This window comes from Sporolactobacillus terrae DSM 11697 (genome assembly GCF_000648615.1).
Taxonomy (GTDB): Bacteria; Bacillota; Bacilli; order Bacillales; family Sporolactobacillaceae; genus Sporolactobacillus; species Sporolactobacillus terrae.
The window spans coordinates 1-57,671 of the sequence record NZ_JFZC01000012.1 but is presented as its reverse complement, the minus strand read 5'-3'; the positions used below and the strand labels follow the sequence as shown (position 1 = coordinate 57,671).

Here is a 57,671-nt window from a genome sequence, read left to right as displayed (position 1 = left end):
TTCTCAAACCCTGCATCCATCAATTGAGCCGTAATTTCTTTTTCAAGATTCGTAAAACGCTCGTTCAAATACGCCAAATCGACCTTGTCGCTCGCCACAAAAATCGTCTGAACGGCATCATACTTCAAATCGGTCGTGAGCAGACCGGTTGCTGACGTAATTCCCGGATACGGCGGAATGATGACTTCCGGAATATCGAGAATTTTTGCCACTTCGATCGAACACATCGGTCCACCGCCGCCGAGCGCCGCCAAACTAAATTCACGCGGATCAAAGCCTTTCTGAATCGTACGCGATCGGATCGCGTTGGCCATATTATTATTCACGATCGTTAAAATGCCCTCAGCAGTTTCATAGAGCCCAAGCCCAAGCACGGAAGCCAGGTGCTGAACCGAAGCAACCGCCTTTTCCGGGAAAATCTCCATCTCACCGTCCAGGAAGTGATCCGGATCGAGACGGCCAAGCACGAGCGTGGCATCGGTCACGGTCGGCAGATCGCCGCCGCGTCCGTAACAGGCAGGACCCGGATAGGATCCGGCACTTTGCGGGCCAACCTGAAATGCGCCGCCGGCATCAACATAAGCGATACTTCCGCCGCCCGCACCAATCGTATAAATATCAATCATCGGCACCTGTAGCGGGTAACCGGCAATTTCAGTATCGCCGGCAGAAGATTCCGAGAATCCGCGCTCGGTCACGATCCCGATGTCTGCACTTGTTCCGCCGACGTCAAAGGTAATCAGCCGTTCATGATTGGACAATTTTCCTGCCCATTGGCCGCCGAGCACCCCTGCTGCCGGACCCGATAATAGGGTCAGAACCGGTTTTTCAGAAATTGTTGCTGAATTGGCCACTCCGCCATTTGATGTCATAATCAGCAGATCGCAATCGATGCCGGCATCAGCGAGCCGTGATTCAAGCGCTTCGATATACCCTTTCATCTTCGGACCGACAAATCCGTTCATCGAAGCCGTCGCAAACCGTTCAAATTCACGAAACTGAGGCGAAATCTCTGCTGAAGTCGTGATATAAAAATCAGGAAACTTTTCCTGGACGATCTCCTTCACCCGCTCTTCGTGATCCGGATTCAAATAAGAGAATAAGAACCCGACCACAACTGACTCGACGCCTTCCTTTTTAAAATCATCAAGAACGCTGATGACCGCTTCCTCATCAAGTGGCACTTTTTCATAGGCCTTTCCATCGAGCACACCGATCCGTTCGGAAACCGTCTTTCGATAGCGTCGCGCCACCATTGAGCGATCCTGCCACGGAATATCCTGAGTGATCGAATAGTTTTCTGGTCGCTGGTGCCGGCCGATCTGCAAAAGATCACGGTAGCCTTCCGTCGTAATCAGTCCCGTTTTCGCCCCCTTATGCTCCAGAGCAGCATTGGTTGCAATCGTCGTACCGTGGAAAACATGATCGACACTGCCGCGATCAATCCCGTAACGGCTGCATAGTTCTAAAATGCCATTGACCATGCCAATTGATGGGTCGTTTGTGGTCGTTGGCGTTTTATGAATCTTTGAAACACCGGTATCCGTATCTGTGTAAATCACATCGGTAAATGTACCACCAATATCTACACCAATAAGTTTCATAAGCGTCAGCCTCCATCCACAATTCGAAAACGAATTACAAAGCATATTTAAAAGAAAGTCGAAAACGATCTTTAAAAATTCAGACTTAAAAAAATGTAAGCAGTTTAAACAAAATTTAATTCAGCACAAAACCTGCATTAGGAACAATCTTTCCAGCTTAAGATACGGATTGATCAAGTCTACTGGTAAAAAGCAAGTTCGTCACATACTTCCGAGTTTCTGGAATCAGAAGCTGCACCGTCGCTTGCGGAGCGTTTCCTGTCTCCTCAGCCTGTTTGAATGCAACAAATGTGCCACTAAGATTTTCAATGATACCGACAATGCAAAAATTATTTTCAAGCAACGTGTCAATCTTTTGCTTTTCATCTAAATAAAGCTGGTGTTCTTGCATTGCTCAACCTCCAAACGTACTGATCAGGCGCTGGCGTTCGTTCCAAGTCATCGAAACGTCACTTGGCTGATCGATCATATCAATCGCGCCTTCTGCCGGACAGACAATGGAACAAAGGTTGCAACCGACGCAATCCTGTTCACGCACTTTGAGTGCACGGGTACCGTCGGACTCTGTATAAAATTCAATGCACTGATGTGCTGCATCCTCACAGGCAATGTGGCATTTGTTGCAATGAATACAATAGTCTTGATTGATACGGGCAACCACTTTGTGATTCAAATCGAGGTCGCCCCATTTCTTATATTTGGAAACAGAACGCCCGACCAAATCCGAAACGGAAGCAAGACCTTTTTCATCCAAATAATTGTTCAATCCGTCGATCATATCCTCAACAATACGGAAGCCATGATGCATGGCAGCCGTGCATACCTGCACGCTCGATGCACCCATCAACATAAATTCTGCGGCATCCTGCCAGTTTTCGATCCCGCCGATCCCGGAGATTGGTACCGGAATATCCGGCTGCGTCGCACACTCGGCAACCATGCTCAAGGCAATCGGCTTCACTGCAGGTCCGCAATAACCGCCGTGTGTCCCTTTGCCGGCGACATTCGGGATTGTATTCCATGTGTCCAGGTCAACGCCCATTAAACTATTAATGGTATTGATCATGCTGATCGCATCGGCTCCGCCTTGAGCAGCCGCATAGGCAGTTGCCGTAATATCCGTAATGTTCGGGGTTAATTTGACGATCACCGGTGTTTCTGCTGCTTCTTTTGTCCAATAGGTTTGTTTTTCGACCAATTCCGGAACCTGCCCTGAGGCAGAACCCATACCGCGCTCAGCCATTCCATGCGGACAGCCGAAATTGAGTTCCAGACCGTCAACACCAACATCCTCAACACGTTTGACAATCTCATGCCATTTCTCCTGTTTTGGCTCAACCATGAGCGAAGCAATGATTGCATGATCAGGATAGGCACGTTTCGTTTCTCTGATCTCGCGCAGATTGACTTCAAGCGGACGATCCGTAATCAGTTCAATATTATTAAAACCAGCCACACGCTGCCCGCCATAATTCAATCCTGAGAATCGTGACGTTACATTGATGACCGGATCACCCAGTGTTTTCCATACGGCACCGCCCCAACCGGCGTCAAATGCACGCTGCACCTGATAGCCGGTGTTGGTCGGTGGTCCGGAAGCCAGCCAGAAAGGATTCTTTGACTTAATGCCTGCAAAATCAATATGCAAATCCGCCATCGCCTTCACTCCTCAGTTTTAAATTTTGCTGAGCAGCTGCTCATGAATCGCTTGTGCTGTCTTTTTCCCCTGCTCCGCAGCTGCAACAACCATCGCTTCGCCTTTTCCATTACCGAAAATCACATCACCGGCAGCATATACCTTAGGATTCGATGTTTGGTAAGTCAGCGGGTCAACCGCCACAACACCGTGATCATGAGCCAAATCAAATGCCTCAATCAATGGTACATCACGCATTTGTCCGATCGCCTTGACCACGACATCGGTGTTCATGGGAAATGGAGCATTGTCAATTTCGATTGGACGGCGGCGCCCGCTTGCATCTTTTTCGCCGAGCATGATTGGCGCACAGACAACGCTTGTAACGTTACCGTTTTCGTCGCCTTCAATCCTTTTCGGCTGTGTTTGCCAGCGAAATTCAATGCCTTCTTCTTTGGCAAAACGGTATTCAAACGGATAAGCAGTCATTTCCTTCTCAGAACGGCGGTACACGATTTGCACGCGAGCCGCACCCAATCGTTTTAGACAAGTCGCTGCGTCGATGGCCGTATTCCCGGCACCAATCACGACTGCCTTTTTCCCGGAGAAACGATCCGTGACGTGGCCGCTTTTTACACGTTCAATCAGCTGAATCGCATCAAATACGCCGTCAAGTTCTTCTCCGGGAATGCCAAGCGGCGGTACATGAGCCATACCGATGGCCAGGATAACTGCATCAAACCCATCAAGAACCGCTTGAATCGATACATCTTTTCCGACTTCAGTATTCGTTTGAATGCTCACGCCGAGTTTCTTGATCTGCTCGACTTCCCAAAGCGCAACATGCTTGGGAAGCCGAAAGGGAACGATCCCGTACGTATCCAGACCTCCAGCTTCCGCTTGTTTCTCAAAAACCGTTACTTGATAGCCATAACGCGCAAGTTCCCGAGCCGAAGACAACCCGGCCGGACCGGCACCGATTACTGCAACCCTTTTGCCGTTCTGCTCGCCTGCCTCAAACAATTGCGGATTATTTTTCATCGCCCAGTTCATCGTATGCCGCTGCAGATCGCCGATCATAATTGGTAGTGACGCATCGTTGAGCACGCAAGCACCTTCGCATAATTCTTCGGTTGGACATACCCGCGCGCAGGTTGCTGCGACCGGATTCGCTTCCATAATGATACGCGCCGACCCTTTCATATTGCCGGTTGTAATCTTTTTGATGAATAACGGAACATCAATATGGGTTGGACAGGCCTTCATACACGGTGCATCGAAACAGAACAAACAGCGATTCGCTTCCTCCATGACTTCTTTTGGCTTCATGTCGGGCTTCACTTCATCGAAGATCTTCCAAGCATTCGTTGCTGCAGAATCCATAACCAATCATCTCCTCGTATTCAGCCGTCATTCATTGCGTGAATCAGACGTTTTCCGGATCGGATTTGATTACATTGCCACTTAATTTTTTTGACGTACTTGCTGAATCCATCATCACCGTCATCGAGGCGTACTCTTCCTCGCTGAGCATGCTCGGGCTTTGACGCATCAGGTATCCGTACACGCACCCGGAGATGATCAGACCGAATGTCCATGCATTTTGCCACAGGAAGGAAAGTGCCGGGATAAAGAGCCCAAGTACCGGAATCACGATTCCGATCAGCAAGGCATAAATACTCTTCATGTTAAAGCCGGAAGCATAGCTGTATCGACCGTCGCTTTTATACAACTCGCTCAATGCAAGACGACGTTTGCGTACAAACCAATAATCGGCAATTGCAATTCCATCGATCGGACCAAGCAGCGCGCCGTATCCGTTGAGGAAGACGAAAATGTAATTGGCGATATCGCCAACAAGATACCATGGCTGCATCACAAGCGAAAGCAGACCAGTTAAAATGGCACCGCCGGCAAAGGTGATTTTTTTCGGATAAAGATTTTCTGCCGCACGAGCCGGAGCGACGACGTTCGCAGCAACATTGGTCGTTAAGGCAGCTAGGATAATGCCAATTGTACCGATGAAGATCACAAATGGAGGAAAATGAGAAAGAAGTGCAGCCGGATCCCAGATCGCTTCACCGAAAATAACGACGGTAGCCGAGGTGACCCCAACACCGATGAACGCAAACAGTCCCATCGTACCGGGAAGTGCAATCGATTGACCAACCACTTGCGCTTTTTGACTTTTCGCGTAGCGTCCGAAATCAGGAATGTTTAGAGCCAAGGTTGCCCAAAAAGCGATGACCCCGGTTAATGCAGGGAAAAAGATGGCTAGGAACGAGCCGACTGAATTAAATTTAGAAGGAGCAGAAAGCATTGGCCCAAAGCCGCCGGCAGCAGTTAATGCCCAAATCAGCAAGGCAAGACCGAGAATGAGCAACACCGGGGCAGCCCAGAATTCCATTTTACGGATGGCTTCCGGTCCGCGATAGGCGATCAATACATTCAGAGCCCAGAATGCAAAGAACGCGATGAACAAGTGCCCGCCGACCTGTTCCCAACCGGTCATTGAGACAAGCAGCGTATCGATCGCCGCACCACCGTACCAGCAGTTAATACCGAACCAAGCCGCGGCAACGATTGCCCGGGCAATCGCCGGAATATGTGCCCCTTTTGATCCGAACCAAAGACGTGCGAATACCGGATAAGGGATGCCAAACTTCGTACCGGCATGCGTATTCAGCAAGATTGGAATCAGAACGATCAAGTTTCCGAGAATGATCGTGACGATTGCCTGCCACCAGTTCATCCCCAGTGCAATCAGTCCGGACGACATTGTGTACGTCGGGATACAGATACACATGCCTATCCAAAGTGAAGCAAAGTTATATGCCGTCCAATGATGTTCCTCTTTCGTTGTCGGGCGCAAATCTTCATTCAACAGATGACTGTCTTTAAGCGTTTCAGCAGCTTCGCTGGTCAATGTTACAATACCGTTTTGCTCAACTTGCGTTTTCGTCATGTGTCTTCCTCCCTAATTTAATTTGGAGTTGCAGGAGAACCATCACAAGACCTCGTTCATAGAGGCAAAACCATCACAAAGCTCAAAGCCTTGTTCTCTCTTGATCACGAAAGCTATTAAAAAAAGAATCATTGCAAGAATCACGCCGGACTAAGGATGGAAAGCACTGTATCCAGGGCCGCATTCACCCCCTTTGCGCAATCTTCATAGTCCGTAAACTCTTCCTCACAGTGGCTCTTGCCATCCAAGCTTGGAACGAAAATCATTGCCGTAGGAATGTAATCGGCTATATACTGAGCGTCATGACCGGCACCGCTGTACATTCTTTTATAGGTATAACCCAGCTCTTGTGCCGATTGTTCCAACCTGTCGCAAAGCGTCTGGTCAAAGGCAACGGTCTTTCTCCCCCATAATTTTCGAACCTTAATTGTGCAGCCGCCCAAAGTTTCTGGTAGCTCTTTAATCGCTTGAACGACTTGTGCCACAACATTCATATCTTTGTGCCGCGCTTCGAGTGTGAACGTCACTCGATTCGGAATCACGGTATGAATATTCGGAGCCACCAGCATTCGTCCCATCGTATAAACCAAATCAGAATCCAGCTCATTCAACTTCTTCCTCAGTAGGACGATGGCATCGGTCGCTGCAAACAACGCATCCTTGCGCATGGGCATCGGTGTCGTTCCAGCATGATCTGATGCCCCGGTTACCTCAATCTCGTCATTCACCATACCGACAACGCCCTCAACAATGCCGATCGAACGTGCTTCGCTCTCGAGCACCGGCCCCTGTTCAATATGCATTTCCAAATAAGCGGTCGCTTCCTGTAGTCGATTGGCCGCATCGCCCTCATAACCGCTCGCCGCCAATGCCTCTCCAAAAGTCATGCCTTGCGAATCCATACTTTGCAGCATTTGCGCCTTCTCAAATTTTCCGGAGATGATTCCGGAACACATCATCGCCGGATCAAAACGTGCACCTTCTTCATTCGTGAAATCAACGAGCATGAACGGAATTTTCGGCTGAATGCGGTGGTCATGCAGCGTTCGTGCCACTTCCAGTGCGGCAATAACGCCGAGCACACCGTCAAAACGACCGCCTTTCTTCACCGTGTCGAGATGGGACCCCATCACCAGCGGAGGTCGGTCCTCGCTGCCTGCCATTGTGGCGTACACATTTGCAACATCGTCAACCTTGATACTCATCCCTAGCTCCTTACAACAAGAGACCAGGTAGTCCCGTGCACCGATATCCTCATTTGAAAGCGATAGTCGCGTGACCCCATTCTTCTCAGTGCGCCCAAAATCCGCAAATTTTTCAATTGTCTCCTTCAACCGTTCCGCATTAATCTTCAGCTTCTGTTCCTGCACGAGCGTCCCGCCTCCGTAAAACAATTTTTCCTTGCTGAACCGGCTCAAATGACACGCGTTGTCTCGAACTCCATTTCACTGTAAAAAAATTATTTTTCATTGCGGTCAAACGTATGGCGCATTTTATGAGCAAACCGCTTAATTAAGGCGTCATCAACTTCGAATCTGCGAACAGAACCTCTTTTTCAAACTGAGTCAAAGCAGCTTCAAAGCGATCCATCGCTTCATTAATTTCCGCTTCGGTAATAATCAGCGGCGGAGCGATCATCACACTCGATTCATGTGAGTAGGTGTAAAAGCCTTGGGCCATCAGCATGCCGACGAATTTTTTCATCAGTCCGACTTTATCCCTGCCGAAATCCATCCCATAGGCGATCAGCGGTTCTTTTGTCTCCTTGTCTTTGACGAGTTCAACTGCCGCGAACAGTCCGATACAGCGCACCTCGCCAACGGATGCAAAACGTTTCAGCTTATCGAGACGCTCTGCCAGAACATCGCCCATCGCCGCCGCGTGATCAATCAAGTGCTCCTCCTTGTACACATCAAGCGTGGCGCAGCCGATTTGTGTGGAGACCGTGTGCCCACTATAGGTCAATCCGGTCATCAGCACATGATCATCGAAATAGTCAGCAATCTGCTTGCTGACAATCACACCGCCAAGTGGACTATAGCCGCAGGTCACGCCTTTGGCAAAAGTCATCATGTCCGGTTCAATTCCGAAATGTTCAACCGCAAACATTTTCCCGGTGCGCCCGAAACCGGCCATGACCTCGTCGCAAATCATCAGGATCCCATATTTCGTGCACAGCTCCCGTACACCTTCCATATAACCCTTTGGCGGAATCAGTACGCCGTTGCTACCTGGAATCGACTCCATGAAAATGGCTGCAATCGATTCCGGCCCTTCATAGAGGATCTGACTGTTGAGACGATCCAGATAGAAAGCTGCCGCCGCTTCTTCACTGTCAAAAGCAATGGATTCCCGGTAAAGGTACGGTGTCTCAAATTTAATGAATCCAGGAAGTCCCGGTTCAACAGTGAAACGACGATTTTCACCGGATAAATTACCGGCACCAAAGGTTGCGCCATGATAGGATCGATAACGTGAGAAGATTTTGTACCGTCCCGAGTACATGCGCGCAATTTTTACCGCGTGGTCATTCGAGTCGGCACCGCCATTGGCGAAGAAGACCTTGGCCATGTTCTTTGGCGCAACCTCAATAATCTTGTGGGCAAGCTCTGCCTTCGATTCTGTCGCAAACCCCGGTGCGGAAAGCGGGATTTCACCGATGTGTTTGAACGCCTCCATCAGCTTCGGATGATTATGGCCCACATTCAGATAGACAAGCTGTGAACACATGTCGTAAAACCTTTTTCCTGTCTCATCCCAGAAAAAAATTCCTTGCGCTTTTTTAATGATCTTAGGATGGACGTCTTTTTGTTTAGACCATGAATGTAAGACATAGTTTCGATCGTCTTCTTTAATTTGCTGGTCATCAAGGTGCTCCATTGCGCCATCTCCAGTCCATTTTTCTGAATTAACATAATTTAATGATATAACGATAAAAACAGAAAACAATGAACATTCAGCCAAAAAATAATGTGCACTTGCACAATCGCAAGGCACATTATCGCATCAGATCTTCAATCATAAAGGCCAACTGCAAATTCGTTTTCACAAAAGGATGCCCCAGATCTGCTCCAAGAATCGCTTCAATTTTTTTCACTTTATAAAGGACTGTATTCCGATGAATAAATTTTTTATGAGCAATCGTTGCCGTGCGTCCATCCTCTTCGAGAAAAACACGAAGAAATGGAACAAAATCAGTCTCATGCAGTTGATCATAACGGTACAGCTGCCCAAGATACTTTTGATAAAAGCGCTCAATGATGCGTGGATCGCGCACATCCATAATAATGCGCGATAGGCACCTAGATCATTAAACTCACAAATCTTCAAATACGGATGACGTTTAGCCAGACGTAGTACCGTCAGCGCTTCCTGGTAACTCCTTTGAGCCTCCATAACCGGGTATTCGCTTCCGCTCCCGATTGAAAGGTTGCGCCACTCTGTCTTCTTGGCGCGAATTGCCTCGGTCAGCTTCATCAGCGGCAAGTCCGATCCGCGCAGTTGTACAGTCAAATAAATTAATTGATTCTCCCGATGCATCGATTGCAGCAGTCGGTATTTTCGCGACAGTTCCATCTCTATTCCATAGACGAGCGCAACCGGCAATTGATCCGAATCATACGAACAGACCACGATTGAAAAGGATTGATCCGCCTGCGCGCCGATCTGCTCAAGTTCCGCAGTCACATAAGCACGATCGGGAACGGATTGGAACAACAGCTCTGACAGCAAATCTCTGAAACGGGATTGATTCTGTTCCGCCGCTGCAAGAAACTGAACGGTAATTTTCACGAAATCAGCCACACGATAGCTCCAAGGCATACTGAAAATTGGGAACCGATGGCTATTTGCAAAATCCATGACTTCATTGGGAATGCTCGGAATATATGGACCGACATTCAAGATCACGCCGGATGCTTGGTGATCATAGGTTTTTTTCACCATGGTGATCAGCTTTTCCTCATCATGATCCATGTTGATCCCCGTCGTGACAAGCAGCTCGCCTGCCTTAAAAAAGTCGAATAAACAGTCGCTTTCCATCACATTGACCCCGGAGATCGTTCGCGACATGCCCGCTTCTCCGGCGACCGGTTTGATCGTTGAAAGTTCCGGCAGCATAAACAAATGCTTAAGTGTGATCATCTCATTCCCCCTTACAATCCAAAGAAACATTTAGGAAGTAAAGCATTGAATCAAAAACGAACGAAAGTAGAAACGTAATCAGCCTGTATTAAAGCCTATTCTGACTTGTTTAAAAATTTTCACATCTACTTTGACTATAAATCGATCCATTTCCCATGTCCAATGCTATGTAAAGAAAGTTCACCCACATTACTCAGACATGCACTCTCCGGAATACAGCGTCACCGGACTTGATCCGAAGCACTTTGAAGATGCCGTGATCCTCTCACTTCTGATCGATCTCTATCGCTACGATCAATGGAAGCGATCAGAAAACCCTGACTAAGCCCGTTCCTTGCTCCCGTAGGACGAGGATTGGATCCATCAATCTTGAGTTTGAACGACACTTCAGCTGCTTGCCGAGGGCGATCCGGGAGCCTCCTCGAACACGCAATTTTCCTGAGGGGGCTTCCTTGGCTTGCTTGCCGCGGGCGTCTCACTCATATCTCAATTTGATTGATTACAGATATGCTGCTTATCCCAGTTTCAGCAAGTTCATGTTAAAAAAAAAAAAAAAAACAGACCCTAAAATCAGGTCTGCTCCCACGCTCAAATGTTTAGAACCGTTCAATAACATCAGCATTTAACTTTTTCAACACGTCGACTGTCAACTTCACCGCCGAAACAAAATCCTCATAGGCAACAAAGCAATAGGAGGTATGCGCATAACGAACCGGCACACTGATCACAACGGTCGGCGCGCCGTGATACAGATTGATCACCGCACCATCATTGCCACCTCCGCTTCGTACAGACTGTTGCGTCGGAATCCTTTTTTCAGAAGCCAGATCAAGGCAGAACTTTTGAAAACGCGGATTTACAATAATCGATGAGTCAAAATGACGCAGCATCGGTCCGCGTTTGAGCCCGGTTTGGATCATATACTCGGGCATCACCGTATCATCCGCCGGCGCACCTTCAAACACGATTGAAACATCCGCATTGATCTTCTTCATCGCGACCTGTGCGCCACGCTCGCCAACCTCTTCCTGTGCAGAAAGCGAGGCTACAACATCAATGTCAAGATCCGATCCATCCAATTCCTTCAGAACTTCAGCCATCACCGCCGTACCGATTCGGTTGTCAAACGCCTTGCCCAGCATTAAACCCTTGGCTTCGTTATACTCGAACGTCACGTCCGGCACAACCGGTGCCCCAATGTCAATTTTGAAATCGCGAACCGCTTCCTCAGCAGAAGTTGCGCCAACATCGATCACCATCTCGGAAACCTCAGGTAGTCGTTTGCGCTCCTCCGCGGTCATAAAATGAGGAGGTGTGCTGGCGATAATCCCCGATATGTATTGCCCATCGCGATTGCGCACGCGCACCTTGTGTGCCGGAATATTGGCGCGCACCCAGCCGCCGACCGTCACAAAACGCAGCATGCCATTCGGTTTCACTGCCTGAACCATAAATCCGACTTCGTCGCTGTGCGCATCCAGCTGAACAACCGGACGAGCACCATTATTTCCATTTCGCGCCGCATACACATTGCGCATATGATCTTCCTCGACCGAACTGAACGGCTTGACCGCATCAGTAAAAATGCCGGCAACCTCGTCCTCAAAACCTGAGATACCGTGCGCATTCGACAAACGCTCAATCAATTGAATCGACTTTTTCTTATCCACAAAAATGCACCTCTCGTCTCTAAAACACCTACATGATAATTTCATTATTATTATAGTATCGTTCAAAAAGAGTTGTCTCAAGAAACATTCTATAGACAACTTTCCAAGACAGAAAAGAGTACCACCGCCATCTTAGTACTCTTTCTCCATGTGCGTCATTCGAAGTCAAACGGAGTGATCACTCCGCTTGTTCACCTGCTGCTTCTCCTCATCCTTTTCAACAAATCGAAAGAGCAGGTAGCCGGCTACGGTTCCGATTGTATTCAGGATCACATCATTAATATCGGTGGTGCGGTTGGGCAGAAAAAGCTGAATGCATTCAATGATCGATGAGAACAAGGCACCCATAAACACAAGATGCAGGAATTTGAAGTACGGGTACTTTAACGTGAGCATGTAACCGAACGGGAGAAAAAGCAATACATTACCTAGATCATCAATAATAAAGTACTTCATCGAGGCCGAACGAAAATCATCGAACAAATGCAGCGGATTCATGTTCACATTGAAATGATGCACCGGACCGCCATGCCAGTTGCCGGTACCGATTAGACCATGAGGAATCATCGTCAAGTAAAGAACAAAAAGGATCGAAAAGGTTAAGGCAATGTTGATCATTGCTTGTTTTAAACCGTTCATCCGATCCCTCCTCCACACGAATCTTGGTAAAGTTACTATTAAATTAAGTGTTAGGCAACCGTGATTTTTTGTCAAACGAAAACACCCGGACAAGAGTGTCCGAGTGCCGCCTGAGGAACACTTTGACGTCAAAGACGTTTACTCTGAATCAACCTCATCTCCAAAAATCCCTTTGAGATGATCATCAAAGTGTTCATGAATTTTTTTGAACTTCTGATCAAATTCTTCTTGCGTGATGATCCCTTTCTCCATCAATAAGTAGAATAATGCGGTGATACGCTCATAGTTAAGTACAGCCTCAGATCCAAGTTCCGTGATGATCTCGTCATTGCCCATTTTGCCAAACATCCCCTCATAAAAATAAACGATGTTAGCACTATAACCAAATGTACCAATCGGCATACGCACGCCTTGGCCACCAGTCTGTGGCAAATCACGACATCAGTTATGACGCTGAGACCTTTTCCTTAATCGTTTTACAACGACTCTGTGACGACTTTGCGTTCAAATGGGTCGGAGCTGATTCCGGCTTCAACGATCTTTTTCGCCCATTCTTTTGCCGAGAAGAGCGAGTGATCGCGATAGTTGCCGCAACTCTCAATGGTTGTACCTTGAACATCGTCCCATGTTGCCGGCCCGGCGATAAATTCAAGCGATCCTTTTAATGCTTTGGCGACATCAACCGGATCATGTTCGCCCCAAAGAATCAGGTGAAACCCTGTGCGGCAGCCAAACGGTGAGCAGTCAATGACGCCTTCAAGCCGATCGCGCAGAAGGCTTGCCAGCATGTGTTCAATCGTGTGCAGTCCTGCAGTTGGAATGGCATTTTCATTCGGCTGTACAAAGCGCAGGTCATAATTCTGGATGACATCGCCTTTCGGTCCTTTTTGTGTGGCAATTAAGCGCACATAAGGCGCGAGAACCTTCGTATGGTCAAGGGTGAAACTTTCAACTTTTGCCATGATGAAACACTCCTATTCGCTTCATTTATATTTATCGTATCATTTAAACGCGGGTACATATACACCGTTATATGTTTTTTTGATAGTGTTTGCAACCGATTGCGTCTGATATGCTTTTGCGGCTGATGCAGAAACGTATCGTGCTGAAATGCCGTCAGAACCAATTCTTTATTAAACTATATTCTTCATATTCGCTACCAAATCGAACTCTTGTTGGAATAGCGATTTTGTTTGATTGATCAAATTCGAATAGATGCTTTCCTTGGTTTCCATTGGCCCTCCTAATCCTCACGCAGCCAGCGATTCTATCCCTCGTCAATGAGTTAAAACTATTCTATATTGATAAATCATATATGTCAACTAGGTATTATAGTGATTAAAAAACCTTTGAGAACGATCCGGCCCTCAAAGGTTTTTTGGGTCATCCATTAATAAGAAACGTTTGGATTGACGAGATGCGTGGGTCTTTGATCTGCACTCAAGCGCTGAACCAATTGTTCAAGCGTCATTTTTCGTGCTGCGTAAAAGGAGTCTTCTGAAACAAAGGCAGCGTGCGGGGTTATTACTGTATTCTCAAGAGAAAATAGGCGACTTTGTTCCGTATCTTCATCCTCGATCACATCAAGTGCAGCCGCCTGGATATCGCCGCCTTTGAGCGCTTTGATCAAAGCCGCCTCATCAACGACCTTGCCGCGGGCGGTATTGATCAAAAAAGCAGTCTTTTTCATTAGCTTCAGTTCCCGTTCTGAAATCAAATGCTGGGTTGTGTCCATGAGCGGGCAATGAAGCGAGACAATATCCGCTTCAGTAAGCAGTTCATCAAACGTTTCCGCCTTTTCCACACCATAGGCTTCCAGAAATTCTTTGGTTTTGGTTGGCGCATAGGCAAGAATACGCACATTCAGTGCTTGCAGCATCGGAATCATTGCCCGCGGAATACTGCCGAAGAAATAAAGGCCAACCGTTTTACCTTCGAGTCGATGCGTCGTGTAGCCCAGGCGCGGATCCCATTTTCCCTGGCGCACCGTGCGATCAAAATAGGTAATCTTCCGCGTCAGGTCAATGATCATGCCAATGGTGTGCAGTGCAACTTCTTTGGAGCAGAATCCCGGGCAGTTGGTCACGCATACGCCGCGTTTGGTCGCTGCGCCAAGATCGACATTATCAACACCGATTGATTGCAACGCAACAATCTTCAAATGAGGCAGTTGATTTAGAATACCTTTTGTGATTTGCTGATACTCGACGACCACACCGTCCGCATCCTGCGCATAGTCGACAAATGATTTCCGATTCTCGTAATCTTTCACTTCGATCAGCTCAAGATCATTAATCTTCCATTCCGTAAGCAATTGACGCTCATAGTCAAGCGAATCATCAATATTATAGTAGAGGACCTGCTTGTTCATGGCGGTCATCCTCTCTCATTTTTTACTCCATTGACTCAAGACCTGATCAATAATCGCAATGCCCTGATCGATTTCCTGCTTTTTTACGTTAAGCGGTGTCGCAAAACGCATGCCGTTTTCATGGACGCCGCAACCGAGCGTCAGAAGTTTCTTCTCTAAGCACCCCTTCTGCACCTTCGCCAGCAGGTCCCCTGCAGGGCTGCCATCCGCATGTGAAAATTCAATTGCCTGCATTAACCCAAGCCCGCGCACATCGGAAATACAGGCATATTTTTTCTGTAATTCTTGAAGCTGTTCATTCAAATAGCCGCCGATCTCGTTGACGTGATCAAGCAGCTGCTCTTCTTTAAATACATCTAAAACCGCTAAGGCAGCAGCTGCACACAGCGGATTACCGCCAAAAGTCGTCCCATGCATCCCCGGATGCCATTCCGCCATAACCTCCGGCGTCGCAATCACCGCACTCATCGGCAATCCCCCCGCAATCGCCTTGCCCACCGTCATGATATCGGGAACCACATCAAAATGCTCGCCGGCAAACATTTTTCCAGTCCGACCGTATCCCGACTGAATTTCATCCATAATCAACAAAATTCCATAGCGATCACAGCGCTGGCGAATGCCCTGAACAAAAGCCTTCGACGGAACAACGTACCCGCCTTCCCCTTGAATCGGCTCCATAATGATCGCCGCAACCTGATCCGGACTCACCAGATACTCAAACAAATGATCCAATTCATCCAGACAAAAATTCGTCCGCTGCGCCTCATCAAATCCGTTTGGACACAGATCCTTCGACGGATAAGGCGTAAAATAAACCGAACCGACCAGCGGCTCATACGTTTTTCGGTATTTTGCCTTAGACCCCGTCACCGACAGCGCCCCGAACGTCCGCCCATGAAAAGAACCCTCAAACGCAATCATTGCCGGCCGTTTCGTGTAGGCACGTGCCAGTTTCAAAGCGCCATCAATCGCCTCCGCCCCGCCATTGGAAAAAAACACCGAATTCAGCTTGCCTGGCGTTACCTCCGCCAAACGTTTCGCCAATTCAAGCGTCGACGGATAATTCACCACATTAAATGAGGCCGTGAGCAACTGCTCCGCCTGCTGCTTAATCGCCGCAACGACCTTCGGGTGACAATGCCCTAGCGCATTGACCGCAATTCCCTGAACAAAGTCGAGATAACGCACACCATTCACATCCGTTGAATAGCATCCCTGACCACTTTCCATAATCAGATCCGTTGCCTTAGCCAATGCAGGACTCAAATAGGGCCGATAATCCTCGAACTTCATGTACACGCCCCCTGAGAATAAGATCACCTCAAAATCTGCTTTAGCTATAAAGGTATGACGTGTGCAGGGGAATATGCTGATCCTTTCAAAAACAAAAACCACTCAAATTCTATGAATCGGGATAGAATAGAACATTATAAAATACCTTTTTTGTGATTTTTTGCCATTAAATAAAACCAATGAACACATTCAGATTACAAATGTTTTTACTCTCTGATCCTAATAAAACTCGTTTTATTCTGTAAAACTTTTGTAATAACTGCAAATAATGGTATAATAGCAAACGTTTGACCATTCTATTATCCTACGAAAGAAGGCATACATATGAAATGTGTTCATTGTGGCAAGGAAAACGGTAACAATGCAGCTTTTTGTGGTCATTGCGGACACCCGCTTAATCCCGCATCCACTGAGCAAGCCGCACAAGAAGAATCGGCGGCGACTGCAGCGAAAAAAGGTGAAATTACGATTAACGCGGACGTCTTTGCAAACTTTTGGAGTTATGTAAAAGGTGCGTTGAGAACGCCAAATGCCTTCGAAGATCACCTGAAAAATGGTATTTTTTCTCTTGCTCTTCTCTGTATTTTTCTTCCTATATCTATCGTTAACGCAATTAATCAACTCTATCATACCGTTGGTGGATGGATTGGAAGCGAATTGTTTGGATCGGTGTCACCAATAAAGGCACAACTATTGGGATTCGATGCAATGGTTAAGGGGATGCTTACGCTGGCCATCTGTATCGCCTTTTACGCACTCCTCATCTTCTTATGCTTAAAAGTTGCTCACGCAGAGGTCTCGTATCAATCAATTATTGCGCGATTTGGATCCTTAAGCGTACCACTAATGGTACTCTCACTTGCACTATTCTTCATCTCATATCTTAATTTACAGATCTACTTAGCTCTTCTAGTCTTAGCATCCATCGGCATCCAAGTCATGTTCTTTTTGACCATGTTCTCCTTCAGCAAGAAAACGCATCTTGATACTTTTTACCTCACGCTGATCTGCCATGTTGTCTACACCGTTATCATTTATTTTGCGCTGAAATCGTACATTGTTAATCTCTTTATGAATCTTCCAACCTTACTGAACAGCTAATTTAGAGCAGTTTAAAAAACAGAAAGAAGGTTAGTCAATTTGGCAAAGCATTGTACTCAATGCGGACAGCTGCTTCCGGATGGCGTAAAATTCTGCACCCATTGTGGTCATTCCGTAGAATCAGCACAGGATCAAACGGCAGCAACGAGAGCGGTTGCACCAACGCTTCCGCAGGTTTCACCTGAAAAACATCATAAAACACAATCAGACAAAAAATCCATTACCATCAAGAAAAGTGTTCTCATTCCTGTCATTATCGCTATCATTTTGATCATTGGTTTTTACTATACGGGAAAAGTATTCACCGACCCACAGCGCACCGTCGATTCATTTCGCAATGCTGTTCGCGATCACAAAACACATCAACTGGCACAAATGATCCACACCAATGAAAATACAAAAGTTACCGATGCACAGGCAAAAGCAATGCTTCAGCTTTTCGATAAAAATCCGAGCATCTATTCACAATCTCTGAGTGCCATGGAAAGCAGTGCAAAACATTCCGGGAAACAACCTTCTGGGAGTCATGCGCTCTACCAGTTAAAAAAATCAGGCAAGAAATATTTGATCTATGATAACTATCAAATTACGACAAACAATGTCCATCCAAAAGTTGTCACCAATTTAAAAGGAATGAAGGTTGGCATTAAAAACATCGGTAAGATGAAAATCGCTACCAAAGCAAACAGCGATGATTCAGAAACCATTACACTGAGCGGAGTCATTCCTGGCTATTACACAATCATTGGTCAATCCAAGTCTATGAATACATCACAGTCTGCAGCTATGCTGTCTAACGAGGACAACGCCATCGATTTTTCAGGGACATTTGTTGCAATTTCCACTAATCTTCCAGGAGCAAAACTTTTCATTGATGACAAAGATGCGAGTAAAATCCTATCTGATAAAGCGGTCAATGTAGGACCTTACAAAGAGGGAGACACGCCATCCTTTTATGCAACGTACACAGTGAATGGGAAATCGATTAAATCAAATACGATTTCCATTTCAGATGATGAATCGTCGGATGATTATTCAGAGGAGTATGAGGATGAAACAACGACAATCGATGATGCCGAATCAGACGGTATTAATCTCATATTCGAAGCGGCTGCCGAAGAAGGTTTCTATTCCCTGAATCGCGATGATCTGAATGGAGAACAAAACGAAAATACACTTGACGCTTATTTTCAAGACTATTATGATGCATTATCAAGCGCAGTCAATGAGCAAGATAACGACTATCTGACCGATTATTACGAAACCGGAACTTCTTTTAGCCAATCCACATTCAAAGACCTCACGGCGATTGAAGATAAAGAGATCAGCGAATCACTTCGTTCCTTTGACGTGACGAAAATATCAGCTGCCGATTCTGAAACTTTCACTATTGACGTTACTGAAGATTGGAACGAATACTATTATGATGACGATGACAACGCGGTCGATAAAGATTTCACATTGAAAACCACCTACCAATTGAAACCCACCGCCCCAGGACAATTGAAAATTGTCGGTTATAAAACTAACGGCAAATCAGAAAAATAATTCGCAGCTTCACTAAAAAAGCGGAGTGGGAAACAATCGGTTTCCACTCCGCTTCTCTTTTCCTGTTATTCAATCGTCAAGAATACTAAACCCGAGCGTTTTAATATCTGCTTCAAAGTTCTTTACGGTATCGATTGAGACTTGTTTCGCGCTTTTTCCGATATTCCCGAGTTTTGATAGGATACTCGGCGGAACGGTGATGATATCGCAACCAAGGTCCTGAGCCTGAAAAATATTTAGCACTTCTCGGGTGCTTGCCCAAAGGAGCTGGGCACCATCTTTCGTATCGCATATTTTTCGACTCGCTCGAACGAATGCCGAAGGATCGACACCTGTATCCGCAATTCTTCCCGCAAAGACGGAAATGATATTTTTCTTGCCTTCGGTTAAGGCATCAACCGCTTCTTGTACCTGTTGTGATGTTGTAATCGCGGTAACGTTGATCGCAATGCCTTCTTCGGACAGTTCGTGAATCAATTCAGCAGTACTTTTTTCATCTGGGGTCAGGATCGGGATCTTGACTGCTACATTTTCGCCAAGTGACGCAATGACTCTTGCTTCTTGCTTCATCGTCTCAAAGCTATTGCCAAAGACTTCAAATGAAATACTATGCTTGGGAAATTCCTTGACTACATCGCGGGCAAAGGATAGATAATCTGTAACGCCTGCGCTTTTCATCAAGGACGGATTCGTCGTAAATCCCTTCACATAATCATGAACCGCGACTTTTCGCATGTCGGCTATATCCGCACCGTCTGAATAAATTCCTATTTTTTTAAATGGCAAATCGATGACCTCTTTTCTTTAAGCGCATGATAGGTTCTCACAACATTTTCAACGGTAAAGCCTTTGAGCCGCATGAATTCAGCTGCATTTCCGCTTGCTCCAAAACCATCAATTCCAATGCATGCACCATCGAAACCCACATAGCGATCCCAGCCAAACGTTGACCCCATTTCAATAGATATACGCAAGGTCACCTCACGAGGCAATATCGATTCTTTATAGTCCTCGGACTGCTGCTCAAACAATTCCATACTCGGCATTGAGACAACAGAAACAGGTGTGCCTGACTTTGCGAGACGTTCCTGTGCACGCAGTGCTAAACCCAATTCAGAACCTGATGCAATCAAGATGCCCTCCGGTTTTGTACCCGTTTGAGGGGAAAGAACATAGGCACCGCGCGCCACTCCTCGATGTGCCCGCTGCTTTGTTCCGCTTAAAACCGGCAAGTCTTGACGTGTTAATGCGAGGATTGTCGGATGATCGGTGCTTCTCATCGCAAGTTTCCAAGATTCAACAGCTTCAACCGGGTCACCCGGTCTTAAAGTAACGACGCCGGGCATCGCTCTGAAACTGGCTAAATGCTCAATGGGTTGGTGGGTTGGGCCATCCGGGCCCAATGCGATCGAATCATGGGTAAAAAGGTAGGTTACCGGAATTTTTTGCAGAGCAGCCAAACGGATTGCATTGCGCATATAATCTGAGAAAACGAAAAAGGTACTCGCGTAAATTTTGCTTCCCCCATGGAGTGCAATGCCATTCACAGCCGCTGCTTCGCCAAATTCGCGTACACCGAACCAAATATTCCGACCTTCAGGCGTTTCTGGCGCAAAAAGCGTTTGATCGGCAATATTTGTTTTATTGGACGCAAACAAGTCGGCAGACCCGCCCCAAAAATACGGTACCTTCTGAGCAAAGTGCTGAATGAGTTTATGAACAGTAGTCCTTCCCGCCTCTGCTTCACCTTCATCGTAAACAGGAAGGTCTACAGACCAGCCTTTTGGCAAATCCCCTTTTATTGCTGTTTCAAGTTCCTCAGCAAGTTGTGGGTATTGGTTTTGATAGTCCGAAAATAAGCGCTTCCATTTTTCTTCTGCCTTTTTCCCGGTTATACCAAACTGGCTAAATCGCGCATAGACGTGTTGCGGAATGAAAAATTCAGGGTAATGCCAACCATACTTTTTCTTTGCCGTTAATGCACCCTTTGGCCCAAGAATGTTGCCATGTACGCGATGCGTTCCCGCATTTGGCGCACCATAACCAATAATCGTTTTTATCTCAATAAGGGTTGGCTTTTCTTTCTGGGCTTTGGCACGTTCAATAGCTAAATTGATTTCATCAAGATCATTACCATCGGGAACGAAGTCATAATTCCATCCGTATGCTTCAAAGCGTTCTTTAATACGCTCGGTAAATGTGTTTTTTGTCGGACCATCTAATGAATTGTCATTCGAATCATAGAGCACAATTAATCGATTTAATTTAAGATGTCCCGCTAATGCACCCGCTTCATGTGAAATGCCTTCCATTAGGTCTCCGTCACCGGCAATCACAAACGTATGATGATCGATGATCGGAAAGTTGGGACGGTTATACCGCGCAGCAAGATGTTGCTCCGCCATCGCCATACCAACCGCCATGCCCAGTCCTTGACCAAGTGGTCCGGTACTTGCATCGACGCCTTCGGTCACGCCAAATTCCGGATGTCCTGGAGTATTGCTGTTCAGGCTTCGGTAATTTTTCAGATCGTCAAGCGACACTTGAAAACCAGCTAAATGCAGCATGCTGTACAGGAGCGCTGATCCGTGACCCGCCGACAAGACAAAGCGATCACGATTAAACCAGTGGCTGTCGGTTGGATTAAAAGTCATTTGCTTCGTCAACACATAAGCCATTGGCGCCGCGCCAAGCGGCATGCCCGGATGTCCGGACTTCGCGTGCTCAATGCAGTCAATACTTAGTGCACGAATGGCATCGACACTCAGCTGATCCGTTTCATCAAACATAAATTTCCGCCACCTTTTTCAGAACTTTTATTGTACCGATTCCCTGCTTCGTATCAGTCCGTCGATTTTCTCTTGAAGAAGCTCAAAACAAACATCAGTGCGAGTACAGCCAGAATGCCCGTCGTGATCAATGCGACACCGCCCATAGATCCTAAGCTTCCTAAGAAAATACCCACCGCACCGTAATCCGTATCTGAGAAGCTGGAGTTGGCAAACCCAAGATTGCCGAGCACCGGCATTAATGCGAGCGGCATGAAACTGATCAGGATACCGTGTACAAAGGAACCAAGAATTGCCCCTTTCCTGCCGCCGGTCGCATTCCCGAACACTCCGGCCGTAGCGCCGCAGAAAAAATGAGGAACGACACCGGGCAAAATAATGACGGTATGCAGGGCAATCATGATGAACATACTGACAATCCCGCCAACAAAGCTGGAGAAAAAGCCAATGATCACCGCATTAGGTGCATAGGGAAAAACAATTGGGCAGTCAAGCGCAGGTTTTGAATTCGGAACAAGCTTCTCCGATATCCCTTTAAACGCCGGAATGATTTCGCCTAAGATTAAACGAACTCCTGACAAAATGACATAAACACCTGCTGCAAACGTTCCGGCCATTTGAAAAGCATAGATAATATAGTTGGTGCCAGTGCTTAATTTTGATTCGATGAACGATTGCCCGGTGAACAGCGCTAGAATCACATAGATCATCGCCATGGTAATCGTGATCGCAACCGTTGAATCACGTAAAAAGGAGAGTCCTTTAGGAATTTTTAAATCTTCTGTGGACTTGCCGTTGTGACCGACCGCCTTTCCGACTAAAGCTGAAATCAAATAGCCAAGACCGCCGGTATGTCCAAGCGCAACCTCATTCGTTCCGGTAATCTTTTTCATAAACGGTTGCAAAATTGCCGGGGATAGTGCATTGGCCATACCAAGCATCAAGCCGCCAAGAAGAATCAATGGAACCGTTGTAAATCCACAAACGGTCATGATTACAGCGATCATACACGACATATACAGCGTCGCATGGCCCGTCAAATAGATATATTTAAATCGCGTAAATCGAGCGATAAGGATATTGGCAATCATTCCGACGAGCATAATTAAAGCGGTCGGCGTCCCGTATTTCGTCAGTGCAAGAGCCACAATGGCTTCATTATTCGGGACAACCCCCTGTACAGCAAATGCATGCTGGAACATCTCACCAAGTGGGGTCAATGCATTCAAAACAATCCCCGCGCCTCCGGTTAAAACGAGAAAGCCGACAAACGTTTTAATGCCGCCAAGTGTAATCGTACTGATTGATTTTTTCTGCAAGATAAGACCTAAAACAGCGATCAACGCGACTAATAAGGCAGGGGCACTTGCAATATCAATCAAAATACTTAACAGCTCTTTCACGGTGAATCCCCCTCGATCTGGATAAATTTTTGCATCGATAATAAGCACAAAGGTGCGCGAACCGTTTAGGGCAAGAGGTGCTGATCCTTTAGAAATTGAGTCACTTTTTCCTTTAATTCGGCTTTATCAATAATACTGTTCAGTACAGTAACCTTTTCTTTTCCCAATTTCTCTGCCGCCTCCGCTAAGTCTTGACCGACAAAGAAATGATCCGCTGAACCTGACGTTGCGCTCCCCATATCAAAGTGCGTCACTTCAAGCACATCCTCGCTTATCCCCAATTGATTTAAAATGGTTTTGATATTTAATTCGATCATGAAGCTCGAACCCAATCCTGATCCACACACCGCTGCAATTTTCATTTTTTCTCCTCCTCTTCAATAATTGATAAAAGATCTTCTTTTGTTTGTGCCTTTAATAATTGCTCAAGCGTAGTCGCTTCGCCAAGAAGCGAAGCTAATTCCGACAGCGCTTTCAAATGTGCCGTATTGTCCACAGCCGCTAAAGTAAAGAAAAGGGTTACCGGGTGATTCTGATCAACCAAATCCACCGGTTTATCCAATTTAAGCAGTGACATACTCAGATGATTCACCCCTTTGTCAGGACGCGCATGAGCAAGCGCCACCCCTTTGCCAATATTAATAAACGGGCCATGTTGGTTAACGACTTCAATCATTGCGTCAATGTATTGCGACGTAACCTTTCCTTTTTTCAAAAGCGGTTCTGCACTCTTTTGAATGGCTTGCTTCCAGTTCATCCCCTGGTTTTGAGCCACTTGTACCGTGTCGCGCGTCAGCAATTCACTCAACATTGGCTGATAACCCCCTTTCGCATCGCGATCCGGATTACTGAACAGCTGAATGAGGCCCTCTTCTAATCCAGCGAAGTCCGTCACTTTTGCATAGTCACACACAACATCCAATATGGAGGCGACCAATTGATTGCACCCCATATCAAATGGAACAAGCGCATCAGATAAAATTTTTAAATCGTGTTGATCCGGAAGGGCATGAACGAGCATCACTTTTTTATTTTTAATCGGAAGAGAAATCGTTGAAATGACAATACTTTCCTTTACTTCCGACCGCTTCATATAAGCGCGTTCCGTAATCGGACCTTCAAAGCTGACAAATGGAAACATCGATTGCAGTTTCTGTTTCAAAATGCTTGCCGTTCCAACCCCGCTGCTGCATACAAGAAGTACTTTATGTGCCGGAGCAGTGTCTCCTTTATTTCGATTCAATCGGTCGATCTCTGCGCCAAAGTATAATGAAATCAGCGCAATTTCATCTTCACTTATTGGGCGCTCGCAGAAATCTGCAAAGGATACAATCGAAAACTTAGTAAATGAAAAGACATCACTGTAATTCTTCTTTATTTGTTTTAACCATCTGTTTTTATAGTTCACCCCATACTTCACGCGGTAGTAACAGGCGAGCAGATGCAGATACAAGTTTTTCTTCAATTCCTCTGTGTTTTCAAAACGCATACCCGAAATGTATTGAAAGCGTTTAAGACTTCTTCAACTTCATTTTCTAAGCCAATGAATCGTTGCGGCGCGTCATTCGATTCCGAACTGATATAATTGATTTGGCTGCTCAGCAGCAGAGCTTCAAGATAAAACACATCCCCTTCATAGTGCGCCGCATTTCTGCCGTATCGGTTAAATAATTGGTGGATCATTGGATATTCCGGATCATTCCGAAGAACATTTGCTTCGTAGCATTCAGCAGAAGACATCACATTGCCATTTGCAAGTCGAGACATAACAAAGGGGATAAAAAAAGTCAGAACATGAAGCGTATCATCAGAAAAATGTTTGCCGGTCAAACGTTCAACATCTTCGATCCATTCAAACGTTACTGTCACATTCCGCTCGAGTTTAACAAATTCTTCGACCATGAGTGCCGTTGTATTTTTCTTTAACTGTTTAAAGAATGCCAAATGATTTTCAATCAGTTCATAAAACCACCATCGAATGTCCGCTTCGTTTCCAGAAACGTTGTATCCTTTACTCGTCGTACTCGTTAATGTCAGCTTGTATTTCTCTAATTTTTTTCTGACCCATTGAATATCAGACAGTACGGTATTTCTTGAAACATTCTGCACCTCGGCCAATTGGTCTACGGTCACTTTCTTCGTACTGATTAAGCAAAGAAAAGGATCAATGATACACCGCTCATCTTTTGAAAAATTGATGATTGGCTCTGGATCAGCATGCGGATTCTCTCGAAGTTTCAGCTTCGTGTTTCGTTTTAAATAGTAGCCAGCACGTCGTACATTTTGAATAGGCTCTAAGTCTTGTTTCATCAAATCGTGATTAATCGCATCAAAAATGTAATACAAAGTTCTCGGTGAAATTTTGAATTTCTGCGTGATCGCTTGAGTAGACAAATACCCCTCATGATCAAGCAAATAGTGTAGAACCAACTCTTTTTTATTAGCGCTTACATTTTTACTCAACCCTTTCTCTCCCCTTTTCGTTCTCAATAATACACCTTCGTGCTTTCAAAGAAAGCGCAATCAGTGCAAAGAAGTTTATGCACGATTGGGCCCCGCAATGCGTGTAAAATAAAAACCCCCCTCCTGAAGCATCAGATTTCATCTGACCTTAAGGAGGGGGGTTGGTCGACGTATTCAATTCATTGTGCCGTTTCATGGGTTACTTAAACCCCTTATTCTCCAGCACGGTGACTTTCTTTTGCGAGGTACGCCCGGCCTTCTTCGTATAGGCAACCAGTTTAATGAGATCTTTCCAGCACTGCTTTGCGCCGAACGTGAGCAAAGGCACGCCGATAAAATCGATGTGCATCCAGCGCGAACATAGGCCCCCCATGGTCATCGCAAACGGAACCGTCGGGGATGTATTTGAGAAAATAATCTTTTCATCGCCATGATACTTTTCTGCAAGCAGTTCGGCTAAGTGAGTCATCGCTGGAAGCACATGCTTTCCCGGACCGCGCCCAACCGTATAAACGGCATTTCCTTCCTTATCCACACCATGAAAGATGAATTTTCCCATATCCGATGCATTCAATTGATTGAAATACGGCACTTCAAGAATTTCTTGGGAGGTCAGTTTCCGATCATCTGGAATCAAATTCAGATGATAGGCTGCCGCAAGTGATGTGGTGTGAGTGCCGCCGAAATCATTATAGATATAAATCACCCGAACACCTTCTCATTGATCAATTTCAATTCTTCATTGATTATTGCCATGAATCGGTGCAATTAATCGATACCTAGACGCCGTGCCTCGTACTGTTCTTATCCGATCGTTTCCGTACTGAGTATCAACGGCTTCACAACAATAAACCTTCTCACCCTAACAAAACATCCACCTGCGAACTTAGGTGGAGGTTTTTAACCTTTATATGCGCTAAGCGAACCAAACGAAATCCGCGCCATCCAATGCAAAGTTGCCTTAAACACTCTGTGATTGCGCGGAAAAACGGCTGAGAAAGTTCATGGTCCGTTGATGTTTCGGTTGATTGAAAAGTTGTTCCGGTGCTCCCTGCTCGACGATCTGACCATCCGCCATGAAGACAACACGATCAGCAATATCACGTGCGAACGCCATTTCGTGAGTGATGAGCAGCATCGCCATCTCCTCTTCTTCAGCGATCTCACGAATCACGCCCAATACTTCCTCAACGAGTTCTGGATCGAGCGCCGATGTAACTTCGTCAAACAGCATGATTTTCGGTTTCATGACAAGTGCGCGAGCCATAGCAACGCGCTGCTGCTGCCCCCCTGATAGTTGCGCCGGGTAGGCCTTGCATTTGTCAGCTAAACCTACTTTTTTCAGCAGCTTGACGGCTTGCTCCTTGGCCTCCTGCTTTGTTCTGCCCAGTACATGAACCTGCGCCTCCATAATGTTGCGCAAAATCGTCATATGCGGAAAAAGATTAAAGTGTTGAAACACCATGCCAATTTGCCCGCGAACTTTGCGCAAATGACTCGCGTTAGCTTCCATAAGCCGCCCATTAACGTTGCGGTGCCACAACAGTTCTCCGCCGACTTCAATCGTTCCTTTCGATGGTTTTTCCAAAGTCATCAGCATGCGGGCAAGCGTCGTTTTTCCCGATCCGCTCGGTCCAATCATGGCGACCTTCTCGCCCGGATATATATCAAAGTTAATGTCACTGAGCACTTCTGTTGCCCCAAACCTTTTGCCGATATTACGGTATTTAACTAATGGTTCGCCCGCTACGTGTTCATTCATGAGAACCATTCCTCCTTTTCATTAAATGGACTGACCGAAACGCTGCTTGATTCGCTTATTGATTACCCCCACAATCAACGAAGCCGGATAACTCAGCACTAGAAAAATAATGCCGACATCAGTAAACGCCTCGACATATCGGAAGGAGGCCGAACCAATCATTTGAGCCGTTTGTACCATCTCAACAAGGGATATTGCCGACAGCAGCGGTGTTTCTTTAAACATAACAATGAAGTAGTTGCCCAGCATCGGGATGATCGGCGGAATCGCCTGCGGCATAATGATCTGCGTCCATATTTTCACTCTGGAAAAGTTCAAAGCAGAGCCGGCTTCCCACTGTCCTTTCGGTATCGCGTCGATCCCTGTTCGAAATACCTCCGTTAAATAGGTACTGTAATGCAGTCCAAGGCCGAGCACACCCGCCAAAAAAGGGGATAAGGACACGCCGAACGCTGGAAAGACAAAGAAGATAAAGTACAATTGAACCAGAAGCGGTGTACTCTTAATGAATTCAACAAAAGCATTGACGGCAATACGCAAAGGTGTAAAAGGCGAACGTTTGCAAAGCGTCCATAATAACCCGAGCAATGCTGCAATCACAAAACCGACAATCGTCGCTTCAATCGTCACAACCATCGCCTGCAACAGTTGCGGTAAAATCGAAAATGCAAAATCCCAGCTCCACATCGCTTAACCCCTCCCCACGGACAATTTTTTCTCAAGCCAACGAAACGCCAACGTAATCGGATAGGCAACAATAAAATAAAGAATGAGCAGTATAGTAAAAATTTTTACGGTCTCCATTGTAGCCGAACGGAGGGCCATCGCCTGAAAGGTGAGGTCGGATAAAGTAACCAGTGAAACAAGCGACGTCCCTTTTAATAGTTCAATAGTCAAATTGCTGAATGTCGGCAGCATGATCAGAAACGCTTGAGGCAGTATAACCGAACGCATCCGCCGGAACGGCGACATGTTAAGGGCGACAGACGCTTCAAACTGCCCTTTCGGAACGGCTTGAATCGAGGTTTTCACCACGACCGCACCGTATGCGCCATAGTTCAGCCCCAGGCCAAGCACGCCGACCAGCATCGCAGGCAGCTGAATCCCTAGAATCGGCAAACTGAAATAAAGCCAAAACAATTGCACGAGCAGTGAAGTCCCGCGAAAAATTTCAATATAAAGATGTGAGACGATCTTAGCCATTTTCCATTTACTGAGGCTCAAAAAGCCGAAAATAAAAGATAATCCCAAAGCTAGAATGACCGAATAACCCAGAACCTGCAGCGTCACGGCTAGTCCTTTGAGCAGACTATTAAAGATAGCGATGTTTGAGACCACATGTTTCACTCCTTGCTTTGAATGAATAAACTGAGCTGAATGTCTTCACAAGGATGAGCAATGCACCTATTTTCCTATAAGTTCATCGCCAAGATGATCGAACCGTCGCTATGAATATCGCTCATCCTCAAACGATATAAAATGCGTCAACCCAAGCCCTTCTTTTCAAAGATTAATAAATACGACAGAAAGAGAGAAAGGTTCTCTCTCTTTCGATCATTCATCCTTGCTTTCATCATGACGATCGCTATTAATGGTTAAGGACATCTTCTAGCGTCGCATCCCCCGGAAGTTCATCCTCGGTAAAACCATATTTTTTCAAGATTTTGAGCAATTCGCCGCTCTGTTTCATTTTTTCCAACTCTTTATTAAATGCTTCTTTGAAATCATCATCGCCTTTACGGAATACACTAGCCCCATAGCTTCGCACACTCTTACCGTCAATCGTAGGCTGCTTGAAATCTTCGACTTTCTCAACCTTGTTGGACTTTGAAGCATCAAGCACCGCTTTTAATGACGGTCCGGTCATGGTAATCACATCGACACGTCCGGATTCAAGCGCAGACAGCGCACTCGGATTATCATTGAAAATTTTGATTTGACGCGTACTTACACCTGAAGCAGTCAGATATTTTTGTTCTGCCGCTCCGCCCATTACACCGATCGTTGCGTTTTTATTTTTCTTAATATCTGCATAACTTTTGATGTTTTTCGGATTGCCTTTTTTGACCGCAATGGCTTCAGCAATGCTGTAGTCCGGATTAGCAAAATCAACTTCTTTGGCTCGTTCAGGCGTGATGTACATTCCGGCTGTGATCATATCAAAACGTTTTGCTTTAAGTCCTGGAATTAATGAGCCAAATTGAGTCAGTACCCCATCCACTTCTTTAATCCCGAGTCGTTTTAAGATTGTCTTGGCCACTTCTACAGCTTCGCCTTTTAATTTTCCATCGGTCGTTGCATAGGCATACGGCTTTTCATTAGCAAATCCTACCGTAATCCGTCCTGCTTTTTTTGCCTTCTCAAAGGTTGTTTCCCCTTTTGCACCGGACGAATTCTTATCTGCGTTTCCACACCCAACAAGCCCAATGACCATCAATACACCAAGTATCACAATGATTAATTTTTTCATAGGAACACGCTCCTTCGAATTGGAATAGAGGTAATAGCAAAAATAATCTGATTTTTTTCATAGGAACAGATCTACATCGCACCCATGGTTCAGCAAGTTGTCTGTTTTTTATCCGGCATTTGTTCCGGATGATGCAAGCACTCAAGAATCGTACCGGCAAATGCAGTCACACCGATCAGCAGGCTGTTTTCATTAAGATCAAAGATCGGCGCGTGCAAATCTCGTTTCACCCCATCTTCTGTGGCACAGCCTAAGAAAAACATTGCAGAGGGAACCCGAGCCGCCATATGGGCAAAATCTTCACCGCCCAGACCAAATGTATCCGGTCGTATGCACACTTCAGGAAGCAGTCTGCCAATCGCACGCTTCATAATTGGCGTCAACGACTGATGATTATACACCGAAGGCTCTCCGTGATTGATCAACAGCTGATAGTCGCCTCCGAGTGGTTTCACGATCGAAAGCACCGATTCAAACTGCTGAACAAGTTGCGCGCGCACTTCCGGCGAGTAACTGCGGAAGGTTCCTTGAAGCCGCGCTTCTGATGGAATGACATTATTCGTTTTCCCGTCGCCGGCAGCTACATGGCAAACACTGACAACCGCCGGCTCAAGCGGTGACGTTTTCCTCGATACAATACCTTGAAGCGCCTGCAGCACAGAGCCGAGCATCCAGATCGGATCATTGCTGAGATGCGGATAAGCGCCGTGTCCACCCTTTCCTTTAATAATGGCTGTAAACTCATCAACATTGGCCGTACAGTACCCGTCGGGAACAAGAACGACGCCGAGCGGATACTCCGGCATCACATGAAGTGCAAACAAAGCATCAAGCGAATCCAGCACTCCGGATGCTGCCAAATAGTGTCCGCCAGTCTTTCCAAAACGGTCGGTCGTCTCTTCAGCGGGCTGGAAGAGAAAACGCACCGTGCCGGTCAGTTCGCCGCGCTGCCATCGTTCACTCATTAAATGAGCAACTGAGAGCGCAATCGCCATGTGAGCATCATGCCCACATGCATGCATCACCCCTTCATTTTGCGAGCGATACAGGCATTGATTCGCCTCACTGATTGGCAGTGCATCCATGTCGGCACGAACACCGATGGTCGGTCCATCGCCGCCACGGATCGTCGCAATGACCGCTGTTTCCAAACCAATCCCCGTTTTCACACGCATCCCCGGCATTTTAGCTAATTCCGCTTCGAGATATGCAGCGGTGTTTTCTTCATGAAAGCTCAATTCCGGATGCTGATGCAGCTGTCTTCGATAGATGATGGTCTTTTGAAAATAGGCCTTTGCATGGTCCGTGATCCATTGATCATTCATGCAATCACTCCTTAGCGTGTCATGGATTGACAGTACTCCAGTTTCTCAAACGCCTGTGTGAGGTCATCAATAAGATCCTCCGTATCTTCAATCCCTACGGAAATGCGAATCAGTCCATCCGGAATCCCCATTGCCTTGCGTTCCTCAGCGCTACATTCAACATGACTCGTGGTTCGTGCAGGACCATAGGTTGTCTCGACCGCACCAAGATTTGCAGCACGATGAGCAAATTTCAGAGCTGGGAGCAGCGTCTTCACGGCTTCCATACCGTCTTTCAATGAAAAGCTGAGCATTGCGCCGTATCCTTCCATTTGTTTCGTAGCAATGTCGTGATGCAGATGTGATTCAAGTCCGGGATAATACACATGATCAACCGCGGGCTGAGTCTTCAAGTACTTGGCAAGCGCCATTGCACTCTTTGTTTGCTGCAGCACACGCAATTTTAAGGTCTTCATCCCGCGAAGTAATAGATAGGCCGACCACGGATCAAGCGAAGCCCCATTAATTTCTCGATAATGATAGATTTGACGCACCAGCGTTTTTGCACCGCAAACAATTCCGCCTAGTGCATCGGCATGTCCGCCAAGAAATTTCGTCGCACTGTGCAAGACCAAGTCCGCCCCAAGATCAAGTGGATGCTGGAGAATCGGTGTTGCAAATGTATTATCAACGACAACCAGTGCTCCTGCCTGATGCCCAACTTTTGCCATTCTTTCAATATCAGTGATTTTCACCGTCGGATTCGTCGGCGTCTCAAGGTAGAGAATCGTGCACCCTTTCGCTACTTCGGTCTCGATCGATTCATGATCGCCTGTCGTGCACAGTGCAACGTCCACACCAATTTTAGGAAGAAATTCTGTGAAAATTTTATTGGTGCCACCATAAGTATCCTTGATGGAAACCACCCGATCACCCGGCTTCAAAAAGGTGTAGAGGGTATTGCTGATTGCCGCCATTCCGGTCGTAAAGCTGGTTGCGTCCTCCGCCCCTTCAAGTGCTTTCAGCTTATCCTCAAAAGCTTGAACGGTGGGGTTGGTATTGCGGCCGTAGATATGTCCCGGCTTATTGCCGATCGCCACGTCGTACCACTCGTCCATGTCATCGTAATTATACGCAACACTGACGATCACCGGCACTTGGGTCGCATGATGAACGAGCACCTCCTTTTCGCCGGCCCAAACGGTCTTTGTGCCTACTCCCGTTTTTCTCTCATTCACTAAAATCGCTCCTTTCTTTATCCGTTCGTGCCATCCAATCTGTCTTCACTTAAACGGTCTTCATTTTCACTAGACGCTCAAAAGCATAACGCGCAATCGCCGTATCCTGCACACCGGTTCCAGTTAAATCGCAAAGGGTAATCTGCTGATCGTTTTCACGCCCCTGCACTGCCTTGGCCGTTAGCGCGCCGAGTTCAACCATACGTGCATCTTCGTTTTGCAAAACTCCGTGATCGGCAGCATGATGCAATTCTCCATATTTCAAGCACTGCGCTTTCACATCGCATACGATACGATCTGCCTTGCGGAACACTTCTGCGTCAAGTTCCTGCTTCAATTCGGTGTCCGCGCCCATTGCCGTAAGATGCAGCCCTTCATGAAGCCATTCGCGTTGAACGATTGGCTCCCGTGACGGAGTTGTTGTCACCACCACATCGGATTGCCTGACCACTTCCTCTGCAGGAGCTGCTTCACAAGCAATTCCGAGTTTTGCACTCATTTCGCCAATGTACGCATCGACCGCTTCAGCTCTGCGTCCATATACGAGCAGCCGTTTAAATGGGCGCATCATGTGCAGCGCCTCCATTTGCAGCCGCGCCTGCACGCCGGTACCAATAACACCGGCGATTTCAACATGCGCCTTAGCTAAATACTTTGCTGCTATCGCACCGGCGCATGCCGTTCGAATATCGGTCAAGTATCCGTTATCCATCAACACTGCCTCAGGAACGCCGGTTACTGAGTGAAGCAGAATCATCATTCCGCTCAAACTGGGGAGCCCAAGCGTCTTATTATCAAAGAAACCGGATGACACTTTTATTGCAAATGTGTCCAGACCTTTCATATAGGCAGTCTTGACATCAACCTCGCCATGATGTTCCGGTATATCGATACGCATCATCGGCGGCAGCACGACCTGTCCTTGACTAAGCTGGGTAAATCCTTCCTCCACTTGTTCAATCGCTGAGTGATTCAGGCAAACACAACCGCGAATCTCGTCCTCATTAAATAAGAACACGACGACCGCTCCTTTATGGTTTTATAAATAGTTTCCGTGGAAAATCGGCAAATGGCTCACAGCCGTTTTCAGTAATGCGAATTGCTTCTGTACATTCGAAGCCAACATCATCCATCCATATGCCGGGCATGAGATGAAACGTCATGTTGGGTTTGAGTAGGGTTTGATCCCCTGGTCGAAAACTTGCTGTATGTTCGCCCCAATCCGGCGGATAGTTTAAGCCGACCGAGTATCCGGCGCGAGATTCTTTCTCGAACCCATATTTATGGATGACCTTGCGCCAAACCTGTTCCACTTCTTCACCGGTCATCCCCGGCTTGATTGCTGCAAGCGTTGTATTGATGCCTTCAATGCAGGCGCTGGACAGATCAATCATCTTTTTTGAAGGCTGACCCAGATATACGGTGCGCGCCATTGGCGAATGATAATGCTTATAGGCACCGGCAATTTCAATAAGTACAGGGGTATTCGTTTCATAGCGTTCATCCGTCCAGGTCAGATGCGGTGTAGACGTATGTTCCCCAGACGGAAGCAAGGGAACGATTGCCGTATAGTCGCCGCCATATTCCTCTGTCCCGACAATCTGCTGATGGACAATGGCCGCAGCAACATCACATTGGCGCGCACCGACCGCAACCTGTTCAATCCCTTTTTGCATCGCTTTCTCTACAATCTTTGCTGCCTTCTTCATAAAAGAAATTTCTGCATCCGACTTAATGATGCGTACATAATTGACAAGATTTGTTGCATCCTTGAAGGCTGCATCAGGCAGTCCTTCTTTTAATTTGACATAGCTCTGTGCTGAGAAATAGTAGGCATCCATCTCCAAACCGATCGTACGCTTGGATTGACCGATCTCCTTCAAAATGCTGCATACAAAGTCCATTGGATGTCTTTCGGTAGTCTGAATATGATCTTCCGGATACGGAATCACATGATTTTCATCGAGCCACGTGGTTGCTTTAGCACCATTCGCATCTTGCGCTCGTCCGATCCAGAACGGCTGATCTTCATCAATCAACAGGACCAGCAATTGCGGTACGTAGAATGACCAGCCATCATACCCTGACAAATAGTTCATATTTGCCGGATTACTGACCAAGAGAACATCGATTTCCTTCGCTTGCATGCTCTGTTTCGTTTTCTTTAATCGTTCATTAAATTCGCTTAGCTCAAATGACAACATGGTTCTCCCTTCCATTCGTGTTAGATTTTTTAACGCTGGGCGTTTGATTTAATATCATCATCTTATCGAACTCGGTATTTTCCGACTATTATTAATAGTGTAAGAACATTTACCTCCGCTTTCTGTCATTTTATACGATGGACAGTGCGCGAACACTTCTATAAAATAGAAACATTAAAATAATTCAAATTATTGATGTCAGATTAACTGACATATCAGTGAAACACTTTATTTTAAGGAGACGCGATCATGAACGATGAAATGCAAGCCCTTGTTAAACCGAAAATCACAGTCCACGACATTTGGAAAGCGCGAAAAACGATTACCCCCTACGTTCACAAAACACCGCTTGTTTACGCTCCTTCGCTGTCACAGAAGTCCGGCGCAAAGATCTATTTAAAATATGAACATCTGCATTTAAGCGGCGCGTTTAAATTAAGAGGCGCAATCAATGCGCTGTGTCATTTATCAGAAAAGCAAAAATCCCAAGGCGTTACAACATTTTCTACCGGAAACCATGGCATTGCTGTTGCGATGGCTGCGCAGCAGCTGGGTATGAAAGCGACGATATGTGTCTCCAACCATGTGCCCAAATCCAAATCGGACTTCATCCAATCGCTCGGTGCGGAACTGAAGCTTACCGGTGCGTCTCAAGATGACGCAGAAGCAGCATGTTACCAGTTGGAGCGCGACAAAGGAATGACTATCATCCCGCCGTTTGATCATCCTGAGATCATTGCCGGTCAAGGAACGATCGGCCTGGAAATTCTCGAAGACCTCCCAGATGTGAGCTGCGTGATTGCCGGCCTTTCCGGCGGTGGCCTGCTGTCAGGAATCAGTCTTGTCATGAAGCAGACGAGCCCCAATATTCGAACGATCGGTTTATCCATGGAAAAGGGCGCTGCAATGTATGAAAGCCTCCACGCAAACCATCCGGTGACGGTCAATGAATCGCCAACACTCGCAGATAGTCTTCTCGGCGGAATCGGTCAAGAAAATCATTATACGTTCCCGATCATTCAAAAAAACTTGGACGAGGCGCTGCTCATTCCCGAAGCGACCATCGCTAAGGGCATGGCCCATTTGTTTGCCCATCAGCACATCATCGTTGAAGGTGCCGCAGCGATCTCAACCGGCGCTGTCTTGGATCATTATCTGACGTTCAACCCAGGCGACCATGTTGTGCTCATCATTAGCGGCTGCAATGTCGATTTGAATGCCCATGCATCTGCCATCCGCCCCTATCTCGATCAGGTCTGAACCGCCCGCTGAATCGATTCACTGAATGAAAGGAGACAAATTTATGTACTATTCAGTTGATCAAGTCCTTGCCCAGCCCTTAATGGGAAAAGCTAAAGTCTTGTCAGGCATGCGTTTGCTAAAACAATGTCCCGTCGAATCCGTGTCAGTGATTGAGCAGCCCGTCGAAAAATTTGTCAAAAAAAATGAGTTGGTCCTAACCACAGGGATTGGTTTTGACCGCGCCCCGGAAACATTCGAAAGCTTCGTCCAAGAAATTTATGCATCGCATGCATCAGCACTCGCCGTTGCAACCGGACGACATATCAAAACAGTCCCCCATCAAGTGATTGCTTTTGCGCAAAACAAAGGCTTTCCACTCATTCAGCTGCCTTGGGAGATTCGGTTCTCCGATGTCATCAAAAATGTTTTAAGCGGCATTAACCATTGGGAAGAGTTTATGATGCACCAGTATAAAAAGCTGCAGCGAGAAATGATCAACGCCTATCTAGAGGGAAAATCAATCCATGAAGCGCTTCTTGTCATGGAGCACTTCTCACAAGCACATATCTATATCTTGCAGCGAAGAAACGAAACAATTTTCTCTACTGCTCCTGAACGGCATCCTCACCACCCAAGCCTTCATATCAATCAATTAATCTTGGACAAACCATCCGTCATGAACACGGCTTGGGGATCGCGCGCACAAATTTATCCCTTTGAAATTCTTAACCAAAGCAAGGCGGCATTGGTGATCGACTCGGATTCATCTCAACTGCCGATCATTCCGCCGTCCATTCTAGAACAAGCCATCATTGCTCTGCAATTATGGTTTAAAAAACAGCAATTGGCGATCCATCAAAGCAATACGGAAAAAGAACGATTGATCGCGACAATGATCAGTAAAGACTGGAAGAATGGACCCTCTTTTGTCGCTCGTGCTGAACGGCAAAAGTTCAGTCCTACCGAAAACTACTGTTGCATCGTTGGCAAACCCGAACAGAGTGGCCACAAACAAACGGCACAAGACACGAATGATTTGGCCGAGCTTGCCACAAAAACGGCCAAGGAGATCTGTGAATCTAGTCTCTGTGCTTTTCACTCAAAGTATCTCGTCATTTTTTTACGCGCATCAGGCGACAGCCAAGAAATAACCGAAGGCTTTCTTGAACGGTTTGAAGAAAAAAGAAATGGTTATCATTTCCCAATCTTTTCTTGGGGAATCAGTGATCGCCCGGCTAATATTCATGAACTATCAACAAGCTATAAAAACGCATGCATCGCACTTGAAACCGGACGAAGCCGGCACGGGATCGGCACGCGCAGTACTTTTACCGATACGTGTGAATTTCAAATTCTTTCACATCTGTCGAAGAATCGTGCAGCAAAGGACATCGTTCAGAAAATCATCGGTCCACTCGTCGCTTATAATTCAGAGCGCGGATTAGATTTAATGCACACGCTGACCTACTATATTCATCACAATGGCAACGTCAGTCAAACCGCTCGCGCACTGTCGCTGCAGCGCCAATCGCTCATCTATCGACTGCAGAAGATTGAAGGATTAACCGGAAAATCACTCTCTAAATCGGACGATCTGTTTCTGCTGCAATTGTGCGTGAAATTATGGACGATGACGGTTTGATTGCTGCCCATAACAAAAAATCGCTAAAGGGAGCCCATGCTTCCCCTTAACGATTTTTTTAGTTTTCTTTAGTTTACACAAACATCAATTTTACTCAGTGCCTGGTCTAAATCATGAATTAAGTCGTCGGCATCCTCAATACCAACCGACAGCCGAACCTGCCCGTCATAGATACTGACGCGGTGGCGTTCCTCCGGCGTCATGTCGAAGTGACTCATGGAAGGTGAATGCTGAATCAAAGAGTCGACGTTTCCAAGGCTCGTCGCTAAGCTGAATACCTTTGTCGCATTCATCACTTTACGCACCGCATCAATCCCGCCTTTGATATCGGCACTCATCATGCCGCCGAATCCGCGCATTTGTTTTTTCGCCGTTTCATGGCTCGGATGAGACGGGAGTCCCGGATAGTAGACATGATCAATCATCGGATGTCCCTCCAGGAAGTTTGCAACCTTCATTGCATTCTCGCAATGGCGCTCCATGCGCACCCCCAGCGTCTTCATGCCTTGCATGATCTGCCATGCAGCAAACGGATCGAGCACCGCACCAAAGCATTGCAAATAAGGCATCCGCGCTTGATCAATCAATGCCTTGCTTCCCGCAATAACGCCGGCTGTGACCGTTCCATGCCCACACAGATATTTCGTGGCACTGTGTACAACCAAATCAGCACCCAAATCAAGCGGATTCTGGAGATACGGAGAAGCAAATGTGCTGTCAACAATTAATCGAATGCCCTCATGCTGATGGACAAGATCGGCAATTGCTTGGATGTCACTGATCTTCAGCGTTGGATTGGCCGGTGTCTCAACATAAACCAGCTTTGTGTTCGGTCGAATCGCAGCTGCAATTGCTTCTGGGTCGGTTGTATCAACAATCGTATAGTCAACATGAAAATCAGGAAGTACTTTTGTAAACAAAGCAAAGGTGCAACCATAGATCACATCACCAAAAATGATATGATCGCCACCCTTAATCACCGACATAACTGCCGTCGAAATCGCACCAAGCCCCGAAGCCAAACCTAGTGCAGCCTCCGCATGCTCGAGATAAGCAATTTTCCGTTCGAACTCATCCACCGTTGGATTACCGAAACGACTATACACAAACCCCTGATCAATATTCTGATTCAAGTGCACTGCCTCATCAAAGTCATGCAGCACAAACGTTGACGTTTGGTACAACGGACTGACATGCGACCCAAAAGCAACATCCCGACGCTGCTCCGCATGAAGAACATCTGTATTCAATTCCATATACCGGCACTCCTTAATTCGAAGCGAACGTAATCCCGCCTCTTCTATTATTTAACAAACAAAAAATTCTAACGATTTAACGGTTCCATCATACCGAATTTTTTCATGCGTTGTTACCTGCAATATGTATGAAAATCATCTGCGTCGACTCTTCACTTTGTATAGAACATCGAGCGAAATAATTGTATGTATCAACATAATTTTCTGATTATTTATGCTATAATCTAATTGTTTGAGATTTTAGTTAAAAAAGGAGCGGTTGTGCATGTATCGGGACGTTATGAATTTATCGGTGGTCACATTTAATGCGATCTGGGGAGATAAGGAGAAGAACTTGAATCGGATTAAAGGGTATATCGAGAGCGCCGCAAAACGCGGCAGCGACTTTATCGTCTTCCCAGAGATGGCCTTGACCGGCTATGATGATGAAGCAGATAAACCGCTTGAGGAAAAAATGCAATTTAAACTTTCTGAAACGATTCCCGGCGAGGCAACCGATGAAATCGAAAAGTTGACCCAACAATATGGGGTTTATGTTGTTTTCGGTATGCCGGAAAAAGATGCAGCAAACCCTGCCAATCTCTATAATTCCTTAGCTATTTTCTCTCCTGAAGGTTTGGTCGGCGCTTACCGAAAAATGCACCTTCCTGCTCCAGAGCCGAACTGGGCAAAACGCGGCGACAAACCGTTTATTCTTGATACGCCTTGGGGACCGGTTGGCTGCGCCATTTGCTATGACTCCTATTGTTTTCCCGAACTGATGCGCTACTATACTTCCAAAGGCTGCCGATTGTACATTAACAGCACAGCGCTCGCGAAATGCCATGGCAAGGCGCTCGGTACATCGACCTTGGAGGCAGCCGTTATTCGTGAAGGCATCTACATTGCCTCAGCCAATTTAGGCGGAACTGATCTTTACAATGAATTCTGGGGCGGCAGCAGCATTATCGGACCAAGCCGAAAGACTTGGGAACCCTACTATTTCGCCGGACACAAGTTCACCGATGAAATTGCCTGTGAATCGGAAATTTTCACTGCAACCATTGATCTCTCACTCGCAACCCGGTTCCTTTTCAAACACAATCCATCCGTTCAAGGAACCGATTGGCGACCTGATAAATACATCGCCATGTACGAAGAATCCCTGCAAGATGCAAAGTTTGGGAAATAACTGAGAATAGGGAACTAGTGGCAAAAGTTAATCATTCATCAACTACAGCAATGGATCGTGCGAAAGTTGAGTAAATGCGTTAATTACTCCAAAAGCGTGTATAGTGAAGGTAAGAAAAAAGCAAAATAAAATCGCTAAACGATCATAACGCTGCATGAATGACAAGAAATAATCCACAACAGAGTCGAAAACTGGGTGGATTATTTTTTGTTTTAGTGAACGACACTATCCTTCATGCGTGCTTGATATAAAACCACGCGCGGATTAATTAGGCACTTTTATCCCATGTCCTTTTAATTATGTTTCCAAATTGTGAACAAGAGTGGATTAGATTGAAATAATTTACAAATAAATATTTCCATTAATTTTAATATTTAGTATCATTAGGGCGAAGGGAGGTTAAGTTCCCCCGTGCATTCTGATGAGGATGCACTTTTCCACGAACCATCTTGTTTGTCCACTATTTATTCCTTTCATAATAATCGGTAATTCACCGTTGCCGACCTCATAAATCCTCAAAGCCGCAACGCGCACCTTCTCAGATCGAGGGGCTTTAATCTAGATCTGATAACCTCGAAGACACCACGTCAGTCACAACGAAACGGCACTCTTTTCTGTGGAATTCAATAAATCACGTGATTTGCCATTTAGATGAATAGAGCAGCCGATCCGAGCACATCGACGGCTGCTCTATTTGCTTTCAATCGATTTAATTTCTCCGGCTCCACTGCTAGTAGTCCAAGTGAAAATCACTCAAATCGTTCATTACTTCTTTAGTCCCCTTCTTTAGTCCGAGGTGCTTTTCCCCTCATGACTTCACGATCGAAACCTTGTTTGAGCGTACCGGGTGCATAGGTCCTTTGATTCATTCCCAATTCACTTGCCTTGCTGAAGCTGCTCCGATCACATCGAGGGCAGAGGAAAATACCTATGCGGGAGCGGATAGCCGAGACTGTTATGAGCGTGTGCAGCTTCAGTTCATCGTTACGTCGAAGAATCAGGTCCTGCTTCAAATCATCTGCGGTTTGAAGCCGAGGGATTGTGAAGGGAAATAAAAAAACACCTGCATCATTATGGTACAGGTCGATGTGCATGTGCATGACTCATTGATGATTATCTACCAAGCGCTTGGTTGAAAGCATCACGCTTTGTCTTTTAATCGGGTTTGGAATGACTTGCAACGTTGAAGCAATCCGCTACAGCGCTTACATTTAACTTATTAGTTAAACACAATCCCACCGTCAATCAGAATTGATTGGCCGGTAATATAATCGGAATCACTTGAAGCTAGGAATGAAACGAAATTGGCGATATCCTCAGGTTTCTCAGGCCGCCCCAATGCGATGCTCTCAATCGCTTTCTTAAATGCCTCACCCTTCTTGATGCCTTGGTAGTTCGTCATGACGTCATCAATGCGCTCCCACATCCCGGTGCCGACGATCCCTGGACAATAAGCGTTCACCTTAATGTTGAACTGAGCCAGTTCTTTCGCCGCTGCCTGCGTAAAGCCGCGTACGGCAAACTTGGTTGCTGAGTAAAGTCCCATCATCGGGAAACTCTGATGGCCGGCAATACTGCAGGCATTGATAATTTTCCCGCCATTGTCCTGCTGCTTCATTTGTTCAGCAGCTGCCTGAATCCCATACACTGTACCAAATACATTAACCTTGAACAGCAAATCCAGATTTTGTTCCTTCAACTCCAGCACCGGCCCCACATGCGCAACACCGGCATTATTAACAAAGACGTCCGTACTGCCGAATGTGTTTACCGCTTGATGAACAAGCGCTTTTTGATCCTCGGGCTTGGTGACATCGCCGACAAAATAAGCGACTTGGTAGCCTGCCTGCTCAAATTCTTTGACCGTCCCTTTTAATACCTCTTCATTTAAATCACCCAGAACAACGGCAAAACCGTCCTTTGCCAAACGTTCTGCAATACCTTTCCCAATGCCTTGTCCTGATCCTGTGACTACTGCTGTACCTTTTGACATATTCGCAAAACCTCCTGTATGGAACCGGGAGCACTATATCGCAAACGAGCGGTACGCTACCCCTGATAAATGATATTGTGCAGAAGAAAGAACAATACCAATTATTATTCTTTTTCCGCAAACCCAACAAATCCATTTTAGAATGCGCTTACATTTTTGTAAAAAGATATGCTTATTTTTTGTGATTAATGTCATTCACATGTCTTAATAATTATTTCTGGACAGATACCAGGATTTTCACAGAATAAGTCACTTCATTTTGACATAAAAAAATGACTGTGCTGATCCTGAATAAACTGCAGTCAAGCTCCAAGCGCTTCCTGAGTGTGTCACCTAAATCGAACGGTTCTGGATTTTCGCATTAACCTCGACAATTAAACTGTCGTTCATGAGGATTCAGCTTTTCTAATATTGTAATCATTTACCTGCCTAAGTCTATGGTAGTTCAAAATAATTGTGTACTTCCTCTTTATTTTTTGATCTCTATCAACAAATCATATAGTTTATTATAATCTGGAATGAATATACCTTTATAGCCCCCAGGTGGAGAGTTTCTTCCATGTCATGAAAACAGAAACTGTAACGAATCATCATTGCATGGCCGAATCAACTTTATAATCAATCTAGGATCAAAGAAAAACTCGGTGGACAAAGGCCGATTGAATATCGGATTTCACCTACCGAGCAATAGCTTAAAATTTTGTTCAACTTTTTGGGGTCAACATTAAAGATAGAGTTTCCCTTCACCCTTTAAAATTTCTTATCTTAACGTTTCTAAGTCCAGTATCAATAACATTTTCCCCACGAATCAAGTCAACACCCGATGCACTTCCGCCAGTTCTTCATACATATGCGTAGTGAGATCGCGTATAACCGGAAAAGCAGGACGGATTTTTCGTGCGGCTTCAGGATCGATTTCTGCAAAGGTGAGGCTTTCGCCCGTGTAAGGTGCTTTGCAAAGAATCGGCGTTCCGGGAACTTTGCGTTCGGGATCACCAGCACTGACGACAAAACCACCACCCCAATAGGTTGTATTTCCTTCTGTTCCGACCAGATTCGTATAAATGAAGTTGATTGCGTTCTCGGCAGCTCTGGCTTTGACAATTGGTTCAAAAATATCCTTTTCAGGGGCCGGAGAACCGGAAATGCCGACAATAAAATCTGCTCCTTTTAGAGTCAATAGCCGTGCAAGTTCTGGGAACCAGATGTCGTAACAGATGAGCAGTCCGATTTTGCCAATGGCTGTTTGATAGATCGGCGCGTGTTCACCCGGCTTGAAAAATTTTCTGTCTGGAAATGCACCCGGACCGATTGTATCTGAGGCGTGCCCAGGCAAGGTGTTCTTACGCCATTTTCCAACAAACCCTTCGGGTCCAACGAGCGCAGCAGCGTTGTAAAGCACACCATCGATACTCTTCTCAGGCATGCCCCAAATGATATAGATACCTAATTCAGCAGCCAATTTACTAAAGTGTTGGGTTGCTGGACCTGGAATCAATTCTGCTTCATCGAAAAAATGATCGCCACAATTATATCCAGTTAAAACAAGTTCCGGAAAAACGACCAACTTGGCTCCTTCGCTTGCTGCCTCTTGTATCCACTTATCCATTTTTTCAGTATTAGCTTGTTTATCACACGTTTTTGGCGTGATCTGTCCAATTGCAACTTTGATCATCCAAATCCCCCACCCTTTCAACATGTTGTTCATCAAAATGGCTATAACAAAGTCTTCCGCCGCTTGTCCTTTAAACCGAGAAGAACCTCACCGCATCACAAATACTTTTTATCGATTTTAGCCACAAGTGAATAGTACGTATCTACCATGTTGCCAACACTCATTCTACCGATCTGAGACAGCGCTTGATGAGCATCATACTTGTCCCACCCAAAGTCCTCAGCCATCCATTCAATCAGTTCCATATAAGCAATACGAGCTGCATCTTCCATTGGACGCGCACTGCCGATCACCATCAATTCGTTTGCGCTCTCAATGCGGGGCCAATTAATCGATTTGCCTTTAATCAATTCAAACCGGCAAGTAACTTTCGCTGCAATTTCCAAAGCAAATCCACATAATTCACCGTCGCCCTGTCCTGCATGAACATCACCGGTGTAGAAATAAGCTCCGGGAACATTGACCGGTAAGTATACAATATTTCCTGGTTTAGTCTCAGGGGTATCCATGTTGCCACCATGTGTGAATGGCGTCAATGCTGATAACGCTTCAATTCTTGGGGCAGTTGCAATCGTTCCAATAAATGGACGCCACGGATAGCTCATTTTTTCATTGTAGGTAACCATCCCATCTGCGATCTTGTAAACATAGACCTTCTCCGGCATCGGCTCCGCCAGCATTGGCGTTGCACTTGTCGGTGTCAAACCACCTAAACCGGGTTTGTGCGCACTGACCGCATAATCGCGTGTTGCCTCGATATTGAGAAGATGTACCGCTAATGTATCGCCAGGTTCAGCACCCTCAATATATATCGGTCCGGTTTGTGGGTTAGGATCGCCTTCAAGAATTTGCGAAGGGCGATCCGTTGGTTTTGAAACGCGATCCTCAAATGCATCTTTCGTGTAAATCGCAACAGTTTCCCCAGGTTGTACGGTAACCACCGGATCTGCATATTTACTGAACACATAGCTGTAAGCGCCGGGTTGTCTGATTTCTTTCAATTTCATAGCCTCCTCAGAGTAATCATGAATAATCCTATAAACCCCATCAATGGCTCATCTTTGGTTCGTCCCGTAAAGTTACTAAAACAGCATAAAAAAGCATTAATCAGTGAAAAGGGATAACTTTTGCGTGTGAATCAGCTCCTTATAATAATGTGGCAACCGCATCATGACCAGATCTTTACGCCGAACGACATTCGTTGGATAAACATTGTCCAAATTACCAGTATCAATCTCGGATTGGACGATGCCTGCTTCATCAACCATAATTACCTCCTGTCGCGGGAAATGGAACGTATCCGGTCCAAAAACCCCGCTCTTTCCCGAAAAACCCTGTGCCGGATCAAAATGATTTGCAAATGCGAAGTACGTGTTGTTCTCTCCGGCACGCGCGCGAAGAAGATGCCAATGACACGGATCGGCACCGGTAGGGATCGGGTAGTTCTGCCTTACCTTTGTTCCCGGATGTCCTATGGTCACAGTTCCGGCAAGCGCCGAGGGACACACAATCAGATCACAACCCATTAGTGCGAGGACACGTGCGGATTCAGGTATGACTGCATCATAGCCAATGAGCAGTCCAACACGGCCGATTGGCAGGTCCGCATAAACCCACTCGTCGCCAGCTGATGCCCACGTTCTATCTCGATGATTCAAATGAATTTTTCGATACTTGGCAACAAGCCCTTCTGGACCGGTTAATACAGCAGTATTAAAGAGTTTTACTCCCTCTCTTTCGATCAATCCTGCAACCAGATAGATTTGATATTTACGAGACAAGTACAGCAAAAAATCAGTTTGCGGACCTGGAACTTCCTCTCCCAAATCTGAATCGCTATAGAATCCGCTCATCGCAAATTCCGGAAAAACGAGCAATTCAGCACCTTTAGTTTTAGATGATCTAGTAAATTCCTCAATGGTCTGCTGTTTACTTCCAGTCACGTTAAATTGAGCAACCGCAACTGTTGAGCGCCTTCCAGGAGGCAGAGGATCATGACCATATAATCCGAAATAGTCCAAAGGATTCCATAAATACGGATCAGTCAGCAATGCGTGATACAGTTCCGGACGACGATCAGCAAAAATTGTTTCCTCATTGATCAGCTTTGTTTCCGATAACTGAACATCGACCATTCCATACGCAATCCCATCACCCGCATCGACTACGCTTTGAATATGTCCGTCGGGATTAATAACACAGCTTCCGCCACTGAATTGAACCGTACGTTCATCACCCCAGCGGTTGCTTTCCATTAAATAGCAGTGATTTTCAAACGCGCGAGTAATCCAATACGGCGCTGGGGTACGTTCTGCCAGCCAATTACTGATATGACAGATCACGTCAGCACCCTTTAACGCCACTAGACGAGCGGTTTCAATGAAATGGAGATCCATACAGATTAATAAGCCAATTTTCCCGTATTTCGTTTGAAATACTTGATGGCCTAGATCCCCTGAAGCCGCCCACTTTGGCTCTGAGATATAGAGATGTGTTTTTCGATATTTGCCTACCACACCTTCCGGGCCAATCAAAACAGCCGTGTTGTAATACAAATTAGTCGCTGTATCGACCTCTGGCAGACCAATAACAATATAACAATCGTAGCGTTTTGCTAGTTCATAAAACGCTTGAGTCGTCGGTCCAGGAACGACCTCGACATAGGAGGCAACCTCTTTGCGATCATACCAGCAATATCCAGTGATCCCCATCTCCGGTGTTGTAATTATTTTTGCTCCATTTTCAGCCGCTTCCTCAACAAGAAGTATCAGTTTTTTTATATTTCGGTCTTTTTCAAATAGCGTTGGTTCAAACTGAATCGCCGCAACGTCCACAGACATTACCTTCACCTCTGCTTTTAAACGGTTAAATATGATTTCAACCGATCATAGTTATGCAGATCCTCACCGCCCACTTCACCAACGATCACGCCTTTATCCATGGCGTAACAACGTTCGGACAGCTCTTGAATCATGCCCATATGCTGTTCAACAAAAAGGATAGTAATCCCAAGCTCACGATTGATCTTACGGATCATTTCGGAGATTTGATGAATGATACTCGGCTGAATTCCTTCAGAAGGTTCGTCAAGGATCAGTAATTCTGGATAACCAGCCAAGGCACGGCCAATAGCGAGCGCCGCTTGTTCTCCACCGCTTAATGTGCCTGCTTTCTGCCTTTTGCGTTCCTTCAATTTTGGAAAATAGTCATAAATCGTCAGCAAATTCATACTTGGTTTCTTCTTATTAATTTGTGTTCCCATCATAAGATTTTCTTCAACAGTTAAGGTAGGGAAAACCCCATGGCCCTGAGGAACGTAGCCCATACCCTGTCGTGCACGATCATTGGCTTTACTTCGCGTCACATCCTGTTCTTGAAATCGGATGCTTCCAGAATGAGCCGGCAAAAGGCCCATTACCGTTTTCACGAATGTGCTCTTCCCGACGCCATTTCTTCCAATAATCGAAACAATCTCTCCTTCATTGACTGTGATCGATACGCTGCGGACAATGTCTACTTTGCCATAACCCGAAAACACACGATCAGCTGTGAGTAGCATGCGCCTTCACCCTCCTTTCATGACTTACCAAGATAAATGTCAACCACCTGTTGATTAGTTTCAATTTCTTCAACTGTCCCCTCCGCAAACTTTCTTCCGAGATGAAGAACGGTTGTATTTCGTGCTAATTTCTTGACGAATGCCATGTCATGGTCAATGAACAAAATCGTAATCCCTTGCTGGTTTAACTGCCGAATCAGCTCTGCAGTCCGATCGGTTTCTTCCGGTCCCATTCCGGCAGCAGGCTCGTCAAGAAGAAGTAACTTGGGCTTGCATGCAAGTGCCATGCCGATCTCAAGCCACTGCTGCTGCCCATGAGACAAGTTATCAACCAACTCATCTTTCAAATCTCGGATCATCAGGAGCTCAAGAAGTCTCGATACCTCGCTTTTAACTTCTGCATGCCGTGTAAAATGCTGAACCGCGATTTTCATATTTTCATATACAGTCAATTCACCAAATACCCCAGGTGTCTGCATTTTAATGCTAATGCCTAACTTAACTCTGTCCCAGCTTTTGAGATGGGTCACATTACGCTGGTTGAAGAAAACACTTCCGTTCGTTGGCTTGTATATGCCCATAATCATTTTAAAAATGGTACTTTTTCCTGCACCGTTCGGACCAAGCAAGCAGTGCAGATCACCCGATTCAACCTTGATATTGATATCGTCAACAGCACGCAGTCCGCCAAAATATTTGCCAACATGCCTTAGTTCTAAAAGAACAGCTTCTTTACTCACAACGTTTTCGCTCCTTTCTTTCGTAGAAGCGATTTCGAATGCTCTCTAAAGAAAAGCTGATCGCCAGCATGAAACAAGGAGGCTATCAAGCCGTTCGGAACAAAGAGGATTGCAACAATGAGCACAAGTCCAAGAATAATAAGCGCATACTCGCTACCACTCGCCGACAATGTTTGCGAGAACCAGTAGTATAAAACCGTAAATAGAAGCGCTGCTGTTACGTTCTTCCGTCCACCTGCTGCAACAAGTACAACCGGAATTGTTGCCGATGCCAATCCAAATGCTGACGGTGTAATGTAGTTGCCCCATAATACGTAGAAAATCCCGCTAAGTGAAGCAAGTGCGCCACCCATTGCAAAAACAAGTGATTGGATAAACGGGACATTGTAACCCAAGAGTTTCGTTCGTTCACGATTTTCCCGAATGGCCACTACCGCAATACCAAGCTTTGAGAACTCGAACCATTTCAAGAAAATAAATACGGCAAGAAGAATCAAGAGTACAAAATAGTAAAAACTGTTTCCGGTTAGAATGAACGATCCGATTTGAAGTGAGGGAATACTATTAATCCCGTTAAATCCACCTAAATTCACTTGGCCGATCATCCACTGGTCACCTGCAGTCTGTCCCATAAACGTCTCAAGAACAAGCGTCAAACAAAGCGTAATCAAGCCGACAAATACATCATTGACGCCACCGTAAAACATAAAATAACCAAGAATCCAGGCAATGACCCCGCCAATTAAAACGCCTAAAATGAGCCCTAGCGGCGTTAACGTAGTTATCCCGCTATTTAAAGTAAATACCGCATAGAAATAGCCACTGATCCCAAAAAACACTGCCTGACCGAAACTGAAAATACCACAATAACCCCAGATCAACGACAAACTCAAGGAAAGAAAAACCATCGAAAGAAAATAAGCAAGATTCATAACGCTATATGCATCGACAAGCACTGGATAAACAAAAAAGAACAAGAAAATCAAAACCGCTACTATATTTTCCGTGTTGAGTTTCACGAGCATCACCCCCTGCTCTTTCTTACGGACAATTTCTCAACCAATCCTGAAAAACCGAGCGGCATGATACGAATCACAAGGATGGCAACCACAAGCAAGCCAAGTCGTCCAAAGAAGGTTCCCCATGTTGCATCAAGTCCGGTACTCACAACACCGAGTACTCCGCCGGAAAGTGACGGACCAATTAATGGATTTGCCCCACCGACAATGACGGTAACAAAGCTTGGCATCAGGAATCCGCCGCCAAAAGTTGGCGACACCGCCATCGTTGGTGCATAAAGTGCGCCGGTCAATCCCGCGAGCGCCGCACCGATACTAAACGTGAAGGAATAGATCCGATTCGTGTTCACACCCATACTCCGAGCAATCTCTGCATTCTGCATCGCTGCACGCGAATGCAGGCCAAATGTTGTTTTTGTAAAAAGAAGATAAAGCAGAATCAGCAGTACAATCGCTGTAACAAATAACAAAATACGATACAATGAATAGTCGCTTCCGCCAATGGAAATGGATCCCAAAGGTGTCGATAAAGTTTCTAAAGACGGACCAAACAGTATCAAAATCCCCTGCTGCATTACGAGACTCACGCCCCAAGTAACCACAACTGAGTCCAACGTCCGCCCGTATAATCTGCTAATAATCAGTCGATCGACAATCAGTCCAAAGATACCGACTCCGACCACACTTAATAGAATCGACAGCAACAGCGGTATACCAGCCTTCGTGGCTAATGTCGCAATGTAGGCGCCGAGCATAATAAACTCTCCATGCGCAAGATTAATGATCTTCATCATTCCAAAGATCACCGCAAGTCCAATTGCCGATAAGATTAGGAATGCAAAATTATTCATAAATTGATAGAGAAGATCTTCCATAAAATCCTCCTAGAAACATGCTGCCCAAGAAAACTTGAGCAGCTTTTTAAAAGATCAGTCAAGACAACATCCACTCACTTAAGTGGTGTATACTGCTTTGCTTCTTGCTTCTTTGTTAGATCAACATTCTTTTCTTTAGATAGCCAATCCGGTTTCACATCTTTCCATTCCGTATCGATATGAACCTTTTGTTTTGCATCCGTGTGAACGAGGTACACATTGCGAATCGCGTGATGGGTCTTTGGATCAATCGTTACTGGACCTGCTGGACCATCATAGCTGATCCCCGACTCCAATGCTTTAATCACTTTATCGGTATCTGTCGATTTCGCTTTCTTCACTGCTTTTGCCCAAAGCATGATTCCTGTATACTCTGACTCCGCTTCCATCCCCACATACTTATCATTGGGGAATTTTTTATAGAATTTGTCCACGAATTTCTTAGCACTTGGATACTTTTGATCTAATTCTTCCATGAAGGTTGCGGTAACATACATGTTAGCAAGCGCTGGAGCCGCAAAACGTTTGTGTTCATAAGCTTGAGCCATGTTTACCGTTGATGCCATTGGAATGCTCTTATCTCCGGATTTTGACCATTGTTCATAGAACGACGATTGGTCCTGACCGACAAGAAGGGTTACGAGAACATCTGGTTTCGCTTTCTTAATTCGACTGATCGTACTGCTGAACTGAGACACACCAAGCGGAATGAATTCTTCATTGACCAACTTCCCACCATTTGCCTCAACCGTCTTCTTCACCCACTGGGCGGAAATTTGACCGAAGTTGTAGTCCGCTGCAATTGTGTACACCCTCGGTCCGAATTTCTTGATCATATATTGAATCAACGGTACCATTTGATGTTCCGGAATCGCGCCGGTGTTAAACGTCATATTGTCGGCAACGCCGCCCTCATATTGGTTGTTGTAGAAATAAAGCATTTTATTCTGATCCATGATCGGGCGAATCGCTTCACGAGAGGCGCTCGAAAATGCGCCCATGATTGCTGCGACTTTGTCTTGCAAAATAAGTCGCTTCGCCATTTCCTGATAGCGTTTATTATCCGACTGAGTATCCGGGGCAACCATTTGTACTTTCTTGCCGAGCAGACCGCCTTGTTTGTTAATTTCCTCAACAGCAAGTTGAGCAGCATGGTATTTTTGGATGCCTACTAAAGAAAAATCTCCCGAACGATCTTCCAGCACACCAAGTTTAATTGTCTTGCTATCATCATTGCTCCCTGAACTCTTCCCACAACCTGATAAGATGCCCGCGAGTACTAAAACAAAAACTAAAAGCAAAGACAAACTTTTTCTTTTTTTTCGATTGTTCATTAATCGTTGATCCTCCCCAGAATTAACTAATAATTAATCGGAACATTCAGAATTAAGTCCCCACAAGAAATTCTCTATATCACTCTCTTAATACCCTTCACCCTCTCTCATCTAGTAAAATGCCCAAGTCTGTATTATGTAAGCTTTGCTCACAAGGAACATTATAAACAACTATTTGTTGTATGTAAACATATTTTCAGATATTTTGTTGTATTTTTAACACTCCTCAATTCGTTATTGTATAATTCACGCATTAATAAGGAGTGTTGCCCGTTGGCTACTTTTTCTGAGCGTCTAAAGGAATTAAGAGAAGCAGCACAATTAAAGCAGGAAGATGTGGCAAAGAAGCTCCGCATCAGTACAAGCGCTTACGGCTACTACGAGCAGGGAAGGAACGAACCTTCGATTGAAGCACTGCTCGCATTGTCGGTACTATTCGATACGAGTACGGACTATTTAATTGGACAAACCGACAAAAAGATTGCTTCGTCTGCCTACAATTACACAGACAACCCACCTGAAAAGGATCAAGCACTCATAGAAGAACTTAAAAAGTATCCCGAACTCTTTTCAGAACTAACCGCTAATCCAGAAAAGAATATTGCCGCCTTGGACCGGTACTGGCGTTTTATCCATCGAGAACTAAAAACATTTCGTGGATAAATCGTGCTAAGAAACGAGCACATACCATACTTCCTGATGCGGGGGGATCAACACGCATGCTCGATTTTGTTGACGTCAAAAAAAAAGCGGAGAGAATAAAACGTTCTCTCCGCTTTTAATTGCTTGCATGGGCAGATCTTTCCCAAGATTGCCCCCTAGTCTTCATCATTATATGATTGATTGCTGATCCTTCGCACCCACTGTGATCAATCCGAGTGCCACTGCACCGTATAATCCGGCGTTTTGCTGGAAATGCGAGTGTACCCGTTTTGGCGGATAGGACGCGCACTGCTTCAGGCGCTTTTGACGCGGTCCCCCATCTCCCATGATCATTTTCTGCTTTCTGCGGATTCTAGAAAATTGAAAAATTGGCAATCGGATAACCATTCTCGCTCACCGCTTCATCAACGAACACGCAATAATTTTCGTTTTTTCCAGGTCAAAAACTTTTTTCGTTGTCAGTGGCGTGCAAGAGTGTTCCGTCGCACGACGGGCAAAACCGTATCCTATGAGATGTAATGCAAGCTCAAGATTGTGCAAGCATCCGTTCAAGCGCTAAGACGGCATCGCATGCAACCGCATCAGGAACAGAGATAATATTGTCCGCTGTGCCTGCTGCAATCTGTGCCAGCGACCAGACAAAGTGCGGCAGGTCGATGCGATTCATCGTCAGACACGCACACATCATCGGATTCAGCGAACGAATGTGCAAATGCGGGTGACTGTGCTTCAGACGATTCACCAGATTCATCTCTGTGCCAATCGCCCAGTGCGACCCTGCCGTTGCATGATCAATCACATCAATAATAGATTTGGTTGATCCGGAAAAATCCGCCTGACGTACGACCTCATAGTCACATTCGGGATGAACAAGAATCTGCACATCCGGATCCTCTCGCCGGCAGTCGGCAATGTTCTCTGTGGTAAACCGCTCATGAACCGTGCAGAAACCTTTCCAAAGAATAACCTGTGTATGCTCGCCTGCATCGCCTTCAAAGCTTTCACGCACCGGATCCCAGACCACCATATCATTCAGCGGAATCCCAAGCTGAACGCCGGTGTTGCGTCCCAGATGCTGATCGGGCAAAAAGAGAATTCTTTGTTTCTGCTTCAGTGCCCATTGCATCATTTTGCCCGCATTGGACGAAGTCAGCGTTGCCCCGCCATGCCTGCCGCAAAACGCTTTGACTTCCGCAGTCGAGTTGATATAGGTCATTGGAAGGATCGTATCGCCGAACTGCATCTGCAAATGACCCCATGCGCGCTCAAGCTGATGAATCGTCGCCATATCGGCCATCGCGCAGCCTGCCCGGCGATCAGGCAAAATGACCTTCTGCCTTTGATCCGTGAGTATGTCGGCGGTTTCCGCCATAAAGTGAACCCCGCAAAAAATAATATAATCCGCTTCTTTTTTTGCAGCTGCAAGCTGTGCCAGCCGAAGTGAATCCCCGCGATCATCCGCAAATTGAATCACTTCATCACGCTGATAGTGATGACCGGGAATATAGATCCGTGAACCGAGCTGCTCTTTGAGTCGCCATCCTTCTTCGGTCAATACATCTTTGGCTGCATTTCGATAGGCTTCCGGAATTTGCGTCTGTTTTATAAAGGTTTCTGCCAGACCCACTGTTCACTCATTCCTTTCCTTTTCTTTATTGGTCATCCATGTGTAGATTAAAGCTGATGTCGAGCGCTTTAACCGAATGAGTCAGGCATCCAAGTGATAGATAGTCCGCACCGCATCCGACATAATCATTCAAGGTCGTTAAATCAATGCCGCCGGATACTTCCGTCACGATATTGTCCGGTACTTCCTGAACAAACGTGCGAATCTCACTCGGCGAACAATTATCAAACATGATAATGTCTGCTTTTGCCTGAACAGCCGCTCTGACGGTCTCAAGCGATGTCGTCTCCACCTCAATTTTCACGGTATGGCCAAGCTCAGCACGAACCTTCTGTACTGCGCTGCCAATCGAGCCAGCATGGACAATATGATTGTCCTTGATCATAACCGCATCATAGAGACCAAACCGGTGGTTATAGCCGCCGCCGATCTTCACAGCATATTTTTCAAACAAGCGCAGGCCGGGGGTTGTCTTCCGCGTATCACAGATTCGCGTTCCGCTGCCCTTCATGAGGTGCGCTGCCGCAGCCGTCATGGTTGCAATCCCGCTCATATGCTGCAACAAATTAAGCAGCACACGTTCCGCACTGAGCAGCGTGCGCACCGGACCGCTGACCGTCAACAGATCAACACCTGCCTGAACGTAATCGCCTTCGGAGACGTGAAAGTGAAGGGTAATTTCCGGATCGAGCAGCCTGTACCCCTCGATCAATACCGGAAACCCGCAGACAATCCCCGCCGCTTTCGCAGTAAATGTACCGACCGCCAGATCTTCAGGAGCAAAAATCGTTTCACTGGTTAGATCTTGATGACCGATGTCCTCATTGTAAAAAGCTTCGAGCGCTTGACGTAATTTAATTTTGTTCAACAGAAGTCACCTCGCGCAGGATATTCTTTTTTCGCCAAGCTTTGATTTCCTCCGGATAATCAATCCGTGTGTGTCCGCCGCGGCTTTCGGTGCGTTCCAATGCTGAGGTGGCAATCAGCCAGGCAACGGTCAGCATGTTCAAGCGCTCCATTTCATCCTTCGTGCCGTCCAGCCGTTCTGCCCGGTTGAAGTCAATGTTCCAAGAACGGCACCAATCGATCGCCGTGGTGAGCGACTGCTTGGTACGCCAAATCCCAACATGCGCGAACATCATCTTCTGGATTTCCGCTTTAGCCGGGAGCGCTGGGACCGGTCTGCTGCCCGATTCAGCAGCAACCTGCTCCACGGGAATCGCTTTCTCGTCCATCATGCTGGAAGCCGCCGTCCCCGCATAAGTAATCGCTTCAAGCAGTGAATGACTGGCAATTCGGTTGGCCCCGTGTACTCCGGTGCATGCGCACTCGCCAACAGCATACAGTCCGGGCAGCGTTGTGCGCCCCTCATGATCCGTCTCAATTCCACCCATAAGAAAATGAGCGCCGGGAGCTACCGGAATCCTTCCTTTCGCGATATCGACACCTGCTTCGCGGCAAAGTCCGGTGATGGTCGGAAAATGGTCAGAAAAATGGTCAATCATTGCTATATCAAGATAAATTTTTTGAGCCTGACCGGTCTGCTTCGCTTTAAACAGAACCCTGGACACCACATCGCGAGGCGCCAGATCTTCAAGCGGATGCTTTCCAGCAAGAAGCCGATTGCCATCCTGATCGATCAGCTTCGCACCCTCACCGCGAACGGCCTCTGAGACCAGCCCGTAAACGTGGTTGTTCTCAATCAGCAAGGTCGGATGGAACTGAACAAACTCCATATCTTTGAGCGCAGCACCGGCCCGGTAAGCAAGTGCAAGCCCATCACCTGTTACTGCCGGGTCTGCAGAAGTCGGTGCGTAAAGCTGTCCGCATCCGCCGGTCGCAAGTACGACGTTCTGTGCGCGATACAGCACCTTTTCTCCCGACGGATCCTTGGCAAGTGCGCCGACACAGCGACCGTTTCGAACGAGCAATTCGACGACCTGCGTCTGTTCATGAATGGTGATCTGCCGCTCGACATAGCGCTTAACAAAGCTCGTTAGTTCGCGACCGGTCGCATCGCCGTGCGCGTGCAGGACGCGAGCAGCAGAATGCCCGCCCTCTCTTGCCAGTAAAATAGTCCCATTTCGATCGCGGTCAAACTCCATGCCCAATCGAATCAGTTCATCCACTTGAACTTTGCTTTCTCGTGCAAGATAAGCCGTTTCGTTGACATCATTGTGATAGCGTCCGGCCCTCATCGCATCTTCTAGCTGCCGATGCCAGTCATCATCCGGAGCATAGGCCGCTGCGATCCCGCCTTGAGCCAGAAAGGAATTGCTTGCTTGCCATCCTTTTTTGGTCAAGACAATGACGCGCTTCTTTTTCATGAGCTTCGCCGCTGTGTAGAGTGCAGCCAGACCGCTTCCAATAATAACAACATCTGATTGATATGTTTTCAAATTTTACACCTGTCTTTACACTTGTCTTGACAACTATATTGTCACATTATTAAACTAACAGCAAGTAGAAAAACACCTCGTGTTAAAATTTACTAACGATAAACGCTTTGCTGGAATGCTTTACAGCGACATGTGCAAAGATGCTAACCATTTTTCAACAGAAAAAACCGTTGCAAAGCCGCTGAGGACCAAAAATAAAAGTTTAACCATAAAAGGAGCACAGTAACGATGATTTATCTTGACTACGCAGCGACAACGCCCATGTCTTCAAGAGCCCTTGAAACTTATACAGAGGTCGCTCAGCACTGTTTCGGCAACACCAACAGCCCTCATGACTTTGGTGATGCAGCAGACCGATTGCTCGCTTCTTGTCAAAAGCAAATCGCCCGTCATCTTCATGTCGAAGCAAACGCCATTTTTTTTACTTCCGGAGGATCGGATAGCAATTTGTTGGCGATTGCTGGCATTGCACATGCGCGGAGGAAAAAAGGAAATCATTTAATTTATGTACAGGGGCAACATTCATCCGTAGTGCTTGCTTTTGAAAAGCTGCGTGAGGAAGGTTTCTCAGTCACTGAACTAAAGCGCCGCGCGGACGGCGAAGTAGACCCGTTAACACTTGAAGACGCGCTCAGAGAAGACACAATTCTTGTCAGTGTTGACCATGTCAATAACGAAATCGGAAGCATTAATAATCTCAATGCAATCGGCAAGCTGCTGTTCAACAAAAAAATTGCCTTCCACTGCGATGCCGTACAGTCCTATGGAAAATTACCGATTGATGCCGAAGCAGCGCACATCACCGCTTTGTCAGCCTCCGCCCATAAAATCTACGGCCCCAAAGGAGTCGGACTCTGCTACGTACATCCGCGCGAAGCTTTTCAACCGCAGCTGCCCGGAGCACCTAAACATGGGCTTAGCCCAGGTACCGTCAATCTCCCCGGTATTTCCGCCTTCGTTACGGCATCCGAGGACGCCTACCGGTATGCTGAAGCGATGCTTTGTCATGTCAATGATCTCCGGCAGCGGTTTATTTCCGGCATTCAAAAGAAAGGCATTTCTTTTCTTGTCGAAGCATCTGCGCATCATCAGCTTCCGCATATTCTTGCACTCCGCATCCCCGGCATTGAAGGACAGCAGATCATGCTCGCTGCCAATCAGCGCGGCTTGTCTATTGCCACAGGGGGCGCTTGCAGCAGCACGGCGCATCAGCCTTCCCCAACGCTGCGGTCAATCGGTCGTTCCGCTGAAGAAGCACGGGAGCTCGTGCGCCTTTCTTTCGGAGAAACAACCACAGAAGAAGAACTGGATCAAGCGATTGATCGATTTGCTGCAGCTGTTTCAGAGGTGCAGACGGCCATGCAGGCATGACCTCATGCTAAATTGGGGCTATACAGCGATTAGTAAGGCCGGTGCAGTTTCGATCAATGATTCAGTCGCTGGTTGATCACCATAAAAACCGTCCCGTGTTTGTATACGTTCCCTTAAAATCAGCAAAGAAAGCGGATGTCTCCTAAGGTGAAACTGCTCACAGTCACCGCGCGTGATGGGCCAACAAGCTTCGTCAAAGAATATATACAACTCCCTCGCTTCCCTGTATAATTATAGGGGTAAGGACACGAATCCCATGAAAGGAGTGAACCTATGAATCAGGAACTCGAATTAATCCTCACAGAAATGCGGCAAGGATTTAAAGAAGTCAATCACAAGTTTGATGTGATGGACCAAAAACTTGTCCAAGTCGACCAAAGGTTCGACGCAATGGATCACAAGTTTGATGTGATGGACCAAAAACTTGTCCAAGTCGACCAAAGGTTCGACGCAATGGATCACAAGTTTGATGCAATGGACCAAAAACTTGTCCAAGTCG

Annotated in this window: 50 protein-coding genes and 1 pseudogene (1 of these 51 running past the window's edge); 8 read left to right on the top strand and 43 right to left on the bottom strand. The window is 46.3% G+C overall.

Annotated elements, in window-relative coordinates; genetic code table 11:
* The 15 genes from AA84_RS0101960 to AA84_RS0101890 all read right to left on the bottom strand — a co-directional run.
* Positions 1 to 1,604 carry the 5' portion of a hydantoinase/oxoprolinase family protein gene (locus AA84_RS0101960; protein ID WP_028975805.1) on the bottom strand. It extends 484 nt beyond the left edge of the window, so the window shows 1,604 of its 2,088 coding nt (coding positions 1–1,604); the start codon lies at positions 1,602 to 1,604; the stop codon falls past the left edge of the window.
* A gap of 157 nt (positions 1,605 to 1,761) precedes the next feature.
* Positions 1,762 to 1,995 (bottom strand): hypothetical protein, encoded by a 234-nt coding sequence (locus AA84_RS0101955; RefSeq protein ID WP_028975804.1) that lies wholly within the window; start codon positions 1,993 to 1,995, stop codon positions 1,762 to 1,764.
* Between the two features lie 3 nt (positions 1,996 to 1,998).
* Entirely contained in the window at positions 1,999 to 3,261 is a 1,263-nt protein-coding gene (preA, locus tag AA84_RS0101950) for an NAD-dependent dihydropyrimidine dehydrogenase subunit PreA (RefSeq protein ID WP_028975803.1), read from the bottom strand.
* 18 nt (positions 3,262 to 3,279) lie between these two features.
* Positions 3,280 to 4,623 carry an NAD(P)-dependent oxidoreductase gene (locus AA84_RS0101945; protein WP_028975802.1) on the bottom strand — a complete coding sequence of 448 codons (1,344 nt, stop codon included), beginning with the start codon at positions 4,621 to 4,623 and terminating at the stop codon, positions 3,280 to 3,282.
* Between the two features lie 43 nt (positions 4,624 to 4,666).
* Complete coding sequence (locus tag AA84_RS0101940) at positions 4,667 to 6,205, bottom strand: NCS1 family nucleobase:cation symporter-1 (protein WP_028975801.1); 1,539 nt, start codon at positions 6,203 to 6,205, stop codon at positions 4,667 to 4,669.
* 140 nt (positions 6,206 to 6,345) lie between these two features.
* Positions 6,346 to 7,575, bottom strand: coding sequence for a Zn-dependent hydrolase (locus tag AA84_RS0101935; RefSeq protein ID WP_028975800.1), 1,230 nt, complete (start codon positions 7,573 to 7,575; stop codon positions 6,346 to 6,348).
* A 142-nt stretch (positions 7,576 to 7,717) separates the two neighbouring features.
* On the bottom strand, positions 7,718 to 9,085 hold the full coding sequence (locus AA84_RS0101930) for an aminotransferase class III-fold pyridoxal phosphate-dependent enzyme (protein ID WP_028975799.1): 1,368 nt from the start codon (positions 9,083 to 9,085) through the stop codon (positions 7,718 to 7,720).
* Positions 9,086 to 9,203: 118 nt separating this feature from the next.
* Positions 9,204 to 9,347, bottom strand: a complete 144-nt coding sequence (locus AA84_RS19600; protein WP_420542171.1) for a helix-turn-helix domain-containing protein — start codon at positions 9,345 to 9,347, stop codon at positions 9,204 to 9,206.
* Positions 9,299 to 10,348, bottom strand: coding sequence for a PucR family transcriptional regulator (locus tag AA84_RS16855; protein ID WP_051577761.1), 1,050 nt, complete (start codon positions 10,346 to 10,348; stop codon positions 9,299 to 9,301). Before AA84_RS16855 ends, AA84_RS19600 begins: the two co-directional genes overlap by 49 nt.
* Positions 10,349 to 10,944: 596 nt before the next feature.
* Positions 10,945 to 12,018, bottom strand: a complete 1,074-nt coding sequence (locus AA84_RS0101920; RefSeq protein ID WP_028975798.1) for a M42 family metallopeptidase — start codon at positions 12,016 to 12,018, stop codon at positions 10,945 to 10,947.
* A 165-nt stretch (positions 12,019 to 12,183) separates the two neighbouring features.
* On the bottom strand, positions 12,184 to 12,657 hold the full coding sequence (locus AA84_RS18210; protein ID WP_051577759.1) for a VanZ family protein: 474 nt from the start codon (positions 12,655 to 12,657) through the stop codon (positions 12,184 to 12,186).
* A gap of 138 nt (positions 12,658 to 12,795) precedes the next feature.
* On the bottom strand, positions 12,796 to 13,089 hold the full coding sequence (locus tag AA84_RS0101910; protein WP_223362443.1) for a hypothetical protein: 294 nt from the start codon (positions 13,087 to 13,089) through the stop codon (positions 12,796 to 12,798).
* A 44-nt stretch (positions 13,090 to 13,133) separates the two neighbouring features.
* Positions 13,134 to 13,619 carry an S-ribosylhomocysteine lyase gene (locus AA84_RS0101905; RefSeq protein WP_028975796.1) on the bottom strand — a complete coding sequence of 162 codons (486 nt, stop codon included), beginning with the start codon at positions 13,617 to 13,619 and terminating at the stop codon, positions 13,134 to 13,136.
* A 428-nt stretch (positions 13,620 to 14,047) separates the two neighbouring features.
* Positions 14,048 to 15,028: a C-terminal binding protein gene (locus AA84_RS0101895; RefSeq protein WP_028975795.1), complete on the bottom strand. Its 981-nt coding sequence runs from the start codon at positions 15,026 to 15,028 to the stop codon at positions 14,048 to 14,050.
* A 15-nt stretch (positions 15,029 to 15,043) separates the two neighbouring features.
* Positions 15,044 to 16,324 carry an aspartate aminotransferase family protein gene (locus AA84_RS0101890; protein ID WP_028975794.1) on the bottom strand — a complete coding sequence of 427 codons (1,281 nt, stop codon included), beginning with the start codon at positions 16,322 to 16,324 and terminating at the stop codon, positions 15,044 to 15,046.
* Between the two features lie 324 nt (positions 16,325 to 16,648).
* Here AA84_RS0101890 and AA84_RS0101885 point away from each other — a divergent pair, with 324 nt between their 5' ends.
* Both AA84_RS0101885 and AA84_RS0101880 read left to right on the top strand, forming a co-directional pair.
* On the top strand, positions 16,649 to 17,425 hold the full coding sequence (locus AA84_RS0101885) for a zinc ribbon domain-containing protein (protein WP_028975793.1): 777 nt from the start codon (positions 16,649 to 16,651) through the stop codon (positions 17,423 to 17,425).
* 39 nt (positions 17,426 to 17,464) lie between these two features.
* Positions 17,465 to 18,973: a zinc ribbon domain-containing protein gene (locus tag AA84_RS0101880; RefSeq protein WP_028975792.1), complete on the top strand. Its 1,509-nt coding sequence runs from the start codon at positions 17,465 to 17,467 to the stop codon at positions 18,971 to 18,973.
* 69 nt (positions 18,974 to 19,042) lie between these two features.
* On the opposite strand, the gene AA84_RS0101875 is transcribed toward AA84_RS0101880, so the two are convergent.
* From AA84_RS0101875 to AA84_RS0101805, 15 genes are all read right to left on the bottom strand, one after another.
* A complete protein-coding gene (locus AA84_RS0101875) occupies positions 19,043 to 19,759 on the bottom strand; it encodes a transaldolase (RefSeq protein WP_201770036.1) in 717 nt (238 codons plus the stop codon).
* Positions 19,741 to 21,762 carry a transketolase gene (gene tkt / locus AA84_RS16845; RefSeq protein WP_051577757.1) on the bottom strand — a complete coding sequence of 674 codons (2,022 nt, stop codon included), beginning with the start codon at positions 21,760 to 21,762 and terminating at the stop codon, positions 19,741 to 19,743. The genes AA84_RS0101875 and tkt overlap by 19 nt, the downstream gene beginning before the upstream one ends.
* Positions 21,763 to 21,815: 53 nt before the next feature.
* A complete protein-coding gene (locus tag AA84_RS0101865) occupies positions 21,816 to 23,165 on the bottom strand; it encodes a PTS ascorbate transporter subunit IIC (RefSeq protein ID WP_037562681.1) in 1,350 nt (449 codons plus the stop codon).
* A gap of 65 nt (positions 23,166 to 23,230) precedes the next feature.
* Positions 23,231 to 23,527 (bottom strand): PTS sugar transporter subunit IIB, encoded by a 297-nt coding sequence (locus tag AA84_RS0101860; protein WP_028975789.1) that lies wholly within the window; start codon positions 23,525 to 23,527, stop codon positions 23,231 to 23,233.
* Positions 23,524 to 24,630, bottom strand: a complete 1,107-nt coding sequence (locus AA84_RS0101855; protein WP_236628049.1) for a BglG family transcription antiterminator — start codon at positions 24,628 to 24,630, stop codon at positions 23,524 to 23,526. The genes AA84_RS0101860 and AA84_RS0101855 overlap by 4 nt, the downstream gene beginning before the upstream one ends.
* Positions 24,627 to 25,628, bottom strand: coding sequence for a BglG family transcription antiterminator (locus AA84_RS0101850; protein WP_028975787.1), 1,002 nt, complete (start codon positions 25,626 to 25,628; stop codon positions 24,627 to 24,629). Before AA84_RS0101850 ends, AA84_RS0101855 begins: the two co-directional genes overlap by 4 nt.
* A 199-nt stretch (positions 25,629 to 25,827) precedes the next feature.
* On the bottom strand, positions 25,828 to 26,334 hold the full coding sequence (locus tag AA84_RS0101845) for a DUF3189 family protein (protein ID WP_028975786.1): 507 nt from the start codon (positions 26,332 to 26,334) through the stop codon (positions 25,828 to 25,830).
* A gap of 255 nt (positions 26,335 to 26,589) precedes the next feature.
* Entirely contained in the window at positions 26,590 to 27,390 is an 801-nt protein-coding gene (gene ehuA / locus AA84_RS0101840) for an ectoine/hydroxyectoine ABC transporter ATP-binding protein EhuA (RefSeq protein WP_201770035.1), read from the bottom strand.
* Positions 27,391 to 27,411: 21 nt separating this feature from the next.
* On the bottom strand, positions 27,412 to 28,077 hold the full coding sequence (gene ehuD / locus AA84_RS0101835) for an ectoine/hydroxyectoine ABC transporter permease subunit EhuD (protein WP_028975784.1): 666 nt from the start codon (positions 28,075 to 28,077) through the stop codon (positions 27,412 to 27,414).
* Between the two features lie 3 nt (positions 28,078 to 28,080).
* On the bottom strand, positions 28,081 to 28,728 hold the full coding sequence (gene ehuC / locus AA84_RS0101830; protein ID WP_051577756.1) for an ectoine/hydroxyectoine ABC transporter permease subunit EhuC: 648 nt from the start codon (positions 28,726 to 28,728) through the stop codon (positions 28,081 to 28,083).
* 250 nt (positions 28,729 to 28,978) lie between these two features.
* On the bottom strand, positions 28,979 to 29,860 hold the full coding sequence (gene ehuB, locus AA84_RS0101825; protein ID WP_028975782.1) for an ectoine/hydroxyectoine ABC transporter substrate-binding protein EhuB: 882 nt from the start codon (positions 29,858 to 29,860) through the stop codon (positions 28,979 to 28,981).
* An 89-nt stretch (positions 29,861 to 29,949) separates the two neighbouring features.
* Positions 29,950 to 31,185: a M20 metallopeptidase family protein gene (locus AA84_RS16840; protein WP_081791700.1), complete on the bottom strand. Its 1,236-nt coding sequence runs from the start codon at positions 31,183 to 31,185 to the stop codon at positions 29,950 to 29,952.
* 11 nt (positions 31,186 to 31,196) lie between these two features.
* Positions 31,197 to 32,402 carry a cystathionine gamma-synthase family protein gene (locus tag AA84_RS0101815; RefSeq protein WP_028975781.1) on the bottom strand — a complete coding sequence of 402 codons (1,206 nt, stop codon included), beginning with the start codon at positions 32,400 to 32,402 and terminating at the stop codon, positions 31,197 to 31,199.
* A gap of 49 nt (positions 32,403 to 32,451) precedes the next feature.
* A complete protein-coding gene (locus AA84_RS0101810; RefSeq protein ID WP_028975780.1) occupies positions 32,452 to 33,420 on the bottom strand; it encodes a cyclodeaminase in 969 nt (322 codons plus the stop codon).
* A 13-nt stretch (positions 33,421 to 33,433) separates the two neighbouring features.
* Positions 33,434 to 34,603: a M24 family metallopeptidase gene (locus AA84_RS0101805; protein WP_028975779.1), complete on the bottom strand. Its 1,170-nt coding sequence runs from the start codon at positions 34,601 to 34,603 to the stop codon at positions 33,434 to 33,436.
* 252 nt (positions 34,604 to 34,855) lie between these two features.
* Between AA84_RS0101805 and eutB the strand changes: the two genes are divergently transcribed.
* Together eutB and AA84_RS0101795 are read left to right on the top strand one after the other, a co-directional pair.
* Complete coding sequence (gene eutB / locus AA84_RS0101800) at positions 34,856 to 35,866, top strand: hydroxyectoine utilization dehydratase EutB (protein WP_051577753.1); 1,011 nt, start codon at positions 34,856 to 34,858, stop codon at positions 35,864 to 35,866.
* A gap of 43 nt (positions 35,867 to 35,909) precedes the next feature.
* The gene (locus tag AA84_RS0101795) at positions 35,910 to 37,490 is read left to right on the top strand and encodes a PucR family transcriptional regulator (RefSeq protein WP_028975777.1); all 1,581 of its coding nucleotides are present in this window, start codon (positions 35,910 to 35,912) and stop codon (positions 37,488 to 37,490) included.
* Positions 37,491 to 37,558: 68 nt separating this feature from the next.
* Here the strand turns inward: AA84_RS0101795 and AA84_RS0101790 are convergent, their stop codons facing one another.
* Entirely contained in the window at positions 37,559 to 38,746 is a 1,188-nt protein-coding gene (locus AA84_RS0101790; RefSeq protein WP_051577751.1) for a trans-sulfuration enzyme family protein, read from the bottom strand.
* Positions 38,747 to 39,011: 265 nt separating this feature from the next.
* On the opposite strand from AA84_RS0101790, the gene AA84_RS0101785 reads away from it, so the two are divergent.
* Positions 39,012 to 39,917 (top strand): carbon-nitrogen hydrolase family protein, encoded by a 906-nt coding sequence (locus AA84_RS0101785; protein WP_028975775.1) that lies wholly within the window; start codon positions 39,012 to 39,014, stop codon positions 39,915 to 39,917.
* A 1,219-nt stretch (positions 39,918 to 41,136) separates the two neighbouring features.
* Here AA84_RS0101785 and AA84_RS0101775 read toward each other — a convergent pair.
* From AA84_RS0101775 to AA84_RS0101735, 9 genes are all read right to left on the bottom strand, one after another.
* Entirely contained in the window at positions 41,137 to 41,910 is a 774-nt protein-coding gene (locus tag AA84_RS0101775; protein WP_028975773.1) for an acetoin reductase, read from the bottom strand.
* Positions 41,911 to 42,718: 808 nt separating this feature from the next.
* Positions 42,719 to 43,585 carry a carbon-nitrogen hydrolase family protein gene (locus AA84_RS0101770; RefSeq protein WP_028975772.1) on the bottom strand — a complete coding sequence of 289 codons (867 nt, stop codon included), beginning with the start codon at positions 43,583 to 43,585 and terminating at the stop codon, positions 42,719 to 42,721.
* 95 nt (positions 43,586 to 43,680) lie between these two features.
* Entirely contained in the window at positions 43,681 to 44,586 is a 906-nt protein-coding gene (locus AA84_RS0101765) for an acetamidase/formamidase family protein (RefSeq protein WP_197737493.1), read from the bottom strand.
* Between the two features lie 102 nt (positions 44,587 to 44,688).
* A complete protein-coding gene (locus AA84_RS0101760; RefSeq protein WP_028975770.1) occupies positions 44,689 to 46,425 on the bottom strand; it encodes a nitrilase-related carbon-nitrogen hydrolase in 1,737 nt (578 codons plus the stop codon).
* Positions 46,426 to 46,442: 17 nt separating this feature from the next.
* Entirely contained in the window at positions 46,443 to 47,144 is a 702-nt protein-coding gene (locus AA84_RS0101755; RefSeq protein WP_028975769.1) for an ABC transporter ATP-binding protein, read from the bottom strand.
* 17 nt (positions 47,145 to 47,161) lie between these two features.
* A complete protein-coding gene (locus AA84_RS0101750) occupies positions 47,162 to 47,884 on the bottom strand; it encodes an ABC transporter ATP-binding protein (protein WP_028975768.1) in 723 nt (240 codons plus the stop codon).
* Positions 47,881 to 48,909 (bottom strand): ABC transporter permease subunit, encoded by a 1,029-nt coding sequence (locus tag AA84_RS0101745; protein ID WP_028975767.1) that lies wholly within the window; start codon positions 48,907 to 48,909, stop codon positions 47,881 to 47,883. The genes AA84_RS0101750 and AA84_RS0101745 overlap by 4 nt, the downstream gene beginning before the upstream one ends.
* Positions 48,909 to 49,778 (bottom strand): ABC transporter permease subunit, encoded by an 870-nt coding sequence (locus tag AA84_RS0101740; RefSeq protein WP_028975766.1) that lies wholly within the window; start codon positions 49,776 to 49,778, stop codon positions 48,909 to 48,911. Before AA84_RS0101740 ends, AA84_RS0101745 begins: the two co-directional genes overlap by 1 nt.
* A gap of 74 nt (positions 49,779 to 49,852) precedes the next feature.
* Positions 49,853 to 51,112 (bottom strand): urea ABC transporter substrate-binding protein, encoded by a 1,260-nt coding sequence (locus AA84_RS0101735; RefSeq protein WP_081791697.1) that lies wholly within the window; start codon positions 51,110 to 51,112, stop codon positions 49,853 to 49,855.
* Positions 51,113 to 51,385: 273 nt separating this feature from the next.
* On the opposite strand from AA84_RS0101735, the gene AA84_RS18900 reads away from it, so the two are divergent.
* Positions 51,386 to 51,775 carry a helix-turn-helix domain-containing protein gene (locus AA84_RS18900; protein WP_051577744.1) on the top strand — a complete coding sequence of 130 codons (390 nt, stop codon included), beginning with the start codon at positions 51,386 to 51,388 and terminating at the stop codon, positions 51,773 to 51,775.
* Positions 51,776 to 52,301: 526 nt separating this feature from the next.
* Here AA84_RS18900 and nadA read toward each other — a convergent pair.
* Genes nadA through nadB form a run of 3 tightly spaced genes read right to left on the bottom strand, consistent with a single transcriptional unit; the run spans position 52,302 to position 55,801 of the window.
* Positions 52,302 to 53,402, bottom strand: coding sequence for a quinolinate synthase NadA (gene nadA / locus AA84_RS0101720; RefSeq protein WP_028975763.1), 1,101 nt, complete (start codon positions 53,400 to 53,402; stop codon positions 52,302 to 52,304).
* A 25-nt stretch (positions 53,403 to 53,427) separates the two neighbouring features.
* The gene (gene nadC, locus AA84_RS0101715; protein WP_028975762.1) at positions 53,428 to 54,270 is read right to left on the bottom strand and encodes a carboxylating nicotinate-nucleotide diphosphorylase; all 843 of its coding nucleotides are present in this window, start codon (positions 54,268 to 54,270) and stop codon (positions 53,428 to 53,430) included.
* A complete protein-coding gene (nadB, locus tag AA84_RS0101710; protein WP_028975761.1) occupies positions 54,257 to 55,801 on the bottom strand; it encodes an L-aspartate oxidase in 1,545 nt (514 codons plus the stop codon). The genes nadC and nadB overlap by 14 nt, the downstream gene beginning before the upstream one ends.
* A gap of 228 nt (positions 55,802 to 56,029) precedes the next feature.
* On the opposite strand from nadB, the gene AA84_RS16830 reads away from it, so the two are divergent.
* Together AA84_RS16830 and AA84_RS0101700 are read left to right on the top strand one after the other, a co-directional pair.
* The gene (locus tag AA84_RS16830) at positions 56,030 to 57,172 is read left to right on the top strand and encodes a cysteine desulfurase family protein (RefSeq protein WP_051577742.1); all 1,143 of its coding nucleotides are present in this window, start codon (positions 56,030 to 56,032) and stop codon (positions 57,170 to 57,172) included.
* Positions 57,173 to 57,445: 273 nt separating this feature from the next.
* Positions 57,446 to 57,671 (top strand): annotated as a pseudogene (locus AA84_RS0101700) (hypothetical protein); the annotation flags it as partial.

Coding starts and splice junctions, on each gene's coding strand:
- preA (WP_028975803.1), bottom strand. CDS start 3,261: ATGGCGGATTTGCATATTGATTTTGCAGGCATTAAGTCAAAGAATCCT.
- AA84_RS16840 (WP_081791700.1), bottom strand. CDS start 31,185: ATGAATGATCAATGGATCACGGACCATGCAAAGGCCTATTTTCAAAAG.
- AA84_RS18210 (WP_051577759.1), bottom strand. CDS start 12,657: ATGAACGGTTTAAAACAAGCAATGATCAACATTGCCTTAACCTTTTCG.
- AA84_RS0101955 (WP_028975804.1), bottom strand. CDS start 1,995: ATGCAAGAACACCAGCTTTATTTAGATGAAAAGCAAAAGATTGACACG.
- AA84_RS0101775 (WP_028975773.1), bottom strand. CDS start 41,910: ATGTCAAAAGGTACAGCAGTAGTCACAGGATCAGGACAAGGCATTGGG.
- AA84_RS0101770 (WP_028975772.1), bottom strand. CDS start 43,585: ATGATCAAAGTTGCAATTGGACAGATCACGCCAAAAACGTGTGATAAA.
- AA84_RS0101945 (WP_028975802.1), bottom strand. CDS start 4,623: ATGGATTCTGCAGCAACGAATGCTTGGAAGATCTTCGATGAAGTGAAG.
- ehuD (WP_028975784.1), bottom strand. CDS start 28,077: ATGTGGAGCTGGGATTTTGCATTTTCGATTTTACCGCAACTGTTGCAG.
- AA84_RS0101895 (WP_028975795.1), bottom strand. CDS start 15,028: ATGAACAAGCAGGTCCTCTACTATAATATTGATGATTCGCTTGACTAT.
- AA84_RS0101745 (WP_028975767.1), bottom strand. CDS start 48,909: ATGCTCGTGAAACTCAACACGGAAAATATAGTAGCGGTTTTGATTTTC.
- AA84_RS0101940 (WP_028975801.1), bottom strand. CDS start 6,205: ATGACGAAAACGCAAGTTGAGCAAAACGGTATTGTAACATTGACCAGC.
- AA84_RS16855 (WP_051577761.1), bottom strand. CDS start 10,348: ATGATCACACTTAAGCATTTGTTTATGCTGCCGGAACTTTCAACGATC.
- AA84_RS0101755 (WP_028975769.1), bottom strand. CDS start 47,144: ATGCTACTCACAGCTGATCGTGTGTTTTCGGGTTATGGCAAAGTAGAC.
- AA84_RS0101740 (WP_028975766.1), bottom strand. CDS start 49,778: ATGGAAGATCTTCTCTATCAATTTATGAATAATTTTGCATTCCTAATC.
- AA84_RS0101760 (WP_028975770.1), bottom strand. CDS start 46,425: ATGTCTGTGGACGTTGCGGCGATTCAGTTTGAACCAACGCTATTTGAA.
- AA84_RS0101930 (WP_028975799.1), bottom strand. CDS start 9,085: ATGGAGCACCTTGATGACCAGCAAATTAAAGAAGACGATCGAAACTAT.
- eutB (WP_051577753.1), top strand. CDS start 34,856: ATGAACGATGAAATGCAAGCCCTTGTTAAACCGAAAATCACAGTCCAC.
- ehuA (WP_201770035.1), bottom strand. CDS start 27,390: ATGAATGAACACGTAGCGGGCGAACCATTAGTTAAATACCGTAATATC.
- AA84_RS0101890 (WP_028975794.1), bottom strand. CDS start 16,324: ATGAAGTTCGAGGATTATCGGCCCTATTTGAGTCCTGCATTGGCTAAG.
- AA84_RS0101885 (WP_028975793.1), top strand. CDS start 16,649: ATGAAATGTGTTCATTGTGGCAAGGAAAACGGTAACAATGCAGCTTTT.
- ehuB (WP_028975782.1), bottom strand. CDS start 29,860: ATGAAAAAATTAATCATTGTGATACTTGGTGTATTGATGGTCATTGGG.
- AA84_RS16830 (WP_051577742.1), top strand. CDS start 56,030: ATGATTTATCTTGACTACGCAGCGACAACGCCCATGTCTTCAAGAGCC.
- tkt (WP_051577757.1), bottom strand. CDS start 21,762: ATGTTTGATGAAACGGATCAGCTGAGTGTCGATGCCATTCGTGCACTA.
- AA84_RS0101795 (WP_028975777.1), top strand. CDS start 35,910: ATGTACTATTCAGTTGATCAAGTCCTTGCCCAGCCCTTAATGGGAAAA.
- AA84_RS0101735 (WP_081791697.1), bottom strand. CDS start 51,112: ATGAACAATCGAAAAAAAAGAAAAAGTTTGTCTTTGCTTTTAGTTTTT.
- AA84_RS0101860 (WP_028975789.1), bottom strand. CDS start 23,527: ATGAAAATTGCAGCGGTGTGTGGATCAGGATTGGGTTCGAGCTTCATG.
- AA84_RS0101905 (WP_028975796.1), bottom strand. CDS start 13,619: ATGGCAAAAGTTGAAAGTTTCACCCTTGACCATACGAAGGTTCTCGCG.
- AA84_RS0101785 (WP_028975775.1), top strand. CDS start 39,012: ATGTATCGGGACGTTATGAATTTATCGGTGGTCACATTTAATGCGATC.
- AA84_RS0101790 (WP_051577751.1), bottom strand. CDS start 38,746: ATGGAATTGAATACAGATGTTCTTCATGCGGAGCAGCGTCGGGATGTT.